Source organism: Shewanella sp. GXUN23E, assembly GCF_050865035.1.
In the GTDB taxonomy this organism is placed as follows: Bacteria; Pseudomonadota; Gammaproteobacteria; order Enterobacterales; family Shewanellaceae; genus Shewanella.
This window is the reverse complement of sequence record NZ_JBOZWP010000022.1, coordinates 1-57,010: the sequence shown is the minus strand read 5'-3', so window position 1 is coordinate 57,010 and position 57,010 is coordinate 1. Positions and strand designations below refer to the sequence as shown.

General features: G+C 53.3%; 58 protein-coding genes, 1 pseudogene and 2 riboswitches (1 of these 61 cut by a window edge). Of the genes and pseudogenes, 38 read left to right on the top strand and 21 right to left on the bottom strand.

The genetic code is table 11. The features are described from left to right. A protein-coding gene (locus tag ACRRUX_RS16755; protein ID WP_432532414.1) for a response regulator crosses the window boundary here: on the bottom strand, nt 1-2,458 show its 5' portion. 1,658 nt of this gene lie to the left of the window's left edge; the window shows 2,458 of its 4,116 coding nt (coding positions 1-2,458); the start codon lies at nt 2,456-2,458; the stop codon falls past the left edge of the window. A gap of 148 nt (nt 2,459-2,606) precedes the next feature. Between ACRRUX_RS16755 and ACRRUX_RS16750 the strand changes: the two genes are divergently transcribed. Then, on the top strand, nt 2,607-3,692 hold the full coding sequence (locus tag ACRRUX_RS16750) for a response regulator (protein WP_432532412.1): 1,086 nt from the start codon (nt 2,607-2,609) through the stop codon (nt 3,690-3,692). A gap of 62 nt (nt 3,693-3,754) precedes the next feature. Here the strand turns inward: ACRRUX_RS16750 and ACRRUX_RS16745 are convergent, their stop codons facing one another. Continuing rightward, nucleotides 3,755-5,404 carry an electron transfer flavoprotein-ubiquinone oxidoreductase gene (locus ACRRUX_RS16745; RefSeq protein ID WP_432532410.1) on the bottom strand — a complete coding sequence of 550 codons (1,650 nt, stop codon included), beginning with the start codon at nt 5,402-5,404 and terminating at the stop codon, nt 3,755-3,757. A 282-nt stretch (nt 5,405-5,686) separates the two neighbouring features. Next, nucleotides 5,687-5,822, top strand: a riboswitch (molybdenum cofactor riboswitch). Here ACRRUX_RS16745 and moaA point away from each other — a divergent pair. From moaA to ACRRUX_RS16675, 14 genes are all read left to right on the top strand, one after another. Beyond that, the gene (gene moaA / locus ACRRUX_RS16740; RefSeq protein WP_432532408.1) at nt 5,810-6,790 is read left to right on the top strand and encodes a GTP 3',8-cyclase MoaA; all 981 of its coding nucleotides are present in this window, start codon (nt 5,810-5,812) and stop codon (nt 6,788-6,790) included. (Overlaps the previous riboswitch by 13 nt.) Before the next feature lie 50 nt (nt 6,791-6,840). After that, nucleotides 6,841-7,362, top strand: coding sequence for a molybdenum cofactor biosynthesis protein B (gene moaB / locus ACRRUX_RS16735; RefSeq protein ID WP_432532406.1), 522 nt, complete (start codon nt 6,841-6,843; stop codon nt 7,360-7,362). A 15-nt stretch (nt 7,363-7,377) separates the two neighbouring features. After that, nucleotides 7,378-7,854 carry a cyclic pyranopterin monophosphate synthase MoaC gene (moaC, locus tag ACRRUX_RS16730; RefSeq protein ID WP_432532404.1) on the top strand — a complete coding sequence of 159 codons (477 nt, stop codon included), beginning with the start codon at nt 7,378-7,380 and terminating at the stop codon, nt 7,852-7,854. 4 nt (nt 7,855-7,858) lie between these two features. Beyond that, the gene (moaD, locus tag ACRRUX_RS16725) at nt 7,859-8,110 is read left to right on the top strand and encodes a molybdopterin synthase sulfur carrier subunit (protein ID WP_432532402.1); all 252 of its coding nucleotides are present in this window, start codon (nt 7,859-7,861) and stop codon (nt 8,108-8,110) included. Nucleotide 8,111: 1 nt separating this feature from the next. Next, nucleotides 8,112-8,561 carry a molybdopterin synthase catalytic subunit MoaE gene (moaE, locus tag ACRRUX_RS16720; RefSeq protein WP_432532400.1) on the top strand — a complete coding sequence of 150 codons (450 nt, stop codon included), beginning with the start codon at nt 8,112-8,114 and terminating at the stop codon, nt 8,559-8,561. 18 nt (nt 8,562-8,579) lie between these two features. Then, nucleotides 8,580-9,347, top strand: coding sequence for a molybdate ABC transporter substrate-binding protein (modA, locus tag ACRRUX_RS16715; RefSeq protein ID WP_432532471.1), 768 nt, complete (start codon nt 8,580-8,582; stop codon nt 9,345-9,347). Nucleotides 9,348-9,358: 11 nt separating this feature from the next. After that, complete coding sequence (gene modB, locus ACRRUX_RS16710) at nt 9,359-10,030, top strand: molybdate ABC transporter permease subunit (protein WP_432532398.1); 672 nt, start codon at nt 9,359-9,361, stop codon at nt 10,028-10,030. Then, a complete protein-coding gene (locus ACRRUX_RS16705; RefSeq protein ID WP_432532396.1) occupies nt 10,020-11,117 on the top strand; it encodes an ABC transporter ATP-binding protein in 1,098 nt (365 codons plus the stop codon). The genes modB and ACRRUX_RS16705 overlap by 11 nt, the downstream gene beginning before the upstream one ends. 156 nt (nt 11,118-11,273) lie before the next feature. Further along, nucleotides 11,274-11,657, top strand: a complete 384-nt coding sequence (locus ACRRUX_RS16700; RefSeq protein ID WP_432532394.1) for a NirD/YgiW/YdeI family stress tolerance protein — start codon at nt 11,274-11,276, stop codon at nt 11,655-11,657. A 170-nt stretch (nt 11,658-11,827) separates the two neighbouring features. Further along, nucleotides 11,828-12,349 (top strand): hypothetical protein, encoded by a 522-nt coding sequence (locus ACRRUX_RS16695; RefSeq protein ID WP_432532392.1) that lies wholly within the window; start codon nt 11,828-11,830, stop codon nt 12,347-12,349. Nucleotides 12,350-12,406: 57 nt separating this feature from the next. Beyond that, nucleotides 12,407-13,084: a response regulator transcription factor gene (locus ACRRUX_RS16690; RefSeq protein ID WP_432532390.1), complete on the top strand. Its 678-nt coding sequence runs from the start codon at nt 12,407-12,409 to the stop codon at nt 13,082-13,084. Nucleotides 13,085-13,133: 49 nt separating this feature from the next. After that, nucleotides 13,134-14,396 (top strand): sensor histidine kinase, encoded by a 1,263-nt coding sequence (locus ACRRUX_RS16685; protein ID WP_432532469.1) that lies wholly within the window; start codon nt 13,134-13,136, stop codon nt 14,394-14,396. Between the two features lie 12 nt (nt 14,397-14,408). Next, nucleotides 14,409-15,086 (top strand): TIGR01621 family pseudouridine synthase, encoded by a 678-nt coding sequence (locus ACRRUX_RS16680; protein ID WP_432532388.1) that lies wholly within the window; start codon nt 14,409-14,411, stop codon nt 15,084-15,086. A gap of 57 nt (nt 15,087-15,143) precedes the next feature. Continuing rightward, complete coding sequence (locus ACRRUX_RS16675; RefSeq protein WP_432532386.1) at nt 15,144-16,691, top strand: cryptochrome/photolyase family protein; 1,548 nt, start codon at nt 15,144-15,146, stop codon at nt 16,689-16,691. 302 nt (nt 16,692-16,993) lie between these two features. Here ACRRUX_RS16675 and moeB read toward each other — a convergent pair whose 3' ends face one another. After that, entirely contained in the window at nt 16,994-17,755 is a 762-nt protein-coding gene (gene moeB / locus ACRRUX_RS16670; RefSeq protein ID WP_432532384.1) for a molybdopterin-synthase adenylyltransferase MoeB, read from the bottom strand. Nucleotides 17,756-17,811: 56 nt separating this feature from the next. Beyond that, nucleotides 17,812-19,056: a molybdopterin molybdotransferase MoeA gene (moeA, locus tag ACRRUX_RS16665; RefSeq protein WP_432532382.1), complete on the bottom strand. Its 1,245-nt coding sequence runs from the start codon at nt 19,054-19,056 to the stop codon at nt 17,812-17,814. Between the two features lie 242 nt (nt 19,057-19,298). Between moeA and ftnA the strand changes: the two genes are divergently transcribed. Then, nucleotides 19,299-19,832: a non-heme ferritin gene (gene ftnA / locus ACRRUX_RS16660; protein WP_432532380.1), complete on the top strand. Its 534-nt coding sequence runs from the start codon at nt 19,299-19,301 to the stop codon at nt 19,830-19,832. A gap of 60 nt (nt 19,833-19,892) precedes the next feature. On the opposite strand, the gene ribB is transcribed toward ftnA, so the two are convergent. Then, nucleotides 19,893-20,549: a 3,4-dihydroxy-2-butanone-4-phosphate synthase gene (ribB, locus tag ACRRUX_RS16655; RefSeq protein ID WP_432532378.1), complete on the bottom strand. Its 657-nt coding sequence runs from the start codon at nt 20,547-20,549 to the stop codon at nt 19,893-19,895. Between the two features lie 264 nt (nt 20,550-20,813). Then, nucleotides 20,814-21,015, bottom strand: a riboswitch (FMN riboswitch). Between the two features lie 76 nt (nt 21,016-21,091). Here ribB and ACRRUX_RS16650 point away from each other — a divergent pair. Continuing rightward, nucleotides 21,092-21,343 (top strand): annotated as a pseudogene (locus ACRRUX_RS16650) (GIY-YIG nuclease family protein); the annotation flags it as partial. 103 nt (nt 21,344-21,446) lie between these two features. On the opposite strand, the gene ACRRUX_RS16645 reads toward ACRRUX_RS16650, so the two are convergent. Next, a complete protein-coding gene (locus ACRRUX_RS16645) occupies nt 21,447-22,199 on the bottom strand; it encodes a DUF4097 family beta strand repeat-containing protein (RefSeq protein WP_432532376.1) in 753 nt (250 codons plus the stop codon). Nucleotides 22,200-22,415: 216 nt separating this feature from the next. On the opposite strand from ACRRUX_RS16645, the gene ACRRUX_RS16640 reads away from it, so the two are divergent. Next, nucleotides 22,416-23,231, top strand: a complete 816-nt coding sequence (locus ACRRUX_RS16640) for a class I SAM-dependent methyltransferase (RefSeq protein WP_432532374.1) — start codon at nt 22,416-22,418, stop codon at nt 23,229-23,231. Nucleotides 23,232-23,292: 61 nt separating this feature from the next. On the opposite strand, the gene hmpA is transcribed toward ACRRUX_RS16640, so the two are convergent. Both hmpA and soxR read right to left on the bottom strand, forming a co-directional pair. After that, nucleotides 23,293-24,483: an NO-inducible flavohemoprotein gene (hmpA, locus tag ACRRUX_RS16635; RefSeq protein ID WP_432532372.1), complete on the bottom strand. Its 1,191-nt coding sequence runs from the start codon at nt 24,481-24,483 to the stop codon at nt 23,293-23,295. Between the two features lie 155 nt (nt 24,484-24,638). Further along, entirely contained in the window at nt 24,639-25,076 is a 438-nt protein-coding gene (gene soxR / locus ACRRUX_RS16630; protein WP_432532370.1) for a redox-sensitive transcriptional activator SoxR, read from the bottom strand. Nucleotides 25,077-25,257: 181 nt separating this feature from the next. Here soxR and ACRRUX_RS16625 point away from each other — a divergent pair, with 181 nt between their 5' ends. Next, a complete protein-coding gene (locus tag ACRRUX_RS16625) occupies nt 25,258-25,677 on the top strand; it encodes a VOC family protein (RefSeq protein WP_432532368.1) in 420 nt (139 codons plus the stop codon). Between the two features lie 253 nt (nt 25,678-25,930). Here ACRRUX_RS16625 and ACRRUX_RS16620 read toward each other — a convergent pair whose 3' ends face one another. The 5 genes from ACRRUX_RS16620 to hslR all read right to left on the bottom strand — a co-directional run bounded on the left by ACRRUX_RS16620 (nt 25,931) and on the right by hslR (nt 31,330). Then, a complete protein-coding gene (locus ACRRUX_RS16620; protein ID WP_432532366.1) occupies nt 25,931-26,080 on the bottom strand; it encodes a hypothetical protein in 150 nt (49 codons plus the stop codon). Nucleotides 26,081-26,107: 27 nt separating this feature from the next. Then, the gene (locus ACRRUX_RS16615) at nt 26,108-27,934 is read right to left on the bottom strand and encodes a M14 family metallopeptidase (RefSeq protein ID WP_432532364.1); all 1,827 of its coding nucleotides are present in this window, start codon (nt 27,932-27,934) and stop codon (nt 26,108-26,110) included. 188 nt (nt 27,935-28,122) lie between these two features. Continuing rightward, on the bottom strand, nt 28,123-29,664 hold the full coding sequence (locus tag ACRRUX_RS16610; protein ID WP_432532362.1) for a phosphoenolpyruvate carboxykinase: 1,542 nt from the start codon (nt 29,662-29,664) through the stop codon (nt 28,123-28,125). 395 nt (nt 29,665-30,059) lie between these two features. Then, on the bottom strand, nt 30,060-30,917 hold the full coding sequence (hslO, locus tag ACRRUX_RS16605; protein ID WP_432532360.1) for an Hsp33 family molecular chaperone HslO: 858 nt from the start codon (nt 30,915-30,917) through the stop codon (nt 30,060-30,062). 14 nt (nt 30,918-30,931) lie between these two features. Then, nucleotides 30,932-31,330, bottom strand: coding sequence for a ribosome-associated heat shock protein Hsp15 (gene hslR / locus ACRRUX_RS16600; RefSeq protein WP_432532358.1), 399 nt, complete (start codon nt 31,328-31,330; stop codon nt 30,932-30,934). A gap of 229 nt (nt 31,331-31,559) precedes the next feature. On the opposite strand from hslR, the gene gspC reads away from it, so the two are divergent. The 12 genes from gspC to ACRRUX_RS16540 are packed head-to-tail and all read left to right on the top strand — an operon-like array spanning nt 31,560 to nt 43,053. Next, nucleotides 31,560-32,474 (top strand): type II secretion system protein GspC, encoded by a 915-nt coding sequence (gspC, locus tag ACRRUX_RS16595; RefSeq protein WP_432532356.1) that lies wholly within the window; start codon nt 31,560-31,562, stop codon nt 32,472-32,474. A 22-nt stretch (nt 32,475-32,496) separates the two neighbouring features. Next, on the top strand, nt 32,497-34,605 hold the full coding sequence (gene gspD, locus ACRRUX_RS16590; protein ID WP_432532354.1) for a type II secretion system secretin GspD: 2,109 nt from the start codon (nt 32,497-32,499) through the stop codon (nt 34,603-34,605). Beyond that, nucleotides 34,598-36,172 (top strand): type II secretion system ATPase GspE, encoded by a 1,575-nt coding sequence (gene gspE / locus ACRRUX_RS16585; protein WP_432532352.1) that lies wholly within the window; start codon nt 34,598-34,600, stop codon nt 36,170-36,172. The genes gspD and gspE overlap by 8 nt, the downstream gene beginning before the upstream one ends. Before the next feature lie 3 nt (nt 36,173-36,175). Beyond that, on the top strand, nt 36,176-37,399 hold the full coding sequence (gspF, locus tag ACRRUX_RS16580; RefSeq protein ID WP_432532350.1) for a type II secretion system inner membrane protein GspF: 1,224 nt from the start codon (nt 36,176-36,178) through the stop codon (nt 37,397-37,399). 52 nt (nt 37,400-37,451) lie between these two features. After that, complete coding sequence (gene gspG, locus ACRRUX_RS16575; RefSeq protein WP_432532348.1) at nt 37,452-37,886, top strand: type II secretion system major pseudopilin GspG; 435 nt, start codon at nt 37,452-37,454, stop codon at nt 37,884-37,886. Next, entirely contained in the window at nt 37,886-38,470 is a 585-nt protein-coding gene (gene gspH, locus ACRRUX_RS16570) for a type II secretion system minor pseudopilin GspH (RefSeq protein ID WP_432532346.1), read from the top strand. Before gspG ends, gspH begins: the two co-directional genes overlap by 1 nt. Continuing rightward, on the top strand, nt 38,451-38,840 hold the full coding sequence (gspI, locus tag ACRRUX_RS16565) for a type II secretion system minor pseudopilin GspI (protein WP_432532344.1): 390 nt from the start codon (nt 38,451-38,453) through the stop codon (nt 38,838-38,840). Before gspH ends, gspI begins: the two co-directional genes overlap by 20 nt. Then, entirely contained in the window at nt 38,821-39,570 is a 750-nt protein-coding gene (gspJ, locus tag ACRRUX_RS16560; protein WP_432532342.1) for a type II secretion system minor pseudopilin GspJ, read from the top strand. The genes gspI and gspJ overlap by 20 nt, the downstream gene beginning before the upstream one ends. After that, nucleotides 39,567-40,595, top strand: a complete 1,029-nt coding sequence (gene gspK / locus ACRRUX_RS16555) for a type II secretion system minor pseudopilin GspK (protein WP_432532340.1) — start codon at nt 39,567-39,569, stop codon at nt 40,593-40,595. Before gspJ ends, gspK begins: the two co-directional genes overlap by 4 nt. A 12-nt stretch (nt 40,596-40,607) precedes the next feature. Then, entirely contained in the window at nt 40,608-41,801 is a 1,194-nt protein-coding gene (gene gspL / locus ACRRUX_RS16550) for a type II secretion system protein GspL (RefSeq protein WP_432532338.1), read from the top strand. Continuing rightward, nucleotides 41,801-42,277, top strand: coding sequence for a type II secretion system protein M (locus ACRRUX_RS16545; protein ID WP_432532336.1), 477 nt, complete (start codon nt 41,801-41,803; stop codon nt 42,275-42,277). The genes gspL and ACRRUX_RS16545 overlap by 1 nt, the downstream gene beginning before the upstream one ends. Before the next feature lie 14 nt (nt 42,278-42,291). Continuing rightward, the gene (locus ACRRUX_RS16540; RefSeq protein WP_432532334.1) at nt 42,292-43,053 is read left to right on the top strand and encodes a type II secretion system protein N; all 762 of its coding nucleotides are present in this window, start codon (nt 42,292-42,294) and stop codon (nt 43,051-43,053) included. A 54-nt stretch (nt 43,054-43,107) separates the two neighbouring features. Here the strand turns inward: ACRRUX_RS16540 and yrfG are convergent, their stop codons facing one another. Further along, complete coding sequence (gene yrfG / locus ACRRUX_RS16535) at nt 43,108-43,776, bottom strand: GMP/IMP nucleotidase (protein WP_432532332.1); 669 nt, start codon at nt 43,774-43,776, stop codon at nt 43,108-43,110. 363 nt (nt 43,777-44,139) lie between these two features. Between yrfG and nudE the strand changes: the two genes are divergently transcribed. The 4 genes from nudE to ACRRUX_RS16515 are packed head-to-tail and all read left to right on the top strand — an operon-like array spanning nt 44,140 to nt 47,346. Further along, a complete protein-coding gene (gene nudE, locus ACRRUX_RS16530) occupies nt 44,140-44,685 on the top strand; it encodes an ADP compounds hydrolase NudE (protein ID WP_432532330.1) in 546 nt (181 codons plus the stop codon). A gap of 58 nt (nt 44,686-44,743) precedes the next feature. Beyond that, nucleotides 44,744-45,556, top strand: a complete 813-nt coding sequence (gene cysQ, locus ACRRUX_RS16525; RefSeq protein WP_432532328.1) for a 3'(2'),5'-bisphosphate nucleotidase CysQ — start codon at nt 44,744-44,746, stop codon at nt 45,554-45,556. Next, complete coding sequence (locus ACRRUX_RS16520; protein ID WP_432532326.1) at nt 45,557-46,015, top strand: GNAT family N-acetyltransferase; 459 nt, start codon at nt 45,557-45,559, stop codon at nt 46,013-46,015. It begins immediately after the preceding gene. Between the two features lie 44 nt (nt 46,016-46,059). Continuing rightward, nucleotides 46,060-47,346 (top strand): MFS transporter, encoded by a 1,287-nt coding sequence (locus tag ACRRUX_RS16515; protein WP_432532324.1) that lies wholly within the window; start codon nt 46,060-46,062, stop codon nt 47,344-47,346. Between the two features lie 33 nt (nt 47,347-47,379). On the opposite strand, the gene ACRRUX_RS16510 is transcribed toward ACRRUX_RS16515, so the two are convergent. Further along, complete coding sequence (locus tag ACRRUX_RS16510; protein WP_432532322.1) at nt 47,380-48,546, bottom strand: MFS transporter; 1,167 nt, start codon at nt 48,544-48,546, stop codon at nt 47,380-47,382. Nucleotides 48,547-48,931: 385 nt separating this feature from the next. Between ACRRUX_RS16510 and ACRRUX_RS16505 the strand changes: the two genes are divergently transcribed. After that, nucleotides 48,932-49,780: a PfkB family carbohydrate kinase gene (locus ACRRUX_RS16505; protein WP_432532320.1), complete on the top strand. Its 849-nt coding sequence runs from the start codon at nt 48,932-48,934 to the stop codon at nt 49,778-49,780. Nucleotides 49,781-49,902: 122 nt separating this feature from the next. Here the strand turns inward: ACRRUX_RS16505 and mnmH are convergent, their stop codons facing one another. From mnmH to ACRRUX_RS16490, 3 genes are all read right to left on the bottom strand, one after another. Beyond that, complete coding sequence (gene mnmH / locus ACRRUX_RS16500; protein ID WP_432532318.1) at nt 49,903-51,006, bottom strand: tRNA 2-selenouridine(34) synthase MnmH; 1,104 nt, start codon at nt 51,004-51,006, stop codon at nt 49,903-49,905. Continuing rightward, nucleotides 51,006-52,049, bottom strand: coding sequence for a selenide, water dikinase SelD (gene selD / locus ACRRUX_RS16495; RefSeq protein ID WP_432532316.1), 1,044 nt, complete (start codon nt 52,047-52,049; stop codon nt 51,006-51,008). Before selD ends, mnmH begins: the two co-directional genes overlap by 1 nt. Nucleotides 52,050-52,164: 115 nt before the next feature. Next, a complete protein-coding gene (locus ACRRUX_RS16490) occupies nt 52,165-53,274 on the bottom strand; it encodes a fatty acid desaturase (RefSeq protein ID WP_432532314.1) in 1,110 nt (369 codons plus the stop codon). A gap of 201 nt (nt 53,275-53,475) precedes the next feature. Here ACRRUX_RS16490 and fabR point away from each other — a divergent pair, with 201 nt between their 5' ends. Next, the gene (gene fabR, locus ACRRUX_RS16485) at nt 53,476-54,090 is read left to right on the top strand and encodes an HTH-type transcriptional repressor FabR (protein WP_432532312.1); all 615 of its coding nucleotides are present in this window, start codon (nt 53,476-53,478) and stop codon (nt 54,088-54,090) included. A 70-nt stretch (nt 54,091-54,160) separates the two neighbouring features. On the opposite strand, the gene trmA is transcribed toward fabR, so the two are convergent. Then, a complete protein-coding gene (gene trmA / locus ACRRUX_RS16480) occupies nt 54,161-55,258 on the bottom strand; it encodes a tRNA (uridine(54)-C5)-methyltransferase TrmA (RefSeq protein WP_432532310.1) in 1,098 nt (365 codons plus the stop codon). 141 nt (nt 55,259-55,399) lie between these two features. On the opposite strand from trmA, the gene murI reads away from it, so the two are divergent. Further along, a complete protein-coding gene (gene murI, locus ACRRUX_RS16475) occupies nt 55,400-56,191 on the top strand; it encodes a glutamate racemase (protein ID WP_432532308.1) in 792 nt (263 codons plus the stop codon). Between the two features lie 16 nt (nt 56,192-56,207). On the opposite strand, the gene ACRRUX_RS16470 is transcribed toward murI, so the two are convergent. Beyond that, nucleotides 56,208-56,654, bottom strand: coding sequence for an RNA recognition motif domain-containing protein (locus ACRRUX_RS16470; RefSeq protein WP_432532306.1), 447 nt, complete (start codon nt 56,652-56,654; stop codon nt 56,208-56,210). 54 nt (nt 56,655-56,708) lie between these two features. Further along, the coding region (locus tag ACRRUX_RS16465; protein WP_432532304.1) for a hypothetical protein at nt 56,709-57,010 on the bottom strand (302 nt) is incomplete at its 5' end.

Below are 57,010 nucleotides of genomic sequence, written 5' to 3'. Positions count from 1 at the left end.
CGGGCTCACTGGTAACCCAGATACGGCCACCCATGAGTTCTACCAGGCTCTTGGAGATGGTCAGACCCAGGCCGGTGCCGCCGTATTTGCGGGTAATCGAACCATCTGCCTGGGAGAAGGATTTGAACAGCCGGCTCTGCTGATCTTTGGTCATGCCTATACCGGAATCCTGGATCTCTACCTGCAGCATAATGCCATCATCAAATTGATCGGTTTGCTTGACCCGGACGATCACTTCGCCTTTTTCTGTGAACTTAATGGAGTTGCCGCACAGATTTATCAGTACCTGTGCCAGCCGCAGCGGATCACCCACCAAGGCTGTTGGCAGATTGGGTTCAATGTCGAACAGGAACTCCAGCCCCTTTTCATCAGCTTTAATGCCAATCACGTTGGCCAGGTTGTCCAGCACTTCATCCAGCAGGAAGTCGATGTTTTCCACTGACAGTTTACCGGCTTCCACTTTGGAGAAGTCGAGAATGTCGTTGATGATGCCCAACAGCGATTTGGCGGCATTGTCTATCTTGGTGACATAGTGGTGCTGTTTGTCGTTCAGGCCGGAGTTCAGTGCCAGGTGCGCCATCCCGATAATGGCGTTCATTGGGGTGCGGATTTCATGGCTCATGTTAGCCAGGAATTCGCCTTTGGCCTTGGAGGCGTCGTCAGCGGCATCTTTGGCACTGCGCAGCTCAAGCTCCAGATCTTTCTGCTCAGTCACATCCACAAACAGCCCCACAATGCCTTTGGGTGCGCCTTTACTGGAGTAGTAGGTCGCCTCGTAGATGCTGACATGGCGCTGTTGGCCATCGGCATTTTTGAGGTTCAGTTCATACTGGGTGGTTCCGGGGGTTTCCAGCAGGGCTTTTTCCGCGTTGTTGAAGATGGCTGCAATTTCAGGCGGGAACAGCGCGTCAGGGACATTCTGCAGAATATCGGTTTCAAACATGCCGATGAAGTCACTGAAGCCGTTGTTGACTCCCAGATAGCGGCCTTCGGTATCGCGATAGTACATGGGACTTGGAATGGCGTTGAGTACCTGCTGGTTGAACTCCAGCTGCTCGGCAATCAGACGCTCGGCCTTTGCCTGTTGCTCGGCATTGCGGGTTAGTTCCAGATTGATGGCCAGATCCGCGCGAATGAGTCCCAGCCAGTCCAGACTATCCTGCTTGAGTGGCGTTGCCGTGCCCAACTCCAGCAAACCTATCACTCTGTCGTTCACCTGCAGCGGAAAGAAGTGCAGCTCGCTCAACGTCAGTTCACCGCTGACCAGCGGTATTTTGTACTTTTCCCCTAAGTCACGCAGGGCAAAGTGTTTTTTAGAGTACAGCAGGCTCATTTGGATGCTGTCGGCAGCCGTCAGCTCCCGCGAGGCATCTTCGCTGTAACCAAATCCGGATATACGGGAAAGTTGGCCATTATCATAGGTATACAGGCCCATCAGTGGCAGCTGGAAGCGACTGGTGAGGAAGTCGATAATCCTTCTGCCGAAATCCTCGGCATTCTCACTGTCCCGCATAACATCGGTAAATTCTTTGATGGAAGCGTTGGATTTCAGTTGGGCGCTGACTTCACTGAAAATCAGGTTAAGTGCCTTGGCCTGGGGCGCGAATGCTCCCTTGTCGGCTTCGCTGAGCTGGAACTGATAATCCCGTTTGGCAACCTGATTGACCAGACGCTTTTGCATCTTGTCTGCCGGGGCGAGGCACCAGCGCCACAACAGAATAAAGCTGCCCAGCAGGGTGAGGCTCATCACTATGAATATCCATTGCTGACGTGAGCTTAAGTCCCGCAGGTAGGTGCTGGTTTGTTCCCATTCCGTTTGAGAGCGGTCGCTCACGGCCCGGTAAAAATCACCAATCGGGTTGATGATGCGACCTTTTTCCTGGAAGTAGGTGTTGCTGAACAGCACATCGAGCGCTCTGGAGGGATCCGGTGAGACTTTTTCCAGCCCTTTCTTGTTGCGGGCGATTCCTTCGACGGCATCGAAGGCCTGTCGCTCAAGGTTAACCAGATTGTCAGAGTAGGCCAGCGCCTGCCGCAACAGCCCCAGCTCGGCATCACTGATCCCTGATTGGGACATACGCTCCATCAATGAGGCGTAGCGCTTGTCGGAATTGCTGCCGCTTATCAGCATTTCTGAAGGCATGGCGACTTGATCCCAGTACTCAAATTGATGGCCGTCCGGGATGGGGGCAGTGCCGTTGCGTACTGCCAGCACCTGATTGAACAATTGTTTCCACTTGGGGTTGCTGGTGGCGGCATAGGCGCGGGCAAATTTAGTCAGATTATCAGAGCTTTGTTTTAACTCCTGAGCCAGCAGGATGCGTTCCTGAGTCGCTTTCATGCGTTGATTGAGCAGGGTGCTCTGAGCGTCGATTTGAACAAATAAAAAGCCCAGCACTGCCATCATCAAGCTGATTACCAAAAACAGTGAGAGGAAGATAATCCTGATAGAGCTCATATCTTTGTCCTGTTGTCTCTTGAGTTACCTATTTTTGCTGGCAGCGACTAGATTTAAATCAAGGATGTATTTGCTGACCCAGTAAGTGTAGGTCACAGAACGGCAAGTTGTGGCAAAACACCACATCCAGGGTGAAGGGGACAACTCTGTGGAATCAAAAGCAAAATCAAGTGTGCTGATCGTGGATGATGCTCCTGAGAATCTGCAATTGCTCAATGGACTGCTAAAAGACATTTACCAGGTGAAAGCGGCCAATCATGGTCAAAAGGCACTGGAGATCGTTGAAAAAACGCCAGTGGACATCATCCTGCTGGACGTGGTGATGCCGGGCATGGATGGATATGAGGTCTGCCGACGTTTGAAAGCTGACAAGCGTTACCGGGATATACCGGTGATCTTTCTGACCGCCAAGGACTCCAGTCAGGATGAACAGTATGGCTTTGATTTGGGCGCCAGCGACTATATTGCCAAGCCGGTCAGCCCACCCGTTGTACTGGCCAGGGTGCGCACCCATTTGCAGGTCAAGGCATCGCAGGATTTTCTGAAAGATCAGAATGCCTATCTTGAGGCTGAGGTGCGCAAGAGAATGCAGCAGGTCAGTGAAGTACAGGATGTGACTATCTCGGCATTGGCCAGTCTGGCTGAAACCCGGGATGAGGAAACCGGGTATCATATTCGTCGTACTCAATGGTACGTAAAGCTACTGGCGGAGAAGGTGCAGGATCACCCCAGATTCCGCGACGAGCTGACGCCTGAAAAGATAGATGCGTTCTTCAAGTCGGCACCTTTGCATGATGTGGGTAAAGTGGGGATTGCCGACAGTATTCTGCTTAAGCCAGGTCGACTCACTCCGGAAGAGTTTGAAGTCATGAAGCAGCATGCGTATCTGGGGTACCGTGCACTGGATATGGCGGAGAAAGAGATTGGGGCAGAGGATTCGTTTTTAACGGCGGCCAAGGATATTGCCTATTATCACCATGAAAAATGGGATGGCTCGGGCTACCCCACCGGCAAACAGGGTGAGGAGATCCCTTTGTCGGCACGATTAATGGCCATCGCCGATGTGTATGACGCACTGATCAGCAAGCGGGTATATAAAGATGCCATGTCCCACGATCAGGCGCTGGATATTATCCGTGAAGGCCGCGGGACTCACTTTGATCCGGATTTGATCGATGCCTTCTTTGAAATCGAAGATCAGTTCGCCGAGATTGCCGAGAAGTACAAAGATTGATGGTTTCGCCAAATAAAAAAGCCGGGCAATACCCGGCTTTTTTATGACCATCGAGCAACCGCTTACATATTCGGGTAGTTGGGACCGCCACCACCCTCAGGCGTTACCCAGGTAATATTCTGGCTGGGGTCCTTGATATCGCAGGTCTTGCAATGGATGCAATTCTGGCTGTTGATCACCAGTTTGGGCTGACCGGCTTCCTCCACTATTTCATATACCCCTGCCGGACAGTAACGCTGCGCGGGCTCATCGTATTTGAGCAGATTTACCTGCACTGGAATATCCGGATTGGTCAGTCGCAGGTGACAGGGCTGATCTTCTTCATGGAAAGTGTTGGACAGATACACTGAGGAGAGTTTGTCGAAACTCAGCTGGCCATCTGGCTTGGGATATTCAATCTTGCTGAAAGCGTCTTTGGTGGCCATTTTGGCATAGTCGGGTTGGTCATCCCGCAGGGTGATGGGGAACTTTCCGCCAAACCAGTTTTGATCCACGTAGTTGAATGCGCCGCCCAGCAGGGTACCGAATTTGTGCATCGCCGGGCCAAAGTTACGGGAGCTGTGCAGCTCGTCATACAGTGAACTTTGTTCAAATTTATCCTGGAAGCAGTTGAGATCTTTACCGCCTTCAACGCCTGCAAACAGTGCTTCTGCCAGGGTTTCGGCGGCCAGCATGCCGCTCTTGATGGCGGTGTGGGTGCCTTTGATTTTGGAGAAGTTCAGGGTACCGGCGTCGCAGCCAATGATCAGGCCACCGGGAAAACTCATCTTGGGTAATGAATTGAGCCCGCCTTTGGTGATTGCCCGCGCGCCATAGGTGATGCGCTCTCCGCCCTTCAGATTGGCCGCGATCACCGGATGAGTTTTATAGCGCTGGAACTCATCAAACGGGCTCAGGTGTGGATTGGCATAATTGAGATCCACAATCAGACCAACAACTACCTGATTATTTTCAAGGTGATAGAGGAAGCCGCCACCTGATGCCCCCTCAGTTAACGGCCAGCCGCCTGAGTGCACCACCTTACCGGGCTGATGGACTTCATCCGGTACTGTCCACAGTTCTTTGAAGCCAAGCCCGTAATGCTGGGGGGATTTGCCATTATCGAGATGAAACCTGTCAATCACCTGTTTGCCCAAATGCCCGCGACAGCCTTCTGACAGCACAGTGTATTTGGCGTGCAGCTCCATGCCCGGCATATAACTGTCCTTGGGCTGACCATCGGCGCCAACGCCCATGTCACCGATAAGAATGCCTTTGACGCTGCCGTCTTCGTTAAACAGCAGCTCACTGGCGGCGAAACCGGGGAAGATTTCCACGCCCAGCTCCTCTGCCTGCTGAGCCAGCCAGCGGCACAGATTACCGACACTGATAATATAGTTGCCGTGATTGTGCATGCTTTTTGGTGTCAGTGATTCAGGCATTAGCCTGGCATCAGCCTGGGACTTGAACAGGTAAATCTCATCATGGCTGACTTCCGTTTCCAGCGGTGCCTGGCGGGCTTGCCAGTCGGGGAAGAGTTCTGTCAGCACCTTGGGTTCAAACACAGCGCCGGAAAGAATATGGGCGCCGACTTCAGAGCCTTTCTCGACTACGCATACTGTCAGTTCATTGCCTGAATCCCGGGAGATCTGCATCAGTCGGCAGGCGGTTGCCAATCCGGCGGGCCCTGCTCCGACGATAACGACATCAAACTCCATAAACTCACGTTCCATTATCCTTCACTCCTTTTCCGGCATTGTGGAAGAACCCCGTGGGTCGCCCGGGACTTATTGTCCTTCCAATGATTTTTGTTGTTTTATTGGACTGTTTTGCATTTTTTTATCCACCTTACCCGAATTTCCGATTGTGTCCCAGTTACTCATAATGTGCGGCATAGATCAGTGTTTATTTTTTTCTGGTGACCAGTGTCACAATTAATTCACGCCATTACCACTGGCCGCACATTTTGTCGGCATTTGGAGTGTTAAAGCGCCGATTTTTGCGCATATAATGCAGTATTGACGGTTCTCCGAGCTTCCTACCCTACGTCCTCATTGATACGGGTGGTTAGCCGTGGTGAAAAAGCCACTGGGGTGAAGGAAGAAATGACTTCGCCTCCCGTGTTTGGAAAGGTGATCATGTCCCTGCTTCAAGACGACTTCGGTCGCAAATTTCAGTATTTGCGCATGTCGGTAACAGACGTGTGTAATTTCAAATGCAGCTATTGTCTGCCCGACGGCTATCATGCCGACGGTAAACCCAAGTTTCTGAATCTCAACGAGATTGAAAACCTGATCAGCGCATTCGCCAAAGTGGGTACCCGTAAGGTACGGATCACTGGTGGCGAGCCGACTCTGCGCCGGGATTTCACTGACATAGTGCGGCTGGTGGCCGATAACCCGGATATTCAAACGGTGGCGACCACCACCAATGGTTATCGTTTGGCGCAGCACGCCAAAGAGTGGTATGACGCTGGTCTGCGTCGTATCAATGTATCGGTAGACAGCCTGGACCCACGCATGTTTCACCAAATCACCGGTGAGAATAAGTTCGATGAGGTGATGCGCGGGATTGATGCCGCGCTGGAAGCCGGTTTTGAGCGCGTCAAGGTGAATGCGGTATTGCTGAAAGATCTCAACGACAGGGATCTGCCCAAGTTTCTCGACTGGATTAAAGGTACGCCCATCGATCTGAGATTTATCGAGCTGATGGAAACCGGCCTGGGCCGTGACTATTTTCAGGCGCATCATCTGGCCGGTGCGGACATTCGCTCACAGCTGCTGCAAACCGGCTGGAGCCGCGATATCAGCGGCAGTGAAGACGGCCCGGCGCAAAACTTCAGTCACCCTGATTTTGAAGGCCGTATCGGTCTTATCATGCCCTATGAGCAGAACTTCTGTGCCAGCTGTAACCGTTTGCGGGTTTCCGCCAAAGGTAAGCTGCACCTGTGCCTGTTTACCGAGTCCGGTGTGGATTTGCGTGACTTGCTGCAATCCCCTGAGCAACAGGGAGAACTGATTGAGCGATTGCATCAGCAGCTGCATCACAAGAAAGAAACTCACTACCTGCATCAGGGCGTGACCGGGGTAACCCAGCATCTGGCATCGATCGGCGGTTAAGGCTGCCGGTCCTGCATCCCTGCATTTGAACAAATTAAGTTGGACGCATTATGGGACACTGTACTCAAAGTCAGTTTCAGCCTCTGAATATTGCGGTGCTGACGCTGTCGGACACCCGCACTTTCGACAATGACACCTCAGGCCAGTATCTGGCTGACGCGCTGATTGCCGCCGGCCATCGGCTGGTGGACCGCAAGCTCATTAAAGATGACACCTATCAAATCCGCAGTGTGATATCCCAGTGGATTGCCGATGAGCAGGTGCAGGTGGTGATCTCCACCGGTGGTACCGGTTTTACCGCCAGAGACAATACCCCGCAGGCGGTCAGCGTGCTGTTTGACCGCAGTATTGAAGGTTTTGGCGAGCTGTTTCGCCACTTAAGTTTCCTGGAGCTGGGCAGCTCGACTGTACAGTCCCGCGCCCTGGGCGGCATGGCCAATGGCACCGCGATTTTCTGTTTGCCCGGTTCCACCGGTGCTTGCCGTACTGGCTGGAAAATTCTGGCCGAGCAGTTGGATGCCCGCCACAGACCCTGTAATTTCGTGCCGCACCTCAAGCCGGTGCAAGGTTAATCAATAGGTAATTTCATGAGCCAAGCTTTTACCCATATCAATGCCGATGGCAATGCCCACATGGTGGACGTGACCGATAAGCAGGTGACCGAGCGCGAAGCCCGTGCCGAAGCCTATATCGAGATGGCGCCGGAGACGCTGGCGATGATCATGAGTGGCAGTCATCACAAGGGTGATGTGTTTGCCACTGCCCGTATCGCCGGTATTCAGGCCGCCAAGAAAACTTCTGATCTGATCCCTCTGTGCCACCCGCTGATGCTGACCAAGGTGGAAGTGGAGCTGGAAGCTCAGGTTGAACACAACCGGGTGCGGATCACTTCGCTGTGCAAGCTGTCCGGCAAAACCGGGGTGGAGATGGAAGCCCTGACCGCGGCCTCTGTGGCTGCTCTGACCATTTACGACATGTGTAAAGCGGTACAGAAAGATATGGTGATCTCCCAGGTGCGCCTGCTGGAGAAGCGCGGCGGCAAGTCTGGTCACTTTAAGGTGTAATAAGATGATTAATGTACTGTTTTTTGCTCAAGTGCGGGAATTGCTGGGCACCGCCAAACTGGAAGTGGCCTTCGACGATAGCCTGATCACTACCGAGGCCTTGCGTGCCCACCTGGCAGCGCAGGATGAAAAGTGGGCGCGGGTGATGGCCAATGACAAGCTGCTGGTGGCGGTCAATCAAACCATCAGCAATTGGGAAGCCGCCGTCAAAGACGGTGATGAAGTGGCTTTCTTTCCCCCTGTGACCGGAGGTTAATATGATCCGGGTGCAGACGCAGGATTTCGATGTCCCCACTGAGTACGCCAGCATTGCCGGTGACCACAGTGATGGCGCTGTGGTAACTTTTGTTGGCAAGGTGCGCGATTTCAATGACGGCAGCAGTGTGACCGATTTGACCCTGGAGCATTATCCGGGCATGACCGAAGCCGTGCTGGAGCAACTTGAAGCCGAGGCACGGACACGCTGGCCGCTCAATCATGTCACTATTATTCACCGGGTCGGCACTATGGCGCTGGGCGAGCAAATCGTGTTTATCGGCGTGACCAGTGCGCACCGCAAGGCGGCCTTTGCTGCCTGTGAATTTCTGATCGATTTTTTGAAGACCAAAGCCCCCTTTTGGAAGCTGGAAGCTGGCGAGCAGGGTAAACACTGGGTGGAAGCCCGTGACTCTGATGAGCAGGCCGCCAAAATGTGGGAGCAGGAGTAAGCGGTAGTGAACATGCGGATCCGGTCGCTGTCGCGACTCTTGATATCCCTGATGTTGCTGTTTCCGGCGCTGGTGCTGGCAGACACTCCGGCCATTGCCGCCGCGGCCAACATCAAATTTGCGCTGGACGATATCGCCAAAGACTTTGCCCGGGATACAGGACAAACGGTCAGAATTTCCTATGGCTCATCGGGCAATTTTGTCGCTCAGATAAAAAATGGCGCGCCGTTTCAGCTATTTATGTCTGCGGATGAGAAATATATTGATCAGCTGCAGGCCGATGGCCTGGTGACCGCCGAGCCGGTGGAATACGCGGTGGGCAGGCTGGCACTGGCGGCGCCGAAAAACTCTCCTCTGACACTGGATACTGAGCTTAACGGCCTTAAAACCATGCTGGCAGCAGATAAGATAAAACGGTTTGCCATCGCCAATCCCGAGCATGCGCCTTACGGCGAGCGGGCCAAAGAGTACCTTGAGCATTTTGGCCTGTGGCAGTCTATCCAGCCCAAACTGATCTACGGCGAGAATGCCTCACAGGCCGCGCAGTTTGCCATCAGTGGCTCCACTCAGGGGGGCATAGTGCCGCTGTCGCTGGTCAAAGCGCCCCAGTTTACTGCGCGGGCCAATTACATTGAGCTGCCCAGTGAGTTCCATGGCAATCTGGCGCAGGATATGGTGCTGCTGCCCAATGCCGGCGCAACAGCCAGGGCGTTTTTTGACTATCTGCAGTCAGACAAGGCGCGTCAGGTGTTTGTCGATTACGGATTTGCTCTGCCCAGGCAATAAGGACTGATGCAATGGATTGGCAAGCCCTGTGGTTATCGGTCAAGTTAAGCGCCATCACGGTATTGGTGTTGATCCCCATGGCGATCCTCGCCGGTCGGGCGCTGGCGTATGGTCAGTTTCGTGGCAAGTCCTGGGTCGAGGCGCTGATTATGGTGCCACTGGTGCTGCCGCCGACTGTGATTGGTTATTACCTGCTGGTGGGCCTTGGCAGTCAAAGCTGGCTTGGGCAGTTGGTTGAACAGCTGTTTGGCCAGCAACTGGTGTTTCATTTCTCCGGGCTGGTGGTGGCCTCGGTCATCGTCAATATCCCCTTCGCGGTGCAGCCTATTCAGCGGGCGTTTGAAACCATTCCCCAGGATGTGCGCGATGCCGCCGCCTGTTGTGGCATGAGTCGCAGCAAGGCCCTGTGGCGCATCGAGCTGCCTATGGTGTGGCCGGGCGTACTGACCGCGCTGGTGCTGTGTTTTTCCCATGTGCTGGGGGAATTTGGGGTGGTACTGATGATGGGCGGCAATATCGCTGGAGAAACCAAGACTATTTCCATTGCCATATACGACAGTGTGCAGGCCTTTGACTTCGATGCTGCCGGTGTGATGTCGCTGGTGCTGTTGCTGTTTGCCATCACTGCGCTGGCGCTGACTACCAGTTTCTCCCGCCGTTTGGGAGGTCAGCATGGCCGTTGATCTGCATTGTAAGGTCAATCAAACCCATCCTATCCCGCTGAATGCTGATTTCACCTGTCATGCCGGTGAGGTGCTGGCGGTGGTGGGTCCTTCCGGCGGTGGAAAAACCACCTTGCTGCGGATGATTGCCGGGCTGGGTAAACCCGGCAGCGGTGAGATTCGCTGTGGTGAGCGGGTGTGGTTTGATAATCATGGCGTCTGCCTGAGTCCTCAGGCGCGGCATATCGGTTATGTGCCACAGCATTTTGGGCTGTTTCCCAATCTGAGCGCGCTGGAAAACGTGGTCAGCGCACTGGATCATATTCCGGCCGCCGAGCGAGTGCCCAGAGCGCTGGACTGGCTGGAGCGGGTCAATCTGCACGGCATGCCGGACAGGTTGCCATCACAGCTCTCAGGTGGACAGAAACAGCGGGTGGCGCTGGCCCGTGCGTTGGCACGTGAGCCGTCGATTCTGCTGCTGGATGAACCTTTCTCTGCCGTTGACCGGGAAACCCGTGAGCGCCTGTATCTGGAGCTGGCACGGCTCAAATCGCAGCTGGCTATCCCGGTGATCATGGTCACCCATGATTTGAATGAGGCATTGTTGCTGGCCGACAGAATGATCCTTATCAGCCAGGGACAGATGCTGCAGCAGGGCAAGCCGCATGAGGTGCTGGCCCGTCCCCGCAATGAGGCGGTGGCCAGACAGATGGGGCTGCGTAATCTGTTCGATGCCCATGTGGTGGCACAGGATGAAGCGCGTAATATCACCTGGCTGAAGATGGGGGAGATCCTGATCGCCAGTGATTATGGCGGTTATCTGGATATTGGCAGCAAGGTGCGCTGGGTGATCCCCAATCAGGGGATTCGCTTTAATGCCATTGCCAGTGGTCGTTTGTGTCGCAGCTTCAATAAGCTGGATGTGGTGATTGATTCCATGCTGGTTATGGGCGAAACCGTGCGGCTGATCTGTAATGTGGTCGGGTTGACCGGTCAACTCAATACCGAGGTGCCTTTGCATCTCGCCTCAAAACTGGCACTGGCTGAAGGTGTTCGCACCACAGTGGCGCTCAAGTCAGAGATGATCCATATTCTGGAGTCAAAATGAGCACTGCCGTACTCGGCCGCTGCTCACATTTTGGCTGCCAATTCCTGCTACCAAATTGCCACATCACTGTTAACATTAGCGAAACTTAATCCGCGATTCACCGCCGCTTCAATGGCTCTGGGCTAAGATATCCCCAAACTATGAGGATAAATTGCTATGAGTAACAAAGCTGCTGCCGTTTTGCTGTTGGTGTCTCTGGTATCCGGAGGTGCAATGGCTGCCTATGAAGGTCCCGGGGCTCAAGCCCAAATCACCAGTGCCAGCGCCGTCAAAGACGCACAGGATGGTGCCAAAGCTCAACTCACCGGGAAACTCGTCAAAAGCCTGGGCGATGAAAAGTACCAGTTTCAGGATGAGTCCGGCATGGTGATTGTCGATATCGATGATGATCTGCTGCGCAATGTCCAAGTCGATGAAAATACCCCTGTTGTGTTGGTGGGTGAAGTGGATAACGACTGGGATGGTCAGGAAGTCGATATTGAAGTCATTAGTTTGCTGGATGAGGCCCCTGCTGCCAACGTCCAAAGTAATCAACACTGATTTCAGAAAATGGATCCCGTCTCTGCCTGTTGCTGATGGTCAGCCAGGCCGGAGTGGGATCTGTTTTGCATATTTGGAGATAGTTGGGTGTATACCACATTTCCGGGACCTCAATTATGTTAGATTGAAGTCGCTGTAATTTACCTAGTTTGTTGAATCTGGAGAAAAAAGTGTCACGTCTCTTGCTTGGTTTAGTGCTGATATCCGGCGTTGCATTTGCCGACACTGATCTGTGGCAGTATCTGTCGCAGACGCAGCACGTTGAGCCAATCAAACTGATGCAGGACGTGGAGCGCCAGTTTCCCGGGGTAATTGCAGAGTTCAATACTGAGCTGGATAAAGGTGAGCTGAAATACGAGATTGAGGTCATCAATCCCAGAGACAAGAGTCTTACCGAGCTGGTATACCGTGCCAGTGACGGGAGTCTGTTGCACCGCCAGACAGAAAAGCTGAAATCTGAAGATAAAAATGATCTTGAGGCTGCGGCTAAAATTCTTGAACACAATCAAACATTTTCTCAACTCATCATTCAGGCAATGCAGACCCGTCAAGCGGTTGTGGTTGATGCACAGCTGGATCGAGACCTCGGGATCAATTACCTTGAAGTGGAACTGCTCAATGCAGACGGCAGGGTAAAACTGGCTTTCGATATCGATCAACAAAAACCCCTGCCATTGCTTACCTGGAGTTGAATCCGACTATCCTGTTTCGCCTGGAGTTCAGTTGGACTTCGTGCTTAAGGAGATACAATGAAAGTTCTGTTGGTGGAAGATGACGCCACGACTATTGATTATATTGTCAAAGGCTTTTCCGAGCAGGGATACAATATCGAAACGGCCAGCGATGGCCATCAGGGCTTATTGTTGGCCACCAGTGGTCATTACGATCTGATGATTCTGGATCGCATGCTGCCACAGCTCGATGGGCTGAAAGTCCTGGCGGCTTTGCGTGCGACCGGTAATGAAACGCCGGTGCTTATTCTGTCCGCACTGAGCCATGTGGATGAGCGGGTGAAAGGTCTGCGCGCCGGTGGCGATGACTATATGACCAAGCCTTTTGCCTTCTCCGAGTTGTTGGTGCGTGCTGAGAAACTGATGCAGCGCGGCCAGTCCAAGCCAGTGCAGACCAGTATCAAAGTTGGCCCGCTGGAAATGGAACTTTTGACCCGCAACGTGACTTTGGGTGGCAAGGAGTTGATGCTCCAGCCCAAAGAATTCCAGTTGCTGAAATATTTGATGGAACATGCCAACCAGGTGATCAGCCGTACGCTCTTGTTTGAGGCCGTGTGGGATTATCACTTCGACCCACGCACCAATGTTATCGATGTACATATCGCCAAGCTCAGACGTAAGTTTGAGGAGCTGGGATATGGTGAGCTAATCGAGACAGTACGAGGTGCAGGTTATCGGCTCCGTCAACGTTTTTAAGCCATTTCAGAGCAGCGCCTGGCGAATTACCATCATCTTTACCACCCTGGTGACTTTTATCATTGGGGCGCTGTTGTTTGGTATGTATCGCGAGCTGATCCTGGAACAGCAGCATCAGGTAGAGATCCATCTCGAATCTGAGCGCATTCAGTATCAGCAATTGGCGCTGACGGCTAATCGTCAGGCATTTGCCGCTCAGGTGCGCACGGCTGACCCTAAAACCATATTGGTGGTGTGGCAACACGACGATCAGTTGGAAGGGGCGCTGAGCTTTATGCCGCCGGATATGCCGCTGCTGCCTGATACCAAAGAGTTCCCGATTCTGACCGGCGGGCCGGAAAAGTTGCATCTGTTCACCGGTGGTCTGGTGCAAACCCGTTATGGTCCCGTGCTGCTGGCCAGCCGTACCGATCAGCTGGCAACGCTGATTGATAAGTTTATCAGTGCTGCGGCGACTGCCGTGGCAGTGACCATTTTGCTGACTCTGGCAGGTGGCTATCTGTTCTCCAAGGCGCTGCTGCGCCGGGTGGTGAACTACAACAGATTGAGCCGCCGCATTGAGCAGGGGCACTATGACACCCGCTTCCCGATTTCTGAGCATCCTGACGAATTCGACATGATGGCCAATCAGTTCAATCGGGTACTGGATACCTTGCAGAACAATCTGGATGCTGTTCGCGGTGTAACAGACAATATTGCCCATGATCTGCGCACGCCCCTGAGCCATATCCGTATTGGTTTGGAGCAGTTGGCCAGTCGTTCTTCCGATGATGTCGCGGAAAGCTGTGCTGTGCTGATTGAAGAGCTGGATATGTGTCTGGCAACCTTCAATGCCATGCTGTCGTTGACCCGGATCGAGGAAGGCCAGCAACAGCTGGAGTTGCAGCCCGTCAGTTTGTCTGAACTTTGCTGTGATCTGGAGGAGATGGCCGCAGCCGTGGCTGAGATGCAGGAGCAGCAGTTGTCACTGCAAACCGGGGTTGATTGTGTGATTACCGGCGACAAACACCTGTTGTTTATGGCTTTGTACAACCTTATCGACAATGCCATGAAGTATTCCGGAGAAGGTGCCAATATCAGGATTGAACAGGAAGGCGCGGTGATCCGTATCAGCGACAACGGTCCCGGTATTCCTGATGCGGACAAGGACAGGGTATTTGAGCGTCTGGTTCGTCTTGACCCCAGTCGTCATCACGCCGGCACAGGTCTTGGCCTGTCGATGGTAAAAGCGATATTATCCCGCCACCAGGCCCGGATTGAGCTCAGTGACAATCATCCCGGCTTACTGGTGACAGTCACGTTCCGCGCTTAAAAGGGTTCCTACTTGTATCAGCTTATTCAGGATGAAGCCGACTTTCTGGTGATCAGTAAGTCGGCCAATGTGCATTTTCACAGTCAGGATGGCGAGGCCGGGGTCGTTGCCCGGGTTGAGTTGGATCTGAATATCAAACTCTACCCGGTACACAGGCTGGATACCCTGACATCCGGGTTGATCATCCTGGCAAAATCCTCTGCGGCGGCGGCCCGCTTTACCGAATTGTTCAGTACCCACAAGGTTCAGAAATATTATCTGGCGCTGGCGCAGGGAAAACCCAAAAAGAAACAGGGCTGGGTGATTGGCGATATGGCCAAGTCCCGTCGTAGTCAGTACAAGTTGTTGCGTACCACTGCCAACCCTGCGATCACTCAGTTTTTCTCACAGTCGGTGGCAGAGGGGCTGCGGTTATATCTGCTCAAACCGCTCAGTGGCAAGACTCACCAGCTGCGGGTAGCGCTGGCCAGTCTGGGCTGCCCGATCCTGGGGGACACCCTGTACGGTGGGGAGATGGCAGACAGAGGCTATCTGCATGCCTGGCAGCTGGAGTTCCACTATCAGGGGCGTGAGTATCATTTTTGCGCTGATCCTGTGCAGGGAGAGTTGTTTGCCGCCGCAGCAGTTCAGGCGCAATTGGCACAGTGGATTGCCGTGGCCAATCTTCCCTGGCCAAAATCAAAAGCTTAGCCAATCCTTTGATCACCTGAATAAGTCCGCTCGTACTGGTTTGCCAGGGAGGTTTGTATGCGACGACTGCGACTTATTCTGGGGGATCAGCTCAATGCATCTCACAGCTGGTATCAGCAACGGGATGACGCCTGTCTGTACCTGATTGCCGAGCTGCATCAGGAAACTGCCTACGTCAGACATCATGTGCAAAAGGTCTGCGGCTTCTTTGCTGCCATGGCCAATTTTGCCGTGGCGTTGCAACAGGCCGGACACAATGTACGGCATCTGACGCTGGACGATACCGCTGCAGTTGCAGGATTGAGTGAGCTGGTCATTGATATTTGCGTTGAGCAGCAGATCACCCACTTTGAGTATCAAAGGCCCGATGAATATCGGCTGCTTGAGCAGTTGCAGCATTTGCAGGGCGATTTGACGGAGTTGGGCATCAGCTCTGCCTGTGTGGATACCGAACACTTTATATTGCCCTTCGATGACATACCCAGGCGCTTTGTCAAAGGGAGGCATCTGCGGATGGAAAGCTTCTATCGACAGATGCGCAAACAAACCGGGATTTTGATGACCGGCGATAAACCCGACGGTGGGCGCTGGAACTTTGATGCCGATAATCGCCACAAACTGAAACCGGCAGACATCGCCGGCATTCCCCGGCCGCTGTGCTTTGCCAATGATGTCAGCGATATTTTGCAGCGGCTTGAGCGTCATGGCGTAAACACTGTGGGCAGGGCTGTGCCTGAGTTGCTGTGGCCGGCTAACCGCAAGCAGGCGCGGCAATTGTTGCAGTATTTCATCCGCTGCTGTCTGCCTTTGTTTGGCCGGTTTCAGGATGCCATGACAGATGAATCCGCCAGCAGTTGGAGTCTGTATCATTCACGTCTGTCCTTTGCCCTGAATACCAAGATGTTGCACCCCGGGGAGGTTATCCATCAGGCGCTGGTTGCCTGGCACTCAGACGCGGCGGACATTGCTTCAGTAGAAGGCTTTATTCGCCAGATCCTCGGTTGGCGTGAGTATGTCCGCGGGATCTACTGGAGCAATATGCCTGAGTATGCCGGTGCCAACCGGCTGCATGCGACTACGCCTTTGCCCGGATTCTTCTGGGATGGTCAGACCCGTATGCATTGCATGGCGACGGTAATCTCCCAAAGTCTGAATACTGCCTATGCCCATCACATTCAGCGATTAATGGTGACCGGTAATTTCAGCCTGCTGTGGGGAGCGTCTCCGGCAGAGGTGGACGCCTGGTATCTGGGGATTTATATGGATGCGATAGAGTGGGTGGAGATGCCCAACACCCGTGGCATGGCGCTGTTTGCCGATGGCGGGCTGATTGCCACCAAGCCCTACGCAGCCAGCGGCAGCTATATTCAGCGGATGAGCGATTACTGCGACCGCTGCCATTTCAATGTTAAACACCGCAGCAGCGAGAATGCCTGTCCATTCAACAGCCTGTATTGGGCCTTTATGCTGCAGCACAGAGCTGTTTTCAGCCAAAACCCGCGGATCGGCATGATCTACCGTAACTGGGACCGGTTAGATGAGGCCGAGCAGCAAGCCACACTGGTGCGGGCCCGGGAGATCAAGGCCGGTACTGTGGCGCTTTAGCTAACGGTGCTTCAGTCAAAGGTGCTGCAGTCATTGGTACCTGGGTCAGTTGCCATGTTTCCGGCAGCGAACGCGTTTGGGAGCGGCACCGCTTAGACTCCAGGTTTTTTACGCCACTTCAGGCGCCAGCTGAATGGCCACAAACTTGCGGGACAGGCCTTTTTCAGTAAATTCATTTTGCGGCTCATATTCATAAGCTTATGTCTTCAAGACTATGACTTGCTACGCATGTGGACGGGGATTGATCCATTAAACAAAAACAGCCTGCATTGGCAGGCTGTTTGATTGGCTGTTGTGGCGAATTAACCGCAGACGCGACAGCCTGGCTGCTTCGGCAGTTTCATCTCCCGAAATTCCATGGTCATGGCGTCAACCATCAGCAGTCGGCCAGCCAGTGTCTGACCCATACCCGTCAGTACCTTGATGGCTTCGGTGGCCTGAATACAGCCAATCATACCGACCACAGGTGCCAGGATACCGGACTCCACACAGCTCAGTTGCTGCTCGCCAAACAGGGCGCTGAAGCAGTGATAGCAGGGCGTGCCTGCACTATAGTCAAACACGATCACTGTACCTTCCATGCGGATGGCCGCCGCCGATACCAGTGGCACCTTATGCCTGAAGCAGGCTTGGTTGAGCTGTTCGCGCACCATCACATTGTCGGTGCAATCCAATACCAGCGTGTGCCTGCTGACCAGTTCATCAATTTCCGGGTCATCCAGTACCGCGTTGATGGTCTCTATCCGGATATGGGGATTGAGCGCCGTCAGGCTCTGTTTGGCGGACTCCACCTTGGGCTGGCCGACATTGGCATCCTGATGCAGCACCTGCCGCTGCAGGTTGGAGATCTCCACGGTATCGAAGTCCACCAATGTCATCTGGCCGATCCCGGCGACCGCCAGATATTGACTGGCGGCGCAGCCCAAACCACCGGCACCGATAATCAGTACCTTAGCCTGCTTGAGCTGTTCCTGACCATCGATATCCATGGCGCGAATGGAGATTTGTCGGCTGTATCTGAGCATCTCGGCATGGGACAGCAGATCTTGTGGGTGCTCACTCATAGGGGGTTCCTGCAAGGTGCCGACACAGATCGGCACACACGGTTAACGGGTGATGATTAGTTCAGGACGTCGGTAAATGGCTCGACATCCACCACTGAGCCTGCCGGGGTATCACCCTGCATTTGTGGCAGTACGATAAAGCTGTTGGCCAGACTCATGGAGGTCAGCATGCCAGAGCCCTGTGAGCCGGTGGTACATACCTGCAGCTCGCCGGCATCGTTGCGGCTTAAAATGGCGCGCTGATATTCCACCCGGCCAGGATGCTTCCGGATAGGGTTGGTCAGGGTGGCTTTCAGGCTCAGGACAGGCTGAGCAGGCAGGCCCTGCATTTTTTGCAGCAAGGGCATGACGATTTTGTAGAAGGTCACCATGGAGGACACAGGGTTGCCTGGCAGACCGCAAAATACGGCATTGCCCAGCTTACCGAAGGCAAAAGGTTTGCCCGGCTTGATGGCCATCTTCCAGAAAGTGATTTCGCCTTCTTCATCGAGGATCTGCTTGGTGTAGTCGGCATCACCAACAGATACGCCACCTGAGGTCAGTACCATATCGGCATTGGCCGAGGCTTCTTTGAAGGCCGCGCGGATCGCTTCCGGGTCATCGGCAATGACACCCAGATCCAGCCAATCCACATCGGCCTTTTGCAGCAACCCCAATATGGAATAGCGATTGGAGTCATAAATCTGCCCGGGTGCCAGTTCGGTGCCGACCGGACGGAGCTCATCACCGGTAGAGAAGAAGGCGACGGTTAATTTGCGATAAACCCGTACCTGACTCTGACCTATGGTGGCCAGTACGCCCATTTCGGCGGCGCCGATGCGGGTACCTTTGGTCAGCACCTTATCACCGGCTTTCAATTCTTCACCGCGCTCACGCACATTGGCGCCAATGGCATCTGGTGCTTCTATGGTGATGAGTTCGCCATCGGCCTGGGTTTTTTCCTGCATCTGTACTGTGTCATAGCACTCAGGCACAGGTGCGCCGGTCATAATGCGCACGCAGCTGCCTGGCAGATATTGCCCCTCATAGGGATGACCGGCAAAGGAGTAACCTGCCAGCTTCAGGGTGTTGCTGTGCTGCAGATCTGCCAGCCGGAAGGCATAGCCATCCATTGAAGAGTTGTCGAAGGGAGGCAAATCCAGCATGGATGCCAGATCTTCTGCCAGAATGCGACCCATGGCGTGACTGAGCGGCACAATTTCGGTGTCACGGGTGGGCTGAACCTGATCAAGCAGCTTAGGAATGGCTTGATCCGGATGCATCAATCCGGGATGACAACATGGGTCTTGCTTGCTATGCATGTGAACTCCCTGCTTACAGATAAATGGGGCTGCAGATGGCCGCCATTATGCCATGACAACCTGGCTAAAGTATGCAAAACCCTGGAGATGTGGGCAAATACCGGGCTGAGTTTCAGCTCACAGATTTGTGCCTGAGGTGGATCAAAACAACAGATGAATTCCTTGGAATCCATTTGCTTTTGCGTTTTCAGACTTCCACAATGGGCAGGAATTTTAAGGATGAGTTAGCAAGAGGAGCAGATATGCTGGCCGACGCAATGATCACCAAGCTGAATGAACAGATCAACATGGAGTTTTTTTCTTCCAATCTGTATCTGCAGATGAGCGCCTGGTGCGAAGACAAGGGATTTGAAGGGGCGGCGAGATTTATGCGTGCCCATGCCGCCGAAGAGATGGGGCATATGCACCGTCTGTTTACCTATGTCAGTGAAACCGGTGGCATGCCGCTGATTGGTGCCATCGAGGCGCCGCAGGCGGAATATCCTTCCCTGCTGGCCCTGTTTGAGCACACACTGGAACATGAGCAGGCAATCACTAAAGCCATCAATGGCCTGGCCCATACTGCGTTCACCACCCAGGACTACTCCACCTTTAACTTCCTGCAATGGTATGTGGCCGAGCAGCATGAAGAAGAAAAGCTGTTCAAGTCCATTGTCGACAAGATCCGCTTGGTGGGTGAAGATGGCAAGGCATTGTTCTTTATCGATAAAGATCTGGACGCCATGGCATCGAAAGAGAGTGCCAGCATCATGCATGACGCGGGCACCTCTGCCTGAATGCCAACCGTCAGCGAAAGATAAAAAAGCAGCCTGAGGCTGCTTTTTCGTTATTTGATATCAGCAAGCTGCGGCCAGTTCATGTCGCTGTCGATAGGCGGCCAAATCCTCAATCGACAAAACCGGATAGTCGTGTTTCCGGCTAAATTGAATAATCTCAGCCAGTCTGGCCATGGTGCCATCTTCATTGGTTAACTCGCACAATACGCCGGCGGGCTTGAGACCGGCAAGACGCATCAGATCCACAGTTCCTTCCGTGTGACCGCGGCGCCCCAGTACGCCATCAGGATGAGCGCGCAGCGGGAATACATGGCCGGGACGGGCCAGATCTGTTGGTCTGGCATTGTCGGCGATAGCGGCTTTGATGGTGGTGACCCGATCTGCCGCACTCACGCCGGTAGTTACCCCAGAACGGGCTTCAATGGTGACCGTAAAGGCGGTGCCATACTGGCTGGTGTTACTGTTGACCATAGCGGGCAGTTCCAACCGCTGCAGTATATTGTCGGTCAGGCACAGGCAAACAATACCGCTGCATTCACGGATAAGCAGCGCCATCTGCGGTACCGTCAGCAGCTCGGCACTGAAGATAAGGTCGCCTTCATTTTCACGGTTTTCATCATCAACCAACAGTACGCCTTTACCCTGTTTGAGAGCATCAAGAGCGCGTTCGACTCTTTGGCTGGCATTGCCAAATTGATTAAGTAAGGACTGATCCATAATAAGTTTCCTCAAAGCTGGAAATGAGGAAGGCAGTAACGACCCTGCACTAATCCGGTGTTGAAATGCGCCATTGCGCATGTGCTCAAGCTGCTCGGTGTCGGACGGCTTATCGCACTCATTTCATCCGGACTAACTAAGGGGCGTATGTGTACCTCCATTTGGATCAGGGCACAGAAAAGCAGTGACCTGTTGGTCACAGGTACAGATGGATACGCGACAACAGGCCGCAGGCGATATCCTGCAGACTTAACGTATCGTGACTGACATTCTCTTCCATCCGGACTCAGCGCATCGGTTGCCCGATGCTCATTACCGTCGGCTCCGGAGTTACACCGGATCTGCTTGTCCCTGTCATACGACTTGGCTGACAGGCGCTCGCGGGCTGATTTCAGCGACTTAATCCCATAGAATAAGCCTGAAAATTACCGCCGGTGGGGAGTTTCACCCCGCCCTGAGAACAAACCAACCGGGTTTAACACCCAATCAGTGGATACATAGTGCAAGCATCTGATTCACAAGACAAGCCGTTAGATCAACAAGCCGTTTGGTATCTGTATATGGTGCGCTGTGCGGGTGGCCAGTTGTATACCGGCATTACCACGGATATCGACAGACGGTTTGCCGAGCACTGTGCCAATGGCAAGAAGACCGCCAGGTTTTTGCGGGGGAAAGGGCCGCTAAGTTTGGTATATCGCGAGCCGGTTGGAACTAAAGGCGATGCGCTGAGGCGGGAAATTGCGGTAAAAAAACTCAGCCGCCAGCAGAAGTTGAGTCTGATAGGGATCTGCTAACGGCTGACAAAGTGCCAGACAAGAACGGCTCGTCCAGGGGAGGGGGGACTTTGACGACCGCGTACTGCCAAAGTCACGCCGGGAATATTGGAGCTGTAGTGGGTTACTTACGCCCCGCTGTGTTACTGACACCATCAATAATCAAATTGCCTGAACCGGCTTCGACAATATTCAAACTTCCTGCATGACTTATTTGAATATCCCCGGAGCCATCATCAATGGTGACGTTGCCGCTGACGTCAGTTGTGTTGATGCTGCCCGAGCCATCTTTGATATAAAGATCGCCGTTAACACTGGCTACCCTGATCTCACCTGAGCCATCGTCAATGCTGATCCTGCCGGTGTGATGAAGGATATTGATGGCGCCGGAGCCATCGCTGATCTCAAGCTCTCCATGGCTGTTGGTGATATGTATGTCACCGGAGCCATCATCGATGTTGATATTCTGTCCGCCACTGATGACTATATCCCCTGAGCCATCACTGACTTTCAAGTTTAAATTCACGGGAACTTCTACGGTCAAGTCTATGTAGGGGCTGTTTTGCCAGCGGCCTGATGCGTCTGCTTTGGCGATCAGGCGGGCACTGTGAAGGTGTTGCTCCAGAGTCAGTTCATACTCCATCCCCGGCTTGCCATAGATGGTTGCGGTGACTCTAATCTGCTGTAAACCATCGACCTCTTTAATATGTAAATCACCGGCGCCGGTTTCTGCCTGCAGTGCTGACAGCTCTGCGGCGTTGAGGGTTAGCTGGCGGGTCTCCAGAAACTCCGCGCGGTAACCGGAAGCATTCACATTGATAATACAGCCGCTGAGGCCAAGGGTAAGGACTGCTGCAATCAGTGTCTGACGATACATATGACGATTCCTTGTTGTTATAGCTTGATTGACTCGACTACACCCTGAGTCTGTCACGGGCAATTGACCCGGCTGTCAGGAGCTTGCTGTTGACTAAGCAGTTACCATGCCACTTTTTAATTTATTGAATTTAAATGAATTTGTGTTGAAATTGTTGGCGATGGATATAGATGGTTGGTGTTTGTGGCCAATATCCAGCAGGATAGACGAAATCAAATGAGTAATTTCGCCAACCACAGTTATGGTGAGACCTACATGGAAGACTATCTGGAGATCAATCGCAGGGGCTGGGATGCCAGAACCCGTATCCATCTGAATTCACGTTTCTATGATGTGCCGGGATTCCTCGGCGGGAATTCCAGCCTCAACTGTATTGAACTGGCGGCGATTGGCGATGATGTTACCGGCAAAAGCCTGTTGCATCTGCAATGTCACTTTGGACTGGATACCCTCTCCTGGGCGAGATTGGGGGCCAGCGTCACCGGCCTTGATTTGTCCTGTCAGGCAATTGAACAGGCAACGGCACTGACGCGACAAACCGGTTTGGAAGCCAGTTTTGTGTGTGCTGATGTATATCGTGCTCAACAGGTGCTGCAGCGACAATTTGATATTGTTTTCAGCTCTTACGGTGCGCTGTGCTGGCTGCCGGATCTGGATTTGTGGGCGCAAACGGTGCAGTCGTGTCTGAAACCCGGCGGGATTTTCTATCTGGCTGAATTTCATCCAGTTCAGGGACTATTGGCCGGATACCGTTATTTTCACACCCGTGAGCCGGATATCGAAGAAGAAGGCAGCTATACGGAAAATGCCGGTGACAGCTGTGAACGGTTTATGAGCTGGTCACATAGCCTGGCCGATGTCATAGGTTCACTGCTGCGGGCAGGATTACAGCTGATCGAGTTTAAGGAGTTCGACTTCAGTCCCTACAACTGTTTCGAAGGTCTTGAAGAAGTCGCCGAGGGGTGTTTTCAGATGAGGCACGGCGGTCAGACCGTGCCAATGGTATACAGCATCAAGGCGTTGAAGCCCTGACATCGGCGGTACCGTATTTTACGCTGACCTTGTACCGAAGCGGGGCGTTGGACGTTCGGAATTACAGCCCTTTATGGGGACCAAACACCTCGTAGTGGATCTGCTCATCGGCGATCCCCAGGTTGGTCAACTGAGCTTTGACATGGGCCATAAAGCCAACCGGACCGCACAGGTAGAAGTCGCCAGAGGTCGGCAGTTGACCGTTGATGGCATTGAGTTCCATGGTGCCGGAAAAATCATAGTGCTGGCCCTGAATGTCCTGTGGTTGAGGCTCGCGGTACCAGGTATAAGCCGCCAGTCTTTGGTACTGAGCCTGTTTGTGTTTTATCTCATCGGCAAAGGCGTGCACATCGCCATTTTCACTGGCGTGCAGCCACAGGGTTTGGGCAGTGTCTTTAGCCAGTCGTTGGTTCAGCATGCTCATCACCGGCGTCAGTCCCACCCCACCGGAAATCAGAGTCAGTGGTTTGTCATCAGTGGTTTTCAGGAAGAAGTCACCGGCTGGCGGGATCACCTGTAACTCGTCACCCACATTGAATTGCTCATGCAGCAACTGAGACACTGCGCCCTGATCATCACGTTTTACGCTGATGCGATAACGCTTGCCATTGGGCGCATCAGACAGCGAGTACTGACGGATCTCTACGTTCTCCAATTGCGGATGCTCAACCTTCAGACTCAGGTACTGACCCGGTTCAAAGTCCATGACAGGCAAGCCATCAACCGGCGTCAGCTCAAATGAAGTGATAACTGCGGACTCCTGAGTCTTGGCTGTGATACGGAAGGTGCGGGTGCCACGCCAGCCGCCCTGGTGAGTTGCTGCGTCGTCATAGATCTGCGCTTCACGCTGGATAAAGATATTTGCCAGCAACCCATAGGCCTTGCCCCAGGCTTCTATCACTTCATCGGTGACCGCATCCCCCCCCAGTTCCTTAAGGGTTTCCAGCAAGTGATGACCGACGATATTGTACTGCTCGGCGGTGATCAAAAAACCGGTATGTTTTTGGGCGATTTTTTCTACCGCAGGACCTAAGGCTGCCAGGTTGTCGATATTTTTGGCGTAGGCGGCGACTGCGTTGAACAGCGCCACTGGCTGATCCCCTTTACGCTGGTGTGCGAGGTTAAAAATATCTTTAAGTTCAGGATGATGACTGAACATGCGTTGGTAGAAATGTTTGGTCAGTTCTGGGCCTGCAGATTCCAGCAAAGGGATGGTGCTTTTCACGACAGAAATGGTTTTTTGATCCAGCATAGTGGGGCGACCTCTATTAATAAATATTTTATATGCATGTTTTGCGGTAAATCTATACCTGCATTTAATATAGATCAATAAAAATAAATCGCCGGTGTGGTAGGGAGTGATCTGTGTCACTGATTAATCGAATCAAACACTTACAAACCAAATGGTTATTCCGGGTTGCGATCCAACAGCACGGGCCCGGGGCCTTGCTCAGCCAGCCAGTCATCCTGGTTATAGATAGGACAACTCTTCATTGACAGACAACCGCAACCTATACAGCTGCTCATCGAGTCTCGGAGTCGTTGCAGATAACTGATTCGATTGTCTAATTCCTGTTGCCAGCTGGCGGCCAGCTTATCCCAGTCGTCGTTGGTCGGGGTGCGGTTGCCCGGCAGGCTGGCAAACGCCTGTTTGATTTGAGCCAGACTGATCCCCACTTTCTGCGCAGCCTTGATCACCGATACCCGACGCAGCACGTCTTTTTGATATCTGCGCTGATTACCCGCATTGCGCTGGCTAATGATGAGTCCCTTGTCTTCATAAAAGTGCAGAGTCGAGACCTTCACCCCGCAGCGCCGGGCAACATCACCTACTGAAAACTCCATTCATGCCTCCTGCTGAAAAAAAGAGCAAAAAAGCGCTTTACCTCAACTTAACTTGAGGTATTAGGCTTGTAAACAGGTTACAAGGCAGGAGTTGGATATGTACCGCTATAGATGGGAGCACTTCATTCATGTTTTACAGCAGCTGATTAATCACGTCATGGATAACAAATAGGAGCTAAGGATGATAAGACTCGAACACGTTAATCTGGTGGTATCGGATATGGATGCCATGCTGAAGTTTTACCGTGCGGCCATGCCACACTGGCAGGTGCGCGGTGGCGGAGAGAGCAGCTGGTACGGCAAGCCCAGACGCTGGCTGCATTTTGGCGATGACTACAGTTATATCGCCCTGAGTGATAACGGCGAGGGCGGCAACCGGGATCTGACCGGCCATCAGCAGGGGCTGGCGCACTTTGCCTTTGTCACCACGGATCTCAATGCCCTGCGACAGCGCATGCAGGAGGCGGGATACCAAGTCGATAAGGAGGGGCAGTCCACCGAGTTTCGCGACAATGTCTACTATATCGATCCGGCGGGCTTTGAGGTGGAGTTTGTCTGCTATACCAGCGACAACCCGCAGGAGCGCAATAACTATGACTGAGGTGGGAGACTGCATGCTGTCCGGGAAGGTTGCCATCGTCTACTTCAGCCAAACCGTGGTTGCTGAGCAGGTGGCACATGTGGCGTAAGGCATTGAGGATACTGGCGCAGCGGTTGTCAGCCACGCCATCACAGCCAGGGAGCTTGTGGTGGGACGTCTTGTGAATCTGGCTTTGTTTGCCGACGCCTGCTCAGACTTATAGTGCGAGCAGCGCTGGACCGACAAACTGGCGGCAGGCTTTACCTGCAAAGGTTCAGTCAATGGCAATCAGAGTTCGACCTTGCAGTATATGGTAACGGCGGCCAGTCAACATGGCATGTTGCGGCTGGGCCTGGATGCGCTGGCCGGTTACTGGGATACAGGCGTTAATCGGCAGGGTTGCCAGCCCGGCGCCAGTGGTCATGCGCCACCTGTTACAACCCGCAGTGGGCTACAACCCTCTCAGCACGGGATAGACCTGATATTCGCTGTCATAGTAAGGGCTGCGCTCGTAAAACCAGCGCAATCTTGCCTTGGGATTTGCTGCGAAGGTCTGGTCGCTCTGCAGCTTGGCTTCAAACTCAGCTTTAAGCCTGGGGTCAGCGGCCAGCATTTGCTGTGCCAGTGGTTCCACCGCATAGTCTTCAATGTACTCAGTGCGGGTAAATATAGGGTTGAACAGACCCCATTGCAGCAGCGAGTCAGGTGATTGAGGTTCCAGCAGCAGGATAGCGAGGTCGCCGAGCGGTTGTTTGGTCTCTATTTTCACTGTGCCTGCAGGCAACACCTGATTGATGAACGATTTACTGATGTCAGCGTTGACTCTTTGGCGCCCTTCATAGTCCTTTTCTGCGAATACTGGATTGGAAAGGCTGTACCGTTCACCTCTTACCTGAGTGGCTTGCTCCAACCTGGTCATGCGGATCCCGTGAAGCTCCAGCCGGGTAATGACCTCCTGCCACTGGGGCGGGATATAGTAAGCGGCCGGGCGACTGACGCTGATTGCCGGTCGGGTACTGCCTTCAACCGGCAGTTGTGCATAGAGTTTGGGCTCTCCGCTCCAGCGCACAACCCTGTCACCACTGATTGGGCTGGTTTCAACCTCATAACCCATACCTTTAAAGTCCCAGGTAAAAGGTTGGATTTCGTTTTGCCAGCTAAGTGTGACGCGCTGTGGATAGGCGTATCTGTCTTTATGTATGGCCGCCTGCAGACTGATGGCATCTTTTGCCAGAGTCCTGAGAGTTTGTTCCATCAGTACGTAAGTACCCAAGACCCTCTGTTTATAGGGTTTAAGACTGTGGTTTTCCACCAGAATAGTGGGCAGGTGCCGGGCGTCACCATAACCGTTGGAATACCTGGGGGACGGATTCCAGTAACTCATTCCTTTGGTGATATCGGCGTTATCCAGGGCAAATACCAGAGGCCCGGGGATATGCCCTGCCTCACCTAGCGCCTGCTCGATGGCGGGACGATAACGACTTTCCAGCCATTGATAGGTTGCCGGGCTCAGTCCCTGTCTGGTGTTGTAACCAAAGGTGACATCATATTGGTAGTCAATGCCGTCGGTGACATGGACATCAATATAAAGATCCGGCTGCCACAGGTTGATGGCCTGCAGCAGGTGTTGCATCTCAGGCGCATCGGCCTTGGCATAGTCACGGTTGAGATTCAGATTGGTTGCCGTGGTGCGCCAGCCCATGTTCACCGGACCGCGCTGATTCACCCGATTGGTATCACTTTGACGTTCGTGACCATCCACGTTGAATATGGGAATAAACAGCAGATTGGCGTGCTGCAGAAGTGGCGCTTTATCGCCGGTAACTATATCCCGAAGCAACATCATGCCGGCATCTTTGCCATCGATTTCACCGGCATGAATGCCCGCCTGAATCAGAACTGTGGGTTTATCCCGCTGTGCCAGCTCTGCCGGTGTGGCGGCTCCGTCAGCCGTGGCGATGACCATCCAGATATCCCGCCCCTGAGGACTCTTGCCCAGGCTGACTTTGTTGAGCATCGGGGAGTATGCAATCAGCTTGTCCAGCCAGGCCATGCTGGTCTCGTAGTCTGGACTGATACGACCATTGCTGAGTTCAAAGTCAGTCACCCAGGGATGATCAGCAGGTTTGAGCAGGGCTTCGCTGCGACCCTGCCAAAGATGTATCGGAGGCAGAATTGCATCGTTGATATATTGCTCAGTGGTATTGTCGGCGGCGGCCACAGAGCCGGTCATCAGGGTTAATACGCACAGCAGGATAGGATTACGCTGAAAGGCCATTTGGGCTGTCTCCATGGTGGCTTTGTTGCGACAAAGTGCGCCACTCTGTTTTTGATGAAGGTTCATAAATTGCGCAAGGTGAGTGGGCTTGTCAAGCAGGGGGACTGATTGGCGCAGTAAAGATTCTTGTTATTCATGTAAATAAAAACGGCTCCTATGGGAGCCGTTGATTTGGTTATGCAGGTTTGTCAGCCGCGGGGACCAGCATTGCGGATAGAATCCGGTACCTGATATTTGGCAAAGTTCTCATTGAATGCATGTGCCAGCTTGGCGGCGTACTCGGCATAGGCCGCTTTGTCTTCCCAGGTATTGATAGGGTTGAGCAGCTGACTGTCGACACCGGGAACAGCCACAGGTACATCCAGATTGAGCGCGTCCAGGTGTTGAGTCTCCACACTGGCTAACTCGCCTGACACAATGGCATCCACAATGGCACGGGTAACCGGAATATCGAAGCGCTTACCGACACCGTATGGACCACCTGTCCAGCCGGTATTGACCAGATACACCTGACTGCCGAACGACTCGATCCGCTTCATCAGCAGCTCAGCATAGACGCCGGCAGGACGCGGGAAGAAGGGAGCACCAAAACAGGTCGAGAAGGTGGACTGAATGGCAGAAGTTGAGCCCATTTCGGTGGAGCCAACTTTGGCTGTGTAACCGGACAGAAAGTGGTAGGCGGCCTGCTCTTTGGACAGACGGGCGACCGGTGGCAACACGCCTGAGACATCGCAGGTCAGGAACACCACGGCATTGGGTTCTGCGCCACGATTACTTTCAACCCGACGGGCGATATGCTCCAGTGGGTAGGCTGCGCGGGTGTTTTCAGTCAGTGAGCTGTCGTGATAATCGGGTACCCGCTTGGCATCCATCACCACGTTTTCCAGTACTGTGCCAAAGCGAATGGCATCCCAAATCACTGGCTCATTCTTCTGGCTCAGATCAATACACTTGGCGTAACAGCCACCTTCGATATTGAATACGCCACCGGGCGCCCAGCCATGTTCGTCATCACCGATGAGGAAGCGCTTGGGATCAGCAGACAGCGTAGTTTTACCTGTACCGGACAGGCCAAAGAACAGCGTGGTGTCGCCTTGCTCACCGACGTTGGCAGAGCAGTGCATGGGCAAAACGCCTTTGGCGGGCAGCAGGAAGTTCTGTACCGAGAACATGGACTTCTTCATCTCCCCGGCGTACTTGAGACCGGCCAGCAATACTTTGCGATCGGCAAAGTTGATGATGACAGTGGCTTCTGAGTTGGTGCCATCGCGCTCGGGAACACACTCAAAGCTCGGCGCGTTGATGATCTGCCAGGGGGCCTTGGCGGCGACATTGTATTGCTCAGGTTCGATAAACAGGTTGCGGGCGAACACCTGATGCCAGGCATATTCAGTGGTGACCTCCACCGGCAGGTAATGTTCAGGATCTGCACCGACTTCCAGCTCGGAGATGAACACTTCTTTACCACTCAGGTAGTCAGCTACCCGATTCCACAGTGCGGTAAATTTTTCCGGTGCGAAGGGCTTGTTAACACTGCCCCAGTCGATGTCCTGCTCTGATGAGGCTTCTTTGACGATGAATCTGTCGTTGGGAGAACGGCCAGTGCGTTCTCCGGTTTTCGCTACCAATGCACCATTGGCTGTCAGGTGTCCCTCGCCGCGGGCGATGGACAACTCGATCAGTGCTGCCGTGGTGAGGTTCTTATGTACGCGGTTGGCTCCGTCCGCCATAAGTCAGGTCTCCATTATTTTGTAGGGTCTGTCGGGTGTTGGCCAGTCAGAATGGGCTGACTGCCGCAGATGCCAAATTATTCTTGTCATGGTCCGTGATTTGCGATCTGGGCCGCTTGCCTGTGCAGACCTGTGGTGTTAGGTGACATCTGTAGCTGGAGTGTAACCCAAAGGTGTTTGTTTTGTAATCTTGCGACGAGGGAAAATTTGTTCTTTTTTGGTATGACCAATGAACCCGGAAGCCTTGTTTATATGGGGATTGGCCGATAAGTGCGTGCGGATAATGATAAAAATAGGGTCTTTAATGAAAAACCGGTGTGCAGTTACTGAAAACGGATAAAAAAACGCTCCGAAGACGCCTCCGGAGCGTGACTTAGATTATTAAGTCTTTCTGCTTACTGCTGAGCAGCAGGAGCTGTTTGATTGGCAAAAATGCCTTCGATGTCGATACTGTCGAAAACATACTTGCTGTTGCAGTATTCACAACCCATTTCAATCTTGCCTTCGTCTGCCAGAATGGCGTCGACTTCAGTCTTGTCCAGGGTGCGAATGGCTGCCGCGCTGCGCTCGCGGGAGCAGGTACACTTGAAGCTCACCGGAATGGGGTCGAACAGACGAACCTCTTCCTGATGATACAGACGATGCAGCACTTCCTCTGCATCCAGTTCCAGCAACTCTTCAGCCTTGATGGTGGCAGTCAGTTGCGTCAGATGGTCAAACTCCAGATTTTCCCCTTCACCCGGCAATACCTGCAACAACATACCTGCTGCCTTGGTGTCGCTGCTGAACAACCAGATCCGGGTTGGTAACTGTTCGGACTGAGCAAAGTACTCTTCCAGGCATTCCGCCAGGGTTGGTTTGTCCAACGCCACGACACCCTGATAACGTTCACCTTCATCCGGTGTCAGGGTAATGACCATATAGCCTTTACCGAACAGCTCGGTCAGAGTGGCGCTTTCCGGCAGTTCTTCGCTATAGCGCGCGACGCCACGCATTTCCTGATTGTTGTTGCCATTGATGACGGCCAGGGTAACCGGGCCATTACCCTGCAGCTGAATACCAATATCGCCGCTGAACTTAAGGGTTGCAGTCAGCAACGAGGTTGCTGCCAACAACTCACCCAACAGCTGCTTGATGACGCCGGGATAAGGATGGCTGTTAATAATGTGCTGAAAGCTGTCTTCCAGTTGTACCAGTTCGCCACGCACATCGGCGTTTTCGAACAGGTAACGGTATAGATTGTCTTGGTTCATGGATGGTTTCACCCTCAGATATCTTTAAAGCGTATGATGGCCCGACGCTGCTTCTTGTCCGGCTTATGATCCGGAGCCGGATTGTGCAGGATATTCAGGCGTCGGGCTTCTGCATTCTGTTCACGTTTTCTTACACTTTCTGCCGTTTCTTCGTACAGCAGCTGCGCCTCTTTTGCGCCCCGACGAGTGTCGCTAAGTTGTTTGATTACGACCTCTTTATCGTCATATCCCTGGCGTAATCTGATCAGGGCTCCAACTTCGGCATTCTTGCTGGATTTGGGGCGCTGGCCGTTGTAATGTACCTTACCACCGTTGATCATCTCTTTTGCGATGGCACGGGTCTTGTAAAAGCGGGCAGCCCAAAGCCATTTATCCAGTCGGACAGCTTTGGCTTGTTCCTGTGTTTGAGTCATAGGGTCTGGTGCCTGAATTAACGATGTAGACGCAGGACAGAATTGCCGATTGAGCGCCGTTTGGCGACTCAAATAGCGGGGCAGAGTCAGGCGCGAAACTTACCATAATTGGTGAAAATTAGCCAACGCCCCATATGTTGCTGACTTGTTGCCAACCACTGTGGTGGGTTAGCATGAGTTCGCTAAATAAAGAGATAATCAGATTAGAGGCCAGTCAGGCCCGGTGAATATGGATTTATTGGATAAGTTTTTCAGCAGGGTAAGCCAAGTCCCGCAAAAACCTGTCAGTGTCGGGGTGTTTTGGCTATTGGTCATTACCGCCCTATATCTGGCCGCACAGATCAGCTGGAAGCTGGTACCCTCCCAACCTTCTGCAGTGGTTTGGCAACCAACGCTTTCTTCCGTTGACACAGCCAGTGGCAGTGCACATTCCATTGAGTCGCTCAAGTCGTTGGCGCTGTTTGGTAAAGTGTCTGACAAGCCTAAAAATCCCAAGCCCGAACCTGTGGCTGAAATCATTACTGATGCCCCCAAAACAACCTTGTCTATACAACTGACCGGGGTGGTGGCATCGACGGCTGAGCGTAACGGGTTGGCGGTGATTGAATCCCGTGGCAGCCAGGACACCTACAGCCTGGGTGACAAGATCAGTGGCACTTCAGCTTCGCTCAAAGAGGTGTATGCCGACAGAGTTATCATCACCAATAACGGCCGTTATGAAACGCTGATGCTAGATGGTTTGCAGTACACCACTCAAAGTGATGCCAATACCAGATTGCAGGAAGCCAAGGTTGAGCGTCTTGATCAGCGCGACAACAAAGACATTACGCAGGAGCTTGAATACTCTCGCGATTTGTTGCTCGAAGACCCAGGTAAAATTACCGATTTTATTGCTATTTCACCGATTCGGATTGACGGCGAAGTGGCAGGATATCGTCTGAATCCGGGTAAGGATCCCAGTCTGTTTAAGGCGGCGGGATTTGAGCCCAATGATCTGGCGAAATCCATCAATGGTTATGATCTGACCGATATGGCGCAGTCCATTGATGTGATGGCACAGCTGCCGACACTGACGGAAGTGTCAGTGATGGTCGAACGCCAGGGACAACTGGTGGAAATCTTATTCAGTTTGCCGCAGCAGTGAACACGAAGCAGGGGAAAAAACAATGAACAACAAGGGCTTTCGACGCAAGCTGATCGCCACTCTGGTTGCCGGTGCGGCGATGCTGGCTCAGCCGGCCTGGTCTGAACAATATGCGGCTAACTTTAAGGGCACTGATATTCAGGAATTTATCAATATCGTTGGTAAGAACCTGAACAAGACCATCATAGTCGACCCAACCATTCGCGGAAAAATCAACGTCCGCAGTTATGATCTGCTCAATGATGAACAGTATTACCAGTTCTTCCTCAATGTGCTGCAGGTGTATGGCTACGCCGTGGTGGAGATGGAGAACAACATCATCAAGGTACTCAAGGATAAGGATGCCAAGCTGTCCAATATCCGGGTGGCTGATGACAGCATTCCGGGGAGCGGTGATGAGCTGGTTACCCGTATCGTGCCGCTGTATAACACTGAAGCCAAGCAGTTGGCGCCTTTGCTGCGTCAGCTGAACGACAATGCCGGTGGCGGTAACGTGGTCAACTATGACCCCTCCAACGTGTTGATGATCACCGGCCGCGCTGCCGTGGTGAATAAGCTGGTGGATATAGTCAACCGGGTTGATCAGCAGGGTGATGTAGAAACCCAGGTGGTTAATCTCAAGTACGCTTCCGCGTCGGAAATCGTCCGTATTATCGATACCCTTTACCGCGCCTCAGCCAATCAGGCGCAAATGCCGGGTCAGGCACCCAAGGTGGTGGCTGATGAGCGTATCAACGCGGTGATTGTCAGCGGTGACCAAAAGAGCCGTGAGCGGGTGGTTGAGCTGATTAAGAAGCTGGATGAAGAGCAGGCCAGCAACGGTAATACCAAAGTGCGTTATCTGCGCTATGCCAAGGCTGAAGATCTGGTGGAAGTACTGACCGGCTTTGCTGAAAAGCTGGAAGAGGAAAAAGGCGGCGGCCAGCCGAAATCAGGCCGTAACAGCAAAATCAATATCATGGCCCATACCGACACCAATGCTCTGGTGATCAGTGCCGAGCCTGATCAGATGCGCACGCTTGAAAGTGTGATCAATCAACTCGATATCCGCCGTGCTCAGGTGCTGGTGGAAGCCATTATCGTGGAAGTTGCCGAAGGCGACGATGTGGGCTTTGGTGTGCAATGGGCTACGGCTGCCGGTGGTGGCACCCAGTTCAACAACCTGGGTCCCACAATTGGTGAGATAGGTGCGGGGATTTGGCAGGCAAGGCCTGAAGAGGGTACTTACATTACCAACCCCAATACCGGTGACGTTATTGGCAAGAACCCGGATAAGAAGGGTGATATCACTCTGCTGGCACAGGCACTGGGTAAAGTGAATGGCATGGCCTGGGGGGTGACCATGGGTGACTTCGGCGCGCTGATGCAGGCGGTGTCTTCCGATACCAACTCCAACGTGCTGGCGACACCATCTATTACCACTCTGGACAACCAGGAAGCTTCTTTCATCGTGGGTGATGAGGTACCGGTACTGACCGGCGCCCAGAACTCCTCCAACGGTAACTCCAACCCCTTCCAGACTGTAGAGCGTAAGGAAGTGGGGGTGAAGCTGAAGGTGGTTCCGCAGATCAACGAAGGCACCTCGGTGAAGCTGACCATTGAGCAGGAAGTATCCGGTATTAACGGGAAAACCGGCGTGGATGTGACCTTTGCGACCCGCCGTTTGACCACGACTGTGATGGCTGACTCAGGTGAAATCGTGGTGCTGGGTGGTCTTATTAACGAAGAGGTGCAGGAAAGCGTGCAGAAGGTACCTTTCCTGGGCGATATCCCGATCATTGGTCACCTGTTCAAGTCATCCAGCAGCGGCAAGAAGAAAAAGAATCTGATGGTGTTTATCAAACCAACCATCATCCGTGACGGCGCCACCATGGAAGGCATTGCCGGTCGCAAGTACAACTACTTCCGAGCCTTGCAACTGGAGCAGCAGGAGCGCGGTGTCAACCTGATGCCAAATACCAATGTGCCTGTACTGGAAGAGTGGAAACAGGAAGAGTATCTGTCGCCTGAAGTGAATGAGATCCTGGAGCGCTATAAGGATGGCAAAGGGCTGGATACCAAGTTGCGCCAGACCGACTCTACCCTGAAAACCCTGGATGAGCAGAAGCAGAAAGATCAATCCCATGACTAATCCACAGCCGCAGGAAACCCGCGATGAGCTGGCCGCCATGTCCACTGAGATTGGCATGGAAGTGGAGTCTCAGGGCGATGAGGTATTTGAAACCGTCAGCAAGGAGCGTTTGCCATTTGCTTTCGCTCATCGCTTTACCCTGGTGCTTGCCAAAACCGATGATCAGCCGCTGACGCTGTATTACACCGAAGCAACGCCGGTCGAAGCCATGCTGGAAGCCAGGCGCTTTACCGGCAAAGAGCTGCCATTGGTGAAACTGAGTCAATCTGAGTTTGAAGCCAAACTGACTCAGGCGTATCAGGCCAATTCATCGGAAGCCCAGCAGCTGATGGAAGATCTGGGCAACGAGATGGACCTGTTCACTCTGGCCGAAGAGTTGCCCCAGACTGAAGATCTGCTGGAAGGGGACGATGATGCGCCGATCATCAGGCTGATCAACGCCCTGCTGTCCGAGGCCATCAAAGAAGAAGCCTCGGATATCCACATTGAAACCTATGAAAAGCAGCTGGTGGTGCGCTTCCGGGTGGATGGTGTACTGAAAGAAGTGCTCAAACCCAACCGCAAGCTGTCGTCTCTGCTGGTCTCCCGTATCAAAGTTATGGCGCGCCTGGATATCGCCGAGAAGCGGGTGCCTCAGGATGGCCGTATCTCGCTGCGGATCGGTGGTCGTGCCGTGGATGTGCGGGTATCGACCATGCCTTCAAGCCATGGTGAGCGGGTTGTGCTGCGTTTGTTGGACAAGAATGCCGGCAAGCTGAACCTGGCGCAGCTGGGGATGACGCCGTCGGTGCGTAAACAGTTTGACGAGCTTATTCGCAAACCCCACGGCATTATTCTGGTGACCGGACCAACGGGCTCGGGTAAGAGTACCACCCTGTATGCCGGTTTGACGGAAATCAACACCCGGGATACCAATATCCTGACGGTGGAAGACCCTATCGAATACGAGCTGGAGGGCATAGGTCAGACACAGGTTAACACCAAGGTGGATATGACCTTTGCCCGGGGACTGCGCGCCATTTTACGTCAGGACCCTGATGTGGTGATGATAGGTGAAATCCGCGATCTGGAAACGGCGCAAATTGCGGTGCAGGCGTCGTTGACCGGTCACCTGGTAATTTCCACGCTGCATACCAATACCGCCTCAGGTGCCATTACCCGTTTGCAGGATATGGGGGTTGAACCTTTCCTGGTGTCGTCCAGTTTACTCGGCGTGCTGGCCCAGCGGCTGGTGCGCACCCTGTGCAGGGACTGTAAAGAAGCCCACAGCCCGGATGAGCGTGAGCGAGAGCTGCTGGGTATGGCTGCGGATGAGCAGACCATGATCTATCGCGCCAAAGGCTGCAAGCATTGCGGCTACAACGGCTATCGTGGCCGGACCGGTATTCATGAATTGCTGGTGGTGGATGATCATGTGCGTGAGCTGATCCATGGTGGTCGCGGTGAGCTGGCCATTGAAAAATATGTCCGCAAGCATACGCCCAGTATCCGTTTTGATGGTATGGCGAAAGTCAGGGCAGGCATTACTACCCTGGAAGAAGTGCTGCGTGTGACCCGGGAGGAATAATCCATGCCGGCGTTTGAATACAAGGCACTTGATCGAACAGGTAAACAGAACAAAGGGGTTATCGAAGCTGATACCGCCCGCCATGCACGTTCCCAATTGCGGGATCAGGGCTTGATGCCGCTGGATATTCAGCCTGTGGTGGAAAAGGAAACCCGCGCCGCCGGTGGTGGTTTCAGTTTGTTCAAGCGCAAAATCTCCACCGCCGAACTGGCCCTGCTGACCCGCCAGCTGGCGACTCTGGTGGCTGCCGGACTGCCGGTGGAAGAGGCGCTCAAAGCGGTGGGACAGCAGTGTGAAAAGGACCGGCTGGCATCCATGATCATGGCGGTCCGCTCCCGGGTGGTAGAGGGCTACTCGCTGGCAGATTCCATGGCCGAATTCCCCCATGTGTTTGATGATCTGTACCGCGCCATGGTGGCGTCCGGTGAAAAATCCGGTCACCTGGAAGTGGTGCTTAACCGTCTGGCCGATTACACAGAGCGCCGCCAACAGCTGAAAAGCAAGCTGACTCAGGCGATGATCTATCCGATAGTGCTCACCATGGTGGCCATAGGCGTGATTGCTGTGCTGCTGACCGCAGTAGTGCCCAAGGTGGTCGATCAATTTGTGCATATGGGACAGGAACTGCCCTGGACCACGCAGTTGCTGATCGCCAGCTCAGAATTTCTGCAGCAGTATGGTGTGCTTATTCTGGGACTGATTGTGGCGGCGGTGATTCTGTTTCAGCGATTGCTGACCAATCCCGGATTCAGACTGAAATATGATACGGCACTGCTGAAAATGCCGGTGGTGGGTAAAGTCAGCAGGGGCCTGAATACCGCCCGTTTTGCCCGGACCCTGAGTATTCTGTCGGCCAGTTCGGTGCCGCTGCTTGATGGTATGCGTATCGCCAGTGATGTGCTGCAGAATGTGCGGGTGCGTGAAGCCGTGCAGGATGCCACAGCCCGGGTCCGGGAAGGCACCAGTCTGGGGACGGCGCTGACCAATACCAAATTGTTTCCGGCCATGATGCTGTACATGATCAGCTCAGGGGAAAAGAGTGGCGAGCTGGAGCAGATGCTTGAGCGCGCAGCGGACAATCAGGACAGGGAATTTGAGTCCAACGTCAACATCGCCCTGGGGGTGTTTGAACCCATGTTGGTGGTATCTATGGCGGGGGTGGTGCTGTTTATCGTACTGGCTATCCTGCAGCCGATTTTGCAGCTGAACAATATGATCAGCGGCTGACTTAAGCATATAACCCGGCCCGGGCAGGGCACTGTTGAAGGAGATGTAAGAGATGCAAAAACGCAATAAACAACGTGGCTTCACCCTGCTGGAAGTGATGGTGGTGATTGTGATCCTGGGGATCCTCGCCTCCATGGTGGTGCCTAACCTGATGGGCAACAAAGATAAAGCCGATCAGCAAAAAGCAGTGTCAGATATTGTCGCGCTGGAAAATGCGCTGGATATGTACAAGCTGGATAACGGCGTGTATCCCTCCACCGAGCAGGGCCTGGATGCGCTGGTGCAAAAGCCGAGTGTATCGCCTGAGCCTCGCAATTATCGTGAAGATGGTTATGTGAAGCGTTTGCCACAGGACCCATGGCGCAACGACTACCTGCTGCTGAGCCCCGGCGAAAACGGCAAGATTGATATTTTTTCCATGGGACCGGACGGTCAGCCTGGCACTGAGGATGATATCGGCAACTGGAATCTGCAGAGCTTCCAGTAATGCCAGCATACCGCCAGGCCGGTTTTACCCTGCTTGAAGTCCTGTTGGTGATTTTGCTGATGGGACTGGCGGCATCGGCTGTGACCTTATCCATGAGCAATTCAGGCCCCAAAGAGGAGCTTGAGCGTCAGGCCAGACAATTCAAGGCGATCACTGAGATGGTGCTGGATGAAGTGGTGCTCAGTGGTCAGTTTGTCGGTCTGGTGGTGGAAGATCACAGCTATCAGTTTGTGCTGCGTAAAGATGACAAGTGGGTGCCGCTGGAAAAGGGCCGACTTATTGGCAAACGTGAGTTTGATGAGCAGGTGAAGTTGAGTCTGGTGGTGGAAGGCCTGCCTCTGGTGCAGGACGACGAGGATGACGCCTCCTGGTTTGATGAGCCCTTTAAAGAGGCGGATGTGGGCCTGTCGAAGAAAGACAAGGAACTCATCCCTCAGGTGTTTTTGTTTCCCAGCGGTGAGATCAGCGGTTTTGAACTGAGCTTTTTGACCCGGGATGACAACAAAGACATAGATGTGTTGGTGGTCGGCAACCCGCTGGGCAGGCTGTCGCTGGGGAGAGAAGATGAATACCCGGCGAACTAGTTTCAGGCGAACCCGGGGCATGACTCTGCTGGAAGTCATGGTCGCCATGGCGGTATTTGCCATTGCCGCGGTAGCTATCACCAAGAGTCTGGCGGAAATGATGGCTAACATGCCGGTGCTGGAAGAAAGAACACTGGCCCAATGGGTGGCGGATAACCAGATGGTGGATGCCCGTCTCAGTGAGCCGTTTCCGGCGCTGGGTAAAAAAGAGGGTAAAGACGAGTTGGCGGGTCAGGAATGGTACTGGCGCCGGGAAGTGGTGAAAACTACGGATGACGACTTCCGCATGATCCGCATCAGTGTCAGTGATGATGACAGATTCAAGCGGATCAAAGCACAGGTGAGCAGTTATGTGGCGCGGCAGGAATAACCGTAGCAGGGGCTTTACCCTGCTGGAGATGCTGATTGCCACCGCCATTTTTGGCATGCTGGGTATTACAGCCTATTCGGTGTTGAATACGGTCAGAACCAATGACCAGGCAACTCAGGAGTTTGCCGAACGACTCAAAGGAATGCAGCAGGGCTTTGGTGCGATTAACCGGGATTTGGCACAGATGGTCGCCCGCTCCGCCCGTTTGCTCGATGGTGGCCGCAGCAGCACGATTTTTATCGCCGGGCCCAACGTGCTGGACTCTCAGTCTCAGGGACTGAGCTTTTACCGGTTGGGCTGGCTTAACCCTGAGGGCATGTTGCCGCGGGGCAGTATTCAGGCAGTTGCCTATGTGCAGGTGGAGGACCGGCTGGAGCGCTGGTATTTCCCCTATCCGGATCCGGAACTGGGGGCTGAGCCGGAAAAAACCGTATTGATGGATAAGGTACTGGAGGTGAAGTACGCCTTCTTTATCAACGACAGCTGGCAGGAAACCGCCGATGGCAGCGTCATGCCCAAGGCCATCGCCATGGAGATTGAGCTGGAAGGGCTGGGCTCCATTACCCGTAAGTTTTTGCTGCCGGAGCAGGGCAGTATCAAGCCAGATGAAGATGCCGGCAACAACAATGGTAACGGTGATAACAGCGGGGGTAGTGGCGATGACACCAATGGTGACGGAAACCCGGATACCGGCGGTGACAATGGCGATGGGAGTACACCTGAAACATGATCCGGTTTAAACAACAGCGGGGCGTGGCCCTGTTGGTGGTACTGCTGATTGTTGCCATGATTGCGGTCATTGCCGCAGATATTACCGGTCGTAACCAGCTGGCGATGCAACGGACCATGAATCTGACTCAGTACGATCAGGCATACTGGTATGCCATCAGTGCCGAGGAGCTGGCTAAAAAGGTACTCAAACAGGACATGGAAGATGCCGACGGCACAGTGCATCTGCAGCAGTACTGGGCGCTGGCCGATGTCGTGTTTCCCGCTGAGCATGGCGAAATCGGCGGCGAAATGAAAGATTTACGCAGCTGCTTTAACCTCAATGCGCTGTCACAGCCAAGTATTGAGAATGAAAATGGCCAGCCGAAAATGCCGCTGCCGGCGGTGCAGTTCAAGGCGCTGTTGGTGGCGCTGGGAATGGATGATTTTACCGCCGAGAGTCTGAGCCACACGGTAAAGGATTATCTCGATGAAGATACAGTCACCAGCCCGTTTGGTGCGGAAGATGCCGAATATGAATCGCGGACGGTGGCATACCGGGCAGCCAATACCCTGATGAATGACAAGAGTGAACTGCGCGCGGTGATGGGCATTACCCAGAAGATCTATCAGGCCCTGGCACCCTACGTGTGCGTCATTCCGGGTAACAGTGAGCAAGTGCTGAATATTAATACTGTGGCCGCGGATCAGCCTGAGTTGCTGGCTGCCATGTTCGACAACAAAATTTCAGTCGGTGAGGCGCAGAATCTGATCAATCAGCGCCCCGCCGCCGGTTACGAAAAGCTGGATGACTTCTGGAACGACGCCAATCTTGGCGGCGGTGTCGATGACAAAATGAAGTCCAGTATAGGTATCGACAGCAAGTATTTCCTGCTGCATGCCGGCGCCAAAGTGGATAACGCAGTATTCCAGATGGAAAGTGTGCTGAAAAACTCAGGCGGCCAAATCAAGGTCGTGAGCAGGCAGTTTGGCGCCCAGAACCAAATAAAAAAGAAGCAAGCTGCTGATGAAAAGCAGCGCGGCTGATGGAGAATCAGTGTGATTGAACGGTTATATATCCGCTTGGGAAGCACCTACGAAAAGCCCTGTCACTGGCTGGTTTGGTCTGAGCAGGAGCAAGAGATCATTGCCTGTGGCGAGCTGGCCAATGCCGGTGAGCTGGCATCGCTCAGGGAGCGTGCGGGTAATCGTCCGGTAGAAGTGCTGGTGTCAGCCGCTGCACTGGCGATGACCCAGCTGACGCTGCCGGAAAAGGGTCAGCGTCAGGCACTCAAAGCCCTGCCTTTTATGCTGGAAGAGCAGCTGGTCGATAATGTTGAACTGATGCATTTTGTAGTGGGTGCCCGTGAGGGTGAACAGCTCAATGTGATTGCCGTGACCCATGAGCAGATGCAGAGCTGGCTGACCTGGCTGGCGGAGGCCGGACTTAAGGCCAGAGCCATGGTGCCGGATTGTCTGGCGTTGCCGCTGGCAGATTGTCAGTGGGCTGCCATGGTTATCGGCCGTGAACTGCTGCTGCGTACCTCTGCCGGTGCCGGCCAGAGTATTCCGCTGGATTGGTCTGAAGTGGTACTGCCCAAATTGCTGCCGACAGATACTGATGAACCGATCTCGGTGGCCACATACACACGTATGGATATTCCTGGCACTGAGGCGCAGGAGCAATCGCTGGATCTGCCGCTGCTGGTGCTGGCCAAAGGCATGACGCTGGCGGGTGTGAATCTGCTGACCGGGGCATACAAGCCAAGCCGTGAGCTGAGCAAGCATCTGCTGCTGTGGCGCAATGCCGCGATTGCCGCTGGCGTTGTTGTGGTGCTGGCGTTGGCCAACATGGGGCTGAATATCTACCAGCTGGATGCACAGGCTGCGGAACTCAAAGCTCAGAGTGAAAGCATTTACCGTAAGGCCATTCCCGGCAGCAGCCGCATTGTGAATCTGCGCAGCCAGATGAAAAGTGAGCTGGGCAAGCTGCAGGGCCAGGGCGGGGGCGATCAATTATTTGCCATGCTTAACACTCTTGAGGGCAGCTTTGCCAAAGTGCCTGAACTGCGTCCGGACAGTCTGAGATTTGATGGAGCCCGCGGCGAGCTGCGGATGCAGGTGACTGCCAAAACTTATGCCCAGATTGAAAAATTCAGAGAGCTCGCCAGCAAAGGGTTTGAAGTGAGTGCCGGGGCGATGAACAGCAGTGACGACAAGGTCACAGGCACCCTGACCCTGAGGAGTTTGTAATGGACAATATTAAAATCTGGTGGGCAGGGCTGGCACCGCGTGAGCAGCAAATGTTGTCTGCCGCCGCCATTGTAGGTCTGATAGGTGTGCTCTATTGGGGTATCTGGACACCTATCGCCAATGCCCAGGAAAATGCCGGGCGACAACTGCAGGCAGAGCAGCAAACGCTGGCCTATGTAAAACAAACTGCCGGTAAAATCATGTCGCTGAGACAGAGTGGCGGTAAAAGTGGCTTCACCGGCAGCATGAGTGCGCTGGTCAACAGCACAGCGGGCAAGTATGGGCTGGAGATCACCCGCATGCAGCCGCAGGGTAACAAGATCCAGTTGTGGATGGATGATGTACCCTTTGATGCGCTGATGGGCTATCTCAACGAGCTGGTGCAGCAGCAGGGGCTGGCGCTGGATAATCTGGATGTGTCAGCCACAGATACCCCGGGTTACGTGCAGGTGCGCCGGATACAGCTGTCCCAATAACAATAAAGCAGGATATGTTCGTGGTTAAAAAGATTCTTTTGGGCTTGCTGATTTATCTGGTGTTTATGTTGGCACTGTTTCCTGCCAGAGTGGCACTGCAGTTGGCTCCATTGCCGCCACAGGTCAATATTGCCGGGGTTTCCGGCACCATCTGGGATGGCAGTGCCGACACGGTATCAGTGGATAAACGCTTGCTGGAGCAAGTGCACTGGCAGCTGAAATTTCTGCCTTTGCTCACCGGCAAGGTGACTGTCGATCTGACGGTGGGCTCCAGAGCCACAGCGGTGAGCGGTAAGGGATTATTGTCCTGGTCGCTGTCCGGGGTGCAGGCACAGGATCTACGCTTTGAAGCGCCTGGCAGTTTCCTGATTGGCGATGCCAGATTGCCGTTTCGCACCAAGGTAGACGGTGAGCTCAGTGTGATTGTGCCCCAGCTGACTCAGGGGAAACCCTGGTGTGAGGCCCTTGATGGCAAAGTTTTCCTTAACCATCTGAGCGTCAATAATCAGTTTGGGGATTATCCGCTGGGTAATATTCAATTGGCACTGGCCTGTCGCAACGGTGAAGTGGTTCTGAGCACAGATGAAAAAGGCAATGGCCTGGGTGTAAAGGGCGAAGTTACCATTGGTGAGAATAACAAACTGCTGGTTGATGCCAAAGTGCGGGAAACCGCTGAGCAGCCTGACGATCTGAAAAAGGCGCTGAGCTTTTTGGGTAAGTCCGACAACGAAGGCTATTATCCCATTCGCTACTCGGGCGTGATCCCCGGGCTGTAAGATGAGAAATGACAAAGGGCGCTGCGGCGCCCTTTGTTGTTTCAGTGCAACCGGTTAGCCGCCGGCCAGTAAGTCATCCAGCAGCAGGTGATAGTCATCAATCGATGGAAAGTCGCTGAAATGCTTGTGGGGCTTTTTGCTGTCCGGGTTTTTGATCCCCAGCTGAAAGCCGACTCCGGCCTGTCTGGCGGCAGCGAGAATAGGCTCACTGTCATCGATAAACAGGCAGCGTGCCGGCTCCAGTTGGAAGCGCTCGAACAGGGCAAGCCAAAATTCAGGATGTTCCTTGGGATAGCCGGTTTCATGGCTGGAGATGAGTTTGTCCAGGCCGCGTCTCAGTTCAGTGTGTTCCAGTTTAAGCTGGAGATTATCCGGGTGGGCATTGGTGACCAGTATGCGCAGCTTGCCGGCCTGCTCCAATCCCTGCAAAAACGGCATGCTGTCCTGACGCATCTGAATGCGGTCCACCAAATCCCGGTGCAGCGCCAGAATGTCCAGTCCCAGTGTATCGCGCCAGTAATCCAGACAATACCAGTTGAGGGTCCCTGCTACGCTGGCATATTGCTCTTCGACCAGTTTGCTGGCCTGCGCAACCGTAATTGCACGCTGTTTTGCCAGCTCCTGAGGCACCAGTTGCAACCAGAAGTGATTGTCGAAGTGCAAATCCAGCAGGGTGCCGTCCATATCGAGTAAAACTGTGTCTATTTGGTTCCAGGGGAGCATTAAGACATTCCTTATTGCACTGTTAACGGTATCAGATTTTGCAAGTCATACATGGTTGATCGGCTTCCCGGGCGCACCGAGCCATCGCTGTCCAGCAGCTCCTTAATACCGCTGCTTTGAGTTCAACCACTGCAGATACCGGACGTTTCACTCGTGCTGAGCGGGTAAACGCCTGTAGGAAATGGTATAAAATCCTGTTGAGGATTAAAAACAGAATAGTAAGATTGTAACTGACTTAAGGCATTATCTGCGGTCTTGTTCTAGTGTCAGTATATATGTGGCCCTGCGCCCTATTGCATTGCGGAGTCGAAGGGAAAATCGGCATGTCGCACACAATTAATCACCCTAAGCTATGAGGCCGCTATGTCGCAACGGCAAAAGCCTGAAATTCTTCACCGGGAAGTGGTTGCCCGCAGTCGTTTATTTCAGGTCGAACAGGTTCATCTGAAGTTTTCCAATGATGTGGAGCGCTTTTATGAGCGTATGAAGGGTAACACCCGGGGCGCTGTGATGGTGGTTCCCGTGCATCAGGGACAACTGCTGCTTGCCCGTGAGTATGCTGCTGGCACCCATGAGTATGAGCTGGGATTTCCCAAAGGACTGATCGATCCCGGAGAAACTCCGGCACAGGCTGCCAATCGCGAGCTGCAGGAAGAGATCGGCTTTGCTGCGGCGAAGCTGACCTTGCTCAAGGAGCTGAGTCTGGCTCCCGGTTATTTCGCCAGTAAGATGCAGATTTTTCTGGCAGAAGAATTAACTGAAAGTAGACTTGAAGGGGATGAGCCTGAACCCATTGAAGTTGTCCCTTGGGGATTGTCTGACTGGGAATTGCTGCTTGGCAGAGAAGATTTTTCTGAATCACGCAGTGTCAGTGCTTTGTTTTTGGCTCAAAAACATCTAAAACTTTAAGTACCACCTTTTCCCCGGCACTCGTCGGGACCACATCTGGGCAGTGACCGGGGTAGTTATGCAGCCAGAAAACCTGATTGAGTCTGTGATTCATGTCGCCCGGGAAGCGGGCAGTAAAATTCGCGAGATTTACCTGGGCGGCGAGTTTGACCGGGAGATCAAAGCCGATAATACCCCAGTGACTTCCGCTGATCTTGCCTCCCACGCCATTATCCTTGCTGGTCTGTCGGCACTGACGCCGGATATTCCTGTGCTGTCGGAAGAAGCCGCTGATATCGCCCTGAGTGAGCGCAGCCAGTGGCAGCGCTATTGGCTGGTTGACCCCCTCGATGGCACGGGGGAATTTATTGCCGGCAGTGGGGATTTTTCGGTGATTATCGCTCTGGTTGAACATAACCGTCCCATCATGGGGGTGGTGTACGTGCCGATGACCGAAGTCTGTTATTACGGTATTGCCGGACTGGGCGCCTACAAGCGCAGTCGTGATGGTGAGGTGCGTATTACCAGTCGTCAGATCCTGAATGATGCCCATCCTGCACTGCGTCTGGCAGTGAGTCGCCGTCAGGATCCTCAGTCAGTGCTCAAGCTGTTCCATGATCCCCGCCACTGCGAATTGGTGGTGATGGGCGGCGCTGCGCTCAAGTCCTGTCTGGTTGCCGAAGGCCGTGCCGACTGTTATGTGCGGGTTGGGCCAACGGGAGAGTGGGACACAGGTGCGGCACAGATCATAGTTGAGGAAGCCGGCGGACAATTGATGGATATCACCCTCAATCCTCTGAGTTACAATGAGCGGGAAACAATGGAGAATCCCAATTTCATTGTGGTGGGAGCACCGCAACTGGCCTGGGATGAGATTTTGGAAGGTCACTGATTGAATCCAGCTATTATTCTGCAAGCAGCCGCCAAACCCGATTTGGCGGCTGTTTTTTTACTTGAGCAAGCGGTTTTTGGTTCACATTCTTATCCGGATTTTTTCTTCCGGCAGGTGTTTGACTGCTGGCATGATGGCCTGATGATCGCAAGGGACAGCGACACCGACAAATTGCTCGGTTACCAGTTAGCGGTCAGGGCAAGCGAGCCGACGGATTATTGGATTCTGTCTCTGGCGGTTTGCCCGCAGCATCGTGGAAAGGGAGTCGGCAAGGCGCTCATCCGCGCCGGGATTGCCGCAGCTCCGGCGGGCATACGGCGGATTTTACTGACCGTCTCACCCACCAATCCGGCAAGGCATCTCTATGAAGCAGAAGGCTTTGTTGAAATCGGCTTTGAGGCAGATTACTTTGGTGAGGGAGAGGCCAGAATTCTGATGGCGCTATCAGTAACCCCCTGAATGCTCAGCGGTGGATTGTTTTTTCAGTATCAAGGACTGATTCTATGTTTCTCAGCCGCCGCTTTTTTCCCTACTTTATCGTGCAGTGCCTGGGCGCGCTCAACGACAATATCTACAAGAACGTTCTGCTGCTGATGGTCGCCTGGGCCAGTGTCAGTCAACTTCCGATGCCGGTTGGCCTGTTTGTTAATCTTGCGGCTGCCCTGTTCATCCTGCCATTTTTGCTGTTTTCCGCCCACGCCGGTCACCTTGCCGATTGTCGTGACAAGGCCTGGCTTATCCGACGTCTGAAGTGGCTGGAGCTGTTGTTGATGTCTGCAGCCGCGTTAGCGATCTGCAGCCAGAGTTATCTGGTCATGCTGGTGTTATTGTTCCTTATGGGGACGCAGTCAGCGTACTTTGGCCCGGTAAAATATGCACTGCTGCCTCAGGCTTTGGAGCCCGGTGAACTGGTGCAGGGCAATGCCTGGGTTGAGGTTGGCACATTCCTGGCGATTTTGATGGGCACTCTGGGCGCCGGTGTGATTATGTCAGCCGGGCAGGCTTCTGCTATTGCTGCCGTTGCGGTAGTCAGCTTTGCGCTGATCGGGCTGGTTGCCGGTCAGTTTATTCCTGATTTACCTCCGGTATCGGGCGGGCAGAAGCGCAAGGGCATTGGCCAAATAATCAAGGCGGTGTGGCGGCAGAAAAACCTGTTTGTGGCCATTATGGCGATCAGTTGGTTTTGGTTTGCCGGTGCTGTCTATCTGACTCAGTTCCCCAACTTTACCCGCATAGAATTGTATGCCACGCCAGCTTTGGTCAGCATATTGCTGGCGTTGTTTTCCGTGGGGATTGGCGTTGGGTCGTTTGCTTCTGTACGGCTGGCACACCGCAAAGTGGAATTGGGTTTGGTGGTTCCCGGGGCAATGGGATTAATGCTGTTTGGCTGCGCTTTTGATGCCGGCCTGATGTGGGTAGAGCCTCCGGTTGGCAGCGGCAGCTACCTTTTGGGGGAGTTTCTGGCGACTGGCCGCCATTGGGGACTGTTGCTGAGTTTGTTTATGGTCGGCGTCTGCGGCGGTATCTATATTGTTCCGCTGTACAGCTTTATTCAGGCTGAAGCCAGGCCAGCCGAAAGGGCGCAGGTGATCGCGGCCAACAATATTTTCAATGCGTTGTTTATGATTGCTTCAGCGGTGCTGGCAATAGTGCTGTTGGAGCTGTTCGGCTGGAGTATTCCGGAGCTGTTTCTGCTGATTGCTCTGTTGAATTTATTGGTTCTGCTTTTGCTCTACAGCACCAGTCTGCACTTTAGGCTGGCGTTTATCCGTTATCTGTTTGGCAAATAAATACGCCTCCCGCAGGAGGCGCATTCAATCAAATCAGGTCGCTTGCGGCTGCTGATCTCCGGGAGCCCTGAAGCTCTTTATCAGCATATAGATGCAGGTGCTTGCCAGACAGATCCCCAAATACATCAGCAGACTGAACTGTACCTGGTCAAAGGCCGATGCCAGCATAGGACCGAGGACGGAACCCAGACTGTAACTGAGCAGCATCACCTGAGTCGCAGCCACAATTTTACTTGCGCTCATACTATCGCAGGCCAGAGTAATGGCTACCGGATAAAGGGCGAAGGTGCTGGCGCCCAGCAGAGAATACCCTACTGCCAGAGTGATATTGTCATTGGCGGTGATCAGCATAAATACGCTGGCCGCCCCCAACAAACAGCACAGTGCCATCAGCAGACTCTTACTCATGCGGGTGGACAGGAAGCTGACCACAGGCTGCACCATCATGCCACCGAGGATCACCATCGCCATCAGCAGGCCGGTTTGCGTCTCGTTGCCGGTTTGGTTCTTGATATAAATTGGCAGCATGCCATAGATAGGACCCATAGTGAGTCCGGACACCAGACACCCCATTACTGCAGGGCGACTGAGGCTGCGCAGTTCCCGCCAGGCAATTTTCTGATGTTGCATCGCGGCAGGCTGACCTTTTCTGACCAACAGTGGCGGCAGTATCGCAAGGCCAATCAAAATGCAGATCAGGGTATATGGCAGCAAGCCCTGAGTACCGAATTGACCGATACCCAGCTGACCGATGGCAGTACCGCCATACAACGAGGTCATGTACAGCCCCAGACGTTTGGCGCGCTGCTTGGCGTTGTCAGTCATCAGCAGCCAGGATTCAACCACCACAAATACGCCAGCCACGGCGATGCCGGCCAGCAGACGGGCCAGCATCCATACCTCCGCTTGAGGCAGAGCAATCATCAGCAGAATTGTTGCCAGCAGCGCAGCCAGAAACAGAATAAATGACAGCCGGTGGCCGATTTTGGCGACAACCGGTTCAATACCGGTCGCTCCCAGCAGCAGACCCAGATAGAACATGCTGGCCAGCCAGGGAGCTAGTGCAAGCTCCAGCCCGAAGGATGGCAATGACAATGGGATCAGGCTCATCAGATAGCCGGATGCCAGGGCAAATACACTCAGGCCGGCGACCGGAACAAAAGTGCTGGTTTTGTGGGAGGAGGTCGTGCTCAGTTCCACCGCGAAATGCTCCGGAGAAAATGGGTAAATGGCGAGAAATTCGGCGCGACTGTAAGGCTGTTGGCAGGTGGCGTAAAGCGAGTTAATTTTGCTTTTACGGTCAATAATATTGCCCGTAAAAAGGGCGTTATTGCTGGTGTATTTTTGAACTGAAACAGCCGGATAATGGTTACTTTTTAGACCAAATGCAAGAGCTGAAATTCTCTGTTGTGCAAATGGGTGTCGGCTGTCAGTTTTGGAGATAACAATCGCTGAATTTGTCTGTTATCGCCATCTTTTTTATCGGGATGTGTGAGTTAAGTCCGGCCCCGTCAGATTCTCTGTGGTTGCTGCAGCCTTGGCCTTTTACATACCATTGGGATAAGAGCATTACAGGAACCGAGTTATGGCAAACATAGTGTTGGTCGCCAATCTGAATTGTGATCGTATTTTGCAGCTGGATAAGCCGTTGGCAGCCGGGGGGCGTTTTCATTATCAGGATCTTGGCCGACGACTGGGAGGTGGCGGTGCCAATTCTGGTCTTGGACTGGTGTGGGCTGGCCATCGGGTCGCGCTGGTCAGTCAGGTTGGGCAGGATGAGAAAGGTGACTGGTTGCTGGCGCAGGCCAGTACCAGCGGGCTGGATTGTCATCTGGTGTCACGCCGTCCGGGCAATACCTGTGAAATGATGTTGATGATGACGCCGGATGGTGAGCGCACCATTATTCGCCCCCAACGGCCGGTATTTGAACTGCCTGCGCCCCCCAACTGGCGCAACTGGGATGCCTTGTATATCAATTCCAGTGCCGAAGGCGCTGTCAGCTGGGCTAAAACGGCTTTGCCCCATTGCCTGGTGGTGGCTCAACTGGCGAAAGACAACCGTCAGCGCCCCTGTCATATTCTTTTGGCGTCGGAATCGGATCTGCAGGGACGTACAGAAGTATCCTGGTGGGAGTTCGCGGTGGAAATTGCCGGTGACTGCCTGCAGGCATTTGTGGTGACTCAGGGAGAACAGGGAGCAGTACTGTGCAGCGCAGATGGTCAGCAGCATGTGCCAGCGATTCCGGCTGAGCTGATGGATGCCACAGGTGCCGGGGATGCTTACGCCGGCGGGCTGATACATGGTTTGGTGAGCGGCAAGACGTTACCTGATGCCATGCTGGAAGCGGCCCGATGGGGCGCTATGGCGGTTGCTACTCCCAGTTCCGTTCCTGGAGTATTGTTGAAGGATTATCTGGAGCAGACGGCAGGCTGATGATATCTCGCCGTCAACTGTCTGTCATGCCTCTGTCACGCATAGCACACATAGTGAAGCTGTTTCAGCTCGATGTCTTTCTCGTTTTTAGCCCCGGCCAATTGGCCGGGGATTTTTTTAGCTCAGCTTTTTTGGCTGTCGAGCCACTCATGCATTTCCTGATGGGTGCCTTTAAAGCGAATACGCTCAGCCTTCTTTTCCATCTGGAAGTGGTACATGGGGTCGTAATATCGCTCCAGCAGAGCCGCTATCCATTGCAGGTGACCGGACAGGTCGTTGCGTGACAATTGCATCAGCAAGGCGTCGTCGATCATCTGGCCAATCTCTGCGGTGGCTTTGCCGCCAAGGCGCTTTTCTATGCCCTTCTGACTGCGGATCAGGTAATCCCGGAAGGCTTCCATTCCGGCCTCTTCGCCAAGGCGCTCAACATAGCCTGAGTGCATGATGATGACGTAGTCATTCAACAGCCGCTGCAGTCTGTTATCCCAGGGCTCTTCCAGTACCAGGACATCGGCCTGCTGCATTTTTTCGTGGAAGGGTTTGGGAATGGCATTGCGGCCAATCAGGAAACTTTCATCTTCCAGCAGCAGACAGCTATGCCCTGCACCCTCATGTTTGAGCAAGGCTACCGCCAGTTGGTTCTCAAAGTTAATCTGAGATGGCTGGGGATCATGCTTTTTACCGAAGCTGGAGCCTCTGTGATTGGCTATGCCTTCCAAATCTACTGCTTCCTGACGCAACTGCAGGAAGTCGGTTTTGCCTGAGCCTGTGATACCACTGAGGATTAGCATGGGCATGTTCAGTCTGGTTTGATCAATGACATCAATCAGATATTGACGCATAGCCTTGTAGCCACCTTCCACAAAAGGGACTTCCACGCCAGCCTCTTTGATCCATTGCTGGGTAATGCGAGATCTCAGGCCACCACGAAAACAGTACAGATAGGCATTTGGGTTGGCACGCAAGAACGTCAGCCAGGCATCCACCCGCTGGTGCTTGGTTTTGCCCTGAACCAGTTGATGTCCCAGAGCCATTGCGGCTTCCTGGCCGTGTTCCTTGTAGCAGGTACCGACTTTCTGGCGTTCGTTGTCGGTCATCAACGGTAGGTTGACAGAGCTGGGGAAGGCGCCTTTGGTAAATTCAATGGGCGCCCGGCTGTCCATCATGGGGCGATCACTCAGAAAGATGTCGCGGTATTGACTGGCAGGAATCATTTGCTGACTCATCAGATCAATTCCACCCACTGATCTTGCGCTGCTTTTGCTGCCAGTGTACCGATACAGACAGGGGCAATGCCTTCGCTGGTGAGCAACGCGCGCAGTGCCTCCTCGCCGTCGGCATCTACTGCAACCAGCAGACCGCCACTGGTTTGAGGGTCACACAGCAGGGCTTTTTGTTCATCAGACAGCACTGGCAGGTGCTCGCCATAACTGTCAAAGTTTCTGTGGGTGCCGCCGGGAACACAGCCCAGTTCCAGATAGTGTCTGGCCTGATCCAGCAGAGGTAATTTGCTCAAATCGATCGCCGCGCTGACGCCTGCTCCCTGACACATTTCCAGCAAGTGACCAGCCAGACCAAAACCGGTCACATCTGTCATGGCATTTACACCTCGCAGTTTGGCTATGCGGGCACCGATTTTATTGAGCTGGCACATGGCGTCTACCGCGATGTGTGCGTCTTCATCGGCGAGTTTTTTCTGCTTTTGCGCTGTAGTCAGAATGCCTATACCAATAGGTTTGGTGAGATACAGGCGATCGCCGGCTTTGGCGGTATCGTTCTGCTTCAGTTCATTCAGCGGGATTTGGCCCGTTACCGCCAGACCGAAGATAGGTTCCGGAGCATCAATGCTGTGACCACCGGCCAGCATAATACCGGCATCGGCGCAGGCCTGGCGGCCGCCGTCAACCACCTGCTGGGCAATCTCAGGACTCAATATATTTACCGGCCAGCCAAGAATGGCAATCGCCATGATGGGGGTGCCACCCATGGCGTAAATATCGCTGATGGCATTGGTCGCGGCGATGCGGCCAAAGGTAAAAGGATCATCCACAATCGGCATAAAGAAATCAGTGGTGCTGATAATGCCGGTATCTTCATTCAGTTTGTAAACCGCGGCATCATCCCTGCTCTGGTTGCCGACCAGCAGATTGGGATCGGTAAACACCGGCAGTTGGGACGCCAATATGGTGCTCAATACCTTGGGGGAAATTTTGCAGCCGCAACCTGCGCCGTGGCTGTACTCAGTGAGTTTGATGCCGGATTCTGCCATTGTTCAAAACCTGTGTGGAGATAATGGCGACCATGATAGTCAGATACGGCCACCATGCAAGGTGGCCGACCGGCTTTAACTGGAATTTGCGGCGCAGGCAGAGCCGCAGTATGAGTCAGGCGTATTGGTGTGTCAGCTGGCGCCACTGTTTAACTTGTTGGGTCAACTGAAGTTTGAGGGCCAAAACCTGTTCGTTGAGTTGCTGATGACAGAGTTTCTGACGTCTGGCCTCGAGCAGGGCTTTTTTAGCCTGATAGTAATGCGTCAGTTTTTCCTTCAGCATGTCGTATTCCCGCTGCAGTGCTTCCAGCAACTCCTCGCAATTCGGCATTTGAGCGACCTGGCGACTGGCTTGCTTAAGCTGCATCTGCAGCATGGCGGTTTCGATCCGCTCCTGCGGCACTGTGCGCAAGTCTTTGGCCTGCCCACACCAGGCCAACAGATTAATCAGCCACTTGGTCGGGTCGTATTGCCACCACTTGATGCCGTTGCGGTAATCGTATTCAAAAATATGGTGGAAGTTGTGGTAACCCTCACCATAAGTCAGCAGGGCCAGGAAGCCGTTGTCTCTGGCGGTGTTTTTATCTGTATAGGGCTGACTGCCCCAGACATGGGCCAGGGAGTTGATAAAGAAAGTGCAGTGATGTACCAACACCAGTCGCATCAGCCCTGCCAGCAGCAACATCGACAATATGTCGCCATTGAGCCAGCCAAGCAGCGCCGGCAAGCCGATATTCATAACGGCAACCAGCTTGAGATAGTGTTTGTGCTGCCACATGACAATGGCATCGTTTTGCAGATCCCGCACATTTTTGTAGTCATGGTATCTGTGCGCCTGATACTCGCGCAGCATCCAGCCAATGTGGCTGTACCAGAACCCCATTTTGGCAGAATAGGGATCGGTATCATTATCATCCACGTGCTTGTGATGGACTCGGTGGTCGCTGCTCCAATGCAGTGCGCTGTTCTGCAGCGCCAGTGCACCGCCCAGCGCGTACATCAGGCGTACAGGTGCGCTGGCTTTATAGGTTTTGTGCGACCAGAGTCGGTGATAGCCCGCGGTAATGGATAAGCCGCTGAAAAAGGCCAGTAAACCAAATGCCAGCCATTCCATGCCATCAAAGCCATGGGTGAGTCCACGCCAGGGCACCAAAAACAGGGCGCCAAAAAATGTCAGGGAGAAAAAGGCTACGTTGAGCCAAAGTACAGGAGGTTTTCGCTTCATTGGATTTCCGTTTCTATTTGAGCGTACATCTGTAAGCTAATTTAGTTATAAATGGTTGAAACGTCAAGGTAACCATAATGTAATTAAATATAATCTGAGCTGGCTGAGAGTTGAGGTCCGGGCATTTCCCTGCGGGGCTGTGTTTTACCGATAAAATCGGTATTATTTGCTGATTCCACTTACATTATTATGAGCGGCAGGATGGGGATCAGAGCGCAGCAAAAAGAAAAAACCAGAAGGGCTTTGGTTGACGCAGCATTTAACCAGTTAAGTGCAGAACGCAGTTTTTCCAGTCTGAGCCTGCGGGAAGTTGCCCGGGAAGCCAATATTGCACCGACCTCTTTTTATCGTCATTTCAAGGATATGAATGAGCTAGGTTTGACCATGGTGGATGAAGGTGGCTTGACTCTCAGACAGATGATGCGCAAAGGGCGCCAGCGTGCTGAGGCGGGGGGAAGTGTGATCCGGATTTCCGTGGAAACCTTTATGGAGGTGCTGGATTCCAATCCCAATGTATTCCGTATTCTGCTGCATGAACGCTCCGGCACCTCAGCGGCTTTCAGGGCTGCCGTGGCGCGGGAGATTGAGCATTTCATCTCTGAACTTGCGCATTACACTGAGGATACAGTCGGTCGCAGCCCGGATTTGGCGCGGGCCCAGGCTGAAGCACTGGTGACTCTGGTGTTCAACGCCGGTGCGGCCGCACTGGATATGAAGCGGGCAGAGCGTAAAGAGCTGGCTGAACAACTGGTGATGCAGCTGCGTATGGTGGCCAAGGGCGCCGAAGCGCTGCAACACAGAATGGATGCGCGGTGAATCGCAATCTAAATCAAAAAGGGGCCTGTTGGCCCCTTTTTGCTCTCTCTGCAGAGAAGTATTTAGCGTGCTATCTGCGTTCCAGTAATACACCACATTCCATATGGTGGGTGTAAGGGAACTGATCGAACAGCGCGAAACGGCTGATCCTGTGCGTTTCCTTTAAGGTATCCAGATTGGCTCTCAGGGTATCCGGGTTGCAGGAGATATACAGGATGCGCTCATAGCTCTGGACCAGCTTCACTGTGTCAGGATCCAGACCGGCACGCGGTGGGTCAACGAATATGGTATTGCACTGGTAGCTCTTGAGATCTACCCCTTCCAGCCGTTTGAACTGGCGGCCTGTAGTCATGGCTTCACTGAAGTCTTCTGCGGACATGCGGAAGATCTGCAGATTCTCAATGCCGTTAATCCTGATATTGTACTGAGCTGCATCAACTGATGGTTTCGCCAGTTCAGTCGCCAATACCCGCTCAAAGTTTTGTGCCAGTGCGATAGAGAAGTTGCCGTTGCCACAATAGAGTTCGAGCAAATCGCCAGTGCTGTTTTGAGTCACATCAAGTGCCCACTCCAGCATTTTAATGGCAACTTTGGCGTTTGGCTGGGTGAAGGAGTTTTCGATCTGCTTATATTGATAGTCGCGACCATTAACCTGCAGTGTTTCCACTACAAAGTCTTTGTCCAGATCGATCTTCTGCTTGCGGGCGCGGCCAATCAGGTTGACGTTGAATTGTGTGGTCAATCGGGCCTTCAAGGCGCGGGCTTCGGTTTCCCATGCCTCGTCCAGTTGTCTGTGATACAGCAAGGACACCAGAATTTCACCACTCAGGGTGGACAGGAAATCAATCTGGAACAGCTTTTTGCGCAGAATCTGGTTGGGACGCAGCTCAGCCATCAGTGCCAGCATCATCTCATTAATCAGCTTACCGGCCGGCAGATATTGATCGGTACGGACTTTCTGCTTTTCGACATTGTCGAACATGTAATAGTAGAGATCGTCACCGTCGTGCCAGACACGAAACTCGGCGCGCATACGGTAGTGGGTTGGGTCGGAAGGGAATACTTCCAGCGCCGGTGGCAGATACCCGGCAAAGTCCTGTTCCAGCCTGGCTCGCTTTTCTTCCAGCTGAGCGTCATAGCTTGTCGGGTTCATTGCAGCGAAGTTCATGTGTACCTTACCATCTGTGTCTGTCGATTGGGGCGCAAATAGTATACTACAGCGCATCTTTGTCCAGTTTCTTCACTTTACGCTGCCAGCTTGGCTGTGTGAAAATTTCCCTTCAGGGTGTTGCCAGCTTCAGGAGTCTGCGTGTTCCGGCCAATTCTTGTTTTTGACTCAGGTGTGGGAGGGTTATCTGTATTGTCGGAGATCCGTAGCCTGCTCCCGGGCCGGGATTATATCTATCTTTTTGATAACGCGAGATTGCCCTATGGTGAACTGGCGGATCAGGTATTAATAAGTGGTTGTGTGGACTTGATTGTCAGGCTCAGTCAGCAACTGGATGCCGCTCTGGTCGTCGTTGCCTGTAACACCGCCAGTACTCTGGTATTACCCGAACTGCGTCGGCAGCTGGACATTCCGGTTGTGGGTGTCGTGCCAGCAATCAAACCCGCTGCAGCCCTGAGTAAAGCCAAAGAGATTGGCTTGCTTGCAACACCTGGTACGATAAAGCGTGATTACACCCATGGATTAATCCGTGAATTTGCCCCGGATACCCGGGTGCATTTGTTTGGCAGTTCTGAGCTGGTGATGTTGGCCGAGCGAAAAATGGCTGGTATCCCTATTCCACAGGCTGATATGGCAAGAATCCTGACTCCGGTTAAGCAAACCGGGCTGGATGTGCTGGTATTAGGGTGCACTCACTTTCCTATGTTAAAGGCAGAGATGCGTGCCGTACTGGGGGATGAGGTCAGTTTGCTGGATTCAGGTAAGGCGATTGCGCGGCGGGTGAAGTCACTATTGCCTGATATTGCGGCTGAAGCCACTACTATGGGCACACTCTGTGGTTTCTATACCACAGTGTTATTGGATACCGGTTTGGCAGATACGCTGTCAACTTTGGGGTTCAGCGAATTGAATCGCTTCCCCCCGAAACACTGAATCAGAATTTACAGACTCAGCTGTTTTCTGGATCGGCAGTATCCTGAGTTTTGGCTTCGCGAACTTTGATGGTTCGCTCCTGAAAATTGAAGTCATTTAACTTAGCCAGTGCTTCCTTGGCTCCTGGCTCTGCCATTTCGACAAAACCAAAGCCTTTGCGACGTCCGGTCTTTCTGTCCCGAACCAAACGAATGGAATTGACCGCACCGTACTGCTCGAATAGCTCTTTGACCTCTCCCTCATGAACCCGATAGGGCAGGTTGCCTACATAAAGTGTCATCATTGGGCCCTGATAAGGAGTTGACTCCTTTGAGGGAGACCCGGACAAGAAGACAAACAGCAGGGCAGCAAGGATAGCTCCCGCAAAAAATGCGATAGAAGCAGAGAATGCTGGTGCAAATTGGTGAATACCAAAGGCACCGATAAATGCGGCAATAACCACAACTAAAAATGACTTCTGCATAAGACTCTTCTCTAATTTATGTGAAGATTGGGTAAATACTGTTAATGGCCTTGCTCATGGTAATGAATTATTTGCTTTATCTCCATAGGCTTGCTGAAAAATTGACCCAAATGAGGTGGCCGGGGAGATGGCAATAATCAGGATGTGGGGGATATTTGGTCTTATGGATGGTTGTTTGGACAATAAGTTTAGTTCGTGAGCAGTTGATGGGCGTTTTGATAAAAAGGCCTTGCTATCCAAATCTGTCTCCCTATAATGCGCCTCCATCGACACGGCACAACGGGCTTCTCTGGTAGAGGTAGCGCCTGATAAGCAGGTCGAAAGGGAAAGTCGCCAACGGCAACTGACCCTGGCAT

Coding starts and splice junctions, on each gene's coding strand:
- ACRRUX_RS16745 (WP_432532410.1), bottom strand. CDS start 5,404: ATGGAACGTGAGTTTATGGAGTTTGATGTCGTTATCGTCGGAGCAGGG.
- moaA (WP_432532408.1), top strand. CDS start 5,810: ATGTCCCTGCTTCAAGACGACTTCGGTCGCAAATTTCAGTATTTGCGC.
- moaB (WP_432532406.1), top strand. CDS start 6,841: ATGGGACACTGTACTCAAAGTCAGTTTCAGCCTCTGAATATTGCGGTG.
- moaC (WP_432532404.1), top strand. CDS start 7,378: ATGAGCCAAGCTTTTACCCATATCAATGCCGATGGCAATGCCCACATG.
- moaD (WP_432532402.1), top strand. CDS start 7,859: ATGATTAATGTACTGTTTTTTGCTCAAGTGCGGGAATTGCTGGGCACC.
- moaE (WP_432532400.1), top strand. CDS start 8,112: ATGATCCGGGTGCAGACGCAGGATTTCGATGTCCCCACTGAGTACGCC.
- modB (WP_432532398.1), top strand. CDS start 9,359: ATGGATTGGCAAGCCCTGTGGTTATCGGTCAAGTTAAGCGCCATCACG.
- ACRRUX_RS16705 (WP_432532396.1), top strand. CDS start 10,020: ATGGCCGTTGATCTGCATTGTAAGGTCAATCAAACCCATCCTATCCCG.
- ACRRUX_RS16700 (WP_432532394.1), top strand. CDS start 11,274: ATGAGTAACAAAGCTGCTGCCGTTTTGCTGTTGGTGTCTCTGGTATCC.
- ACRRUX_RS16690 (WP_432532390.1), top strand. CDS start 12,407: ATGAAAGTTCTGTTGGTGGAAGATGACGCCACGACTATTGATTATATT.
- ACRRUX_RS16675 (WP_432532386.1), top strand. CDS start 15,144: ATGCGACGACTGCGACTTATTCTGGGGGATCAGCTCAATGCATCTCAC.
- moeB (WP_432532384.1), bottom strand. CDS start 17,755: ATGAGTGAGCACCCACAAGATCTGCTGTCCCATGCCGAGATGCTCAGA.
- moeA (WP_432532382.1), bottom strand. CDS start 19,056: ATGCATAGCAAGCAAGACCCATGTTGTCATCCCGGATTGATGCATCCG.
- ftnA (WP_432532380.1), top strand. CDS start 19,299: ATGCTGGCCGACGCAATGATCACCAAGCTGAATGAACAGATCAACATG.
- ribB (WP_432532378.1), bottom strand. CDS start 20,549: ATGGATCAGTCCTTACTTAATCAATTTGGCAATGCCAGCCAAAGAGTC.
- ACRRUX_RS16645 (WP_432532376.1), bottom strand. CDS start 22,199: ATGTATCGTCAGACACTGATTGCAGCAGTCCTTACCCTTGGCCTCAGC.
- ACRRUX_RS16640 (WP_432532374.1), top strand. CDS start 22,416: ATGAGTAATTTCGCCAACCACAGTTATGGTGAGACCTACATGGAAGAC.
- hmpA (WP_432532372.1), bottom strand. CDS start 24,483: ATGCTGGATCAAAAAACCATTTCTGTCGTGAAAAGCACCATCCCTTTG.
- soxR (WP_432532370.1), bottom strand. CDS start 25,076: ATGGAGTTTTCAGTAGGTGATGTTGCCCGGCGCTGCGGGGTGAAGGTC.
- ACRRUX_RS16625 (WP_432532368.1), top strand. CDS start 25,258: ATGATAAGACTCGAACACGTTAATCTGGTGGTATCGGATATGGATGCC.
- ACRRUX_RS16620 (WP_432532366.1), bottom strand. CDS start 26,080: ATGACCACTGGCGCCGGGCTGGCAACCCTGCCGATTAACGCCTGTATC.
- ACRRUX_RS16615 (WP_432532364.1), bottom strand. CDS start 27,934: ATGGCCTTTCAGCGTAATCCTATCCTGCTGTGCGTATTAACCCTGATG.
- ACRRUX_RS16610 (WP_432532362.1), bottom strand. CDS start 29,664: ATGGCGGACGGAGCCAACCGCGTACATAAGAACCTCACCACGGCAGCA.
- hslO (WP_432532360.1), bottom strand. CDS start 30,917: ATGAACCAAGACAATCTATACCGTTACCTGTTCGAAAACGCCGATGTG.
- hslR (WP_432532358.1), bottom strand. CDS start 31,330: ATGACTCAAACACAGGAACAAGCCAAAGCTGTCCGACTGGATAAATGG.
- gspC (WP_432532356.1), top strand. CDS start 31,560: ATGGATTTATTGGATAAGTTTTTCAGCAGGGTAAGCCAAGTCCCGCAA.
- gspD (WP_432532354.1), top strand. CDS start 32,497: ATGAACAACAAGGGCTTTCGACGCAAGCTGATCGCCACTCTGGTTGCC.
- gspE (WP_432532352.1), top strand. CDS start 34,598: ATGACTAATCCACAGCCGCAGGAAACCCGCGATGAGCTGGCCGCCATG.
- gspF (WP_432532350.1), top strand. CDS start 36,176: ATGCCGGCGTTTGAATACAAGGCACTTGATCGAACAGGTAAACAGAAC.
- gspG (WP_432532348.1), top strand. CDS start 37,452: ATGCAAAAACGCAATAAACAACGTGGCTTCACCCTGCTGGAAGTGATG.
- gspH (WP_432532346.1), top strand. CDS start 37,886: ATGCCAGCATACCGCCAGGCCGGTTTTACCCTGCTTGAAGTCCTGTTG.
- gspI (WP_432532344.1), top strand. CDS start 38,451: ATGAATACCCGGCGAACTAGTTTCAGGCGAACCCGGGGCATGACTCTG.
- gspJ (WP_432532342.1), top strand. CDS start 38,821: ATGTGGCGCGGCAGGAATAACCGTAGCAGGGGCTTTACCCTGCTGGAG.
- gspK (WP_432532340.1), top strand. CDS start 39,567: ATGATCCGGTTTAAACAACAGCGGGGCGTGGCCCTGTTGGTGGTACTG.
- ACRRUX_RS16545 (WP_432532336.1), top strand. CDS start 41,801: ATGGACAATATTAAAATCTGGTGGGCAGGGCTGGCACCGCGTGAGCAG.
- ACRRUX_RS16540 (WP_432532334.1), top strand. CDS start 42,292: ATGTTCGTGGTTAAAAAGATTCTTTTGGGCTTGCTGATTTATCTGGTG.
- yrfG (WP_432532332.1), bottom strand. CDS start 43,776: ATGCTCCCCTGGAACCAAATAGACACAGTTTTACTCGATATGGACGGC.
- nudE (WP_432532330.1), top strand. CDS start 44,140: ATGTCGCAACGGCAAAAGCCTGAAATTCTTCACCGGGAAGTGGTTGCC.
- cysQ (WP_432532328.1), top strand. CDS start 44,744: ATGCAGCCAGAAAACCTGATTGAGTCTGTGATTCATGTCGCCCGGGAA.
- ACRRUX_RS16515 (WP_432532324.1), top strand. CDS start 46,060: ATGTTTCTCAGCCGCCGCTTTTTTCCCTACTTTATCGTGCAGTGCCTG.
- ACRRUX_RS16505 (WP_432532320.1), top strand. CDS start 48,932: ATGGCAAACATAGTGTTGGTCGCCAATCTGAATTGTGATCGTATTTTG.
- mnmH (WP_432532318.1), bottom strand. CDS start 51,006: ATGAGTCAGCAAATGATTCCTGCCAGTCAATACCGCGACATCTTTCTG.
- selD (WP_432532316.1), bottom strand. CDS start 52,049: ATGGCAGAATCCGGCATCAAACTCACTGAGTACAGCCACGGCGCAGGT.
- ACRRUX_RS16490 (WP_432532314.1), bottom strand. CDS start 53,274: ATGAAGCGAAAACCTCCTGTACTTTGGCTCAACGTAGCCTTTTTCTCC.
- fabR (WP_432532312.1), top strand. CDS start 53,476: ATGGGGATCAGAGCGCAGCAAAAAGAAAAAACCAGAAGGGCTTTGGTT.
- trmA (WP_432532310.1), bottom strand. CDS start 55,258: ATGAACTTCGCTGCAATGAACCCGACAAGCTATGACGCTCAGCTGGAA.
- ACRRUX_RS16470 (WP_432532306.1), bottom strand. CDS start 56,654: ATGCAGAAGTCATTTTTAGTTGTGGTTATTGCCGCATTTATCGGTGCC.